Below are 57671 nucleotides of genomic sequence, written 5' to 3' on the forward strand. Positions count from 1 at the left end.
ACGCGCCCACGTTGCCCGTCGCACGGCTCTACACCGGCGTCCTGTACGACCATCTCGCCCTCGACACGCTCGATCCCGTGCGCGCCGCGGAGCGGATCGTGGTGTTCTCGGGGCTGTGGGGCGCCCTGCGGCTCACCGACCGCGTGCCACCGTACCGGCTGTCGATGAACGTCACCCTGCCGCGACTCGGCCGACCGGCGACGCTCTGGCGGCCCGCGCTGGCCCGCGCACTGGACGGCCCGCTCGGCGCCGGCGGACGGCTCGTCGTCGATCTGCGCTCCGGCCCGTACGCCGCCGCATGGCGCGCGCCCGGCCCGGCCGTCGCCGTCCGGGTGTTCCGGGAGCGGGTCGTCGACGGCGCGGTGCGGCGCACGGTCGTCAGCCACATGGCCAAGGCGACGCGCGGCCTGATCGCCCGCGACCTGCTCGCGTCCGGCACGGATCCGCGCACGCCGGACGAACTCCTGAAGATCGTCACCGGCCTCGGCCACACGGCCGAGCTGACCGGCACACCCCAGGGCACGGCCCTGGACGTCGTCCTTCCCGACTGACCCGCGTCGCCGCTCAGCATGGGCGGCCCGGCGACGCGCGTGGCACGCTCGCCGCGCATGGTCCGCTCGGCGCGCGTGGTCCGCTCGACGCGGGCGGCACCGCGCGGCGCGGCGGCATGAGCGCGGCGCGGAGGGCGCGAGAACACTCGCGCGGTCCGTGCGATGCGCTCGCTTGGAACGTGCCTAAAACAGGCCGGGCGGCGCGTCCCGGCCGGTGAACCGGTTCAGTCCGTGACGACGTTGAGGTGCTTGCACGCTTTCAGGTACTGGTGCGTGCCGTCGCTGCCGAGGTACGTCCACGGCAGTCCGCTCGGGCGCCCGAACGTCCGCAGCAGGTGCTGGCGGGCGGGACGGCGCGCGTCGGCCAGATGGAAGGCGGCTCCGAACATGTTGTGCGCCTCGATCGTCCGCGGATGCGGACGGGCGCCCTCGAACCAGCCCCGCGCCGCCATCGCCACGTCCCGGTTCTCCTCCGGTGTGAACCACGACGACGACCCGCGGATGATCCCCGAGCGCGACTGGACGAAGTACTCGAAATAGGCCAGCGGAACGAGCGCGGCCCGCGGGTCCTCACGGCCCGCCGTGCCCATCGCCACCCGCGCGAAGTCGAACATCTCCTCCGGCACACCACCCCACTGCGGCGACAACGTCACCACCCGCGCGACGTGCGCGCCGTACAGCGTCGGGCAGCGCCGGCTGACCTGCTCCCAGAGCGCGTCCTTCTCCTCGCGGTCCAGATCCAGCCCGAGCGCGAGCCACAGCATCGACTCCCACGGGACGGGATCGTCCGGCAACATCTCCGCCGCCTTGCGCAACGGCTCGCGCGCCCCGCGCATCAACTTGGCGTAGGTGGTGAAGCGCGCGGCCTGGACCGCGCGCGCACGGCCGTCCGGCCGGATCGACCACGCCTCCTCCACCCGGGTGCGGCCCAGCCACAGCCACAGGTCGGGGTTGCGGGCGTCCTCGGCCAGCAGCGCCTCGATGCCGCCGCTCCAACCGACCGCCGCCTTCGCCAGCGCCTCGACGCGCAGCGACCGCAACTCCGGATCATCGCGCGACTCGGCCAGAACGTGCGCGCCAAAGCGGAAATAGCGGTCGCGGACGGCCGTGACCGCCTGGTCGAGCGCGGGATCCATCCACGGCCGCCCGGTGATCACCTGCGCGGTGCGGGGACGGACCACCGTTGCCCCGCTGCTCGTCGGGTTCCGGTCCACCGGTCCTCCCGGTGCCCGGTCAAGCTCCATGAGTCCCATAGCGCGGAAGCGTAGGAAGGAGCGAGGCGGTGGAAGCTACTTGGCGGTAAACACTGTGTTACATACCCAGGAGTAAATTGACCTGGCCGTTTTCCTTAAGTGAGCCTTGTCCGGACTCATGTCGCCGGAGTGCGGACACATGCACGAAACGTGTCCGGCCCCCGGCCATAGAGCGGACGGGGGCCGGGACCGGCGAACGATACGTCAGTCCAGGTAGTCGCGCAGAACCTGGGACCGCGACGGGTGGCGCAGCTTCGACATCGTCTTGGACTCGATCTGCCGGATGCGCTCCCGGGTCACCCCGTACACCTTGCCGATCTCGTCCAGCGTCTTCGGCTGGCCGTCGGTCAGGCCGAACCGCATCGACACCACGCCCGCCTCGCGCTCGCTCAGCGTGTCGAGCACCGAGTGGAGCTGCTCCTGCAGCAGCGTGAAGCTGACCGCGTCGGCCGGGACGATCGCCTCGGAGTCCTCGATGAGGTCGCCGAACTCGCTGTCGCCGTCCTCACCGAGCGGCGTGTGCAGCGAGATCGGCTCGCGGCCGTACTTCTGGACCTCGACGACCTTCTCCGGCGTCATGTCCAGTTCCTTGGCCAGCTCCTCCGGGGTGGGCTCGCGGCCCAGGTCCTGGAGCATCTGCCGCTGCACGCGCGCCAGCTTGTTGATCACCTCGACCATGTGGACCGGGATGCGGATCGTCCGCGCCTGGTCGGCCATCGCGCGGGTGATCGCCTGCCGGATCCACCACGTGGCGTACGTGGAGAACTTGTAGCCCTTGGTGTAGTCGAACTTCTCGACCGCGCGGATCAGACCGAGGTTGCCCTCCTGGATCAGGTCCAGGAACAGCATGCCGCGGCCGGTGTAGCGCTTGGCCAGCGACACCACGAGGCGGAGGTTGGCCTCCAGCAGGTGGTTCTTGGCGCGGCGGCCGTCCTCGGCGATCCACTCGAAGTCCTCAAGGTCCTCGTCGGACATCGCCGGGCCGTCGGCGGCCAGCCGCTCCTCGGCGAACAGGCCCGCCTCGATGCGCTTGGCGAGTTCGACCTCCTGCTCGGCGTTGAGCAGCGGGACCTTGCCGATCTGCTTGAGGTAGTCCTTGACCGGGTCGGCGGTGGCGCCCGCGGCGGCGATCTGCTGCGCGGGGGCGTCCTCGTCGTCGTCGCCGAGGACGAACGCCTCCTCCTCCGACACCGGCGCGCCGTCGGCGGGCTTGCCCTTGGCGGCGGGCGCGGCGGCGGGCTCCTCGGGCTCCGCCTCCTCCGTCTCCTCGGTCTCCAGCTCGATCGCGTCGTCGGCGAGGTCGACTTCGGTGTTGTTGAGATCCTCGAGGTCGGTGATGTCGACCTCGTCGTCCAGCTCGGGGTCCTCGCCGCCCTCGGCCGCGACGACCTTGGCCGGGGCCTTGGCGGGCGCGGCGGCGACGGTCTTGGCGGCGGCCTTCTTCGGCTTGGCCGGGGCCTTGCGGGCAGCCGGCTTCACCGGCTTGGGCTTGGCGGCCGGCTCGTCGTCATCGCTGACGACGGCGGTCACCGTCTCGGGCTGCTGCTCCTTGGCGGCAGCGGCGGTCTTCGGCCGGCGCGCCGGAGGCGTCGTCGCGCGCTTGCGCGGACGCTTCGGCGCTGCGGAATCGGCGGCGCTCACCACGACCGTCACACCCTCCTTGCTGAGGCTCCGCAAGATGCTGGAGGCCTTCGACACGGGGATGTCGGCCTCCTCGAACGTACGGCGTACGTCGTCGGCTTCGAGGTAACCCTGGGACCGTCCACGCTCGATCAGTTGCGCGATGACGTGCTCGTGCAGATCTGACGCTTTCGAGGTCGAGCTAGCAGGCGACACAAATACCTCTCGAACGAACGTGTGGCTTGGTTGACCCAAGTGCCCTGACGGGCCAGGACCGGCCTCACACGGGGTGGGACCACACACCGAGCTGGGCCACATGTGCGGGAACGCAGCGTACCCGCTCTTGAGTGGGTCAAGCATTCTGGCACGGCTGCGCATTCCGCCTCGGTGTCCTACTCGGTAGCTCCCCACCTTAGAGGGCGCGGAGCGGTCCTTCGTACGTACGGGACCGCATTCCGCACCACCGGCGGGCGGCCTTCTTACGCGGGCGCGGGCGGGACGTGCAGGGCGAGTACGGTCACATCGTCCACTTGCTCGTATCCGGCAAGCATCCGATCGACCAGGAAGTCGACGAGTCTCTCGGGATCTCCTACCACTTCAGGTGGGGCGTCCGCCGCGACGGCGGCCAGTTCCTCCAGGCCGGCGTCCACCCCACGCCTACGGTTCTCCACCAGTCCATCGGAGTAGAAGACCACAGTGTTGCCGGTCTCCACGGAAAAACTTGTCTGCCGCCGCTCACTCGGCCAGCCGAGGGGTGTCCCCGGCTCGACGTCGTCCACGCGCGCGGGCGCGTGCGGCGAGACGACCAGCGGCGGCGGATGGCCCGCGTTGCTGAACGCCCCCTGACCGGTCTCGGGGTCGATGACCACGTACGCGACCGTCGTGAACTGTTCCTCGGACTCGGTCGCGCTGAACAGCCGGTCCAGGCCCGACAGCACGGCGGCCGGACGCGGGTCGTTCAGCGCCAGGGCGCGCAGGGCGTTGCGGACGCGTCCCATGACGGCCGCCGCCAGCACGCCCTTGCCCATGACGTCCCCGACGGCGATGGCGAGCCGGTCGTCGGGCAGCTTGAAGACGTCGTACCAGTCGCCGCCGACCTGCACGTGCCGCGTCGCCGGGCTGTACCGGGCGGCGAGCACCATGCCGGGCAGCTGCGGCAGGTCGCTCGGCAGCAGGCTGCGCTGGAGCTGTTCGGCGGTGCGGTGCTCGCGCTCGAACAGCATCGCGCGTTCCAGCGCGAACGCGCACTGGCCCGCCAGCGCCTCCAGGAACACGCGCTCCTCGTCGGTGATCTCGCGCGGCCGGGTGAAGGAGAACCGCAGCGCGCCGATCGCCGCGCCCGCCGCCAGCAGCGGCAGGCCGACCCAGGCGCGCTCCTCGGCGTGCCGGGCGAACAGGCCCGACTCGTCGCGGCCGAGCTGGAGCCGCAGCGCGTTCGGATGCTCGGCGAGGAACGGGCGGCTCTCCCGGACGGCCACCGACATCACCGTCTCGTCGGCGACGCGGAACACCTCGCGCAGCACCGTGCTCTCGCCGGTGTCGTCGCCGGGCGTGGACGACTCCACGATCGACAGGTTGGCCTTGGCGTCGTCCAGCAGCGCGACGGCGGAGTAGTCGGCGCCGATCGCCGACCGTCCGACCTCGGTGATGACCTGCACCACCTGCGCGACCGTCAGCGCCTCGGCGAGCATGGACGTGGCCTGCTGGAGGCGGGCGGTGCGCAGCGCGGCGGCCGAAAGCTGCTCGGTGAGGCGTCCGCGCATCTCCTCGGCCTCGCGCTGGCCGGTGACGTCGAGGTTCGCGCCGACCCACTCCACGACCGTCCCGCCGCGCCAGATCGGGACGGCCCGCACGTCGAAGTGCCGGTACGCGCCCGTCCGCGTCTTGACTCGGTAGGAGCCCTCGAAGACGCGGTTCTCCCCCACGCACTCGCGCCACAGCGCCTCGACGCGCGGCCGGTCCTCGGGGTGGACGACGGCGAGCCAGCCGCCCTCGGCGTAGTCGGCCTGGGTCTGTCCGGTGACGGCGCGCCACTCCGGCGCGTCGTCCAGGACCGTGCCGTCGGGGGCGGCGACCCACACGATCTGCGAGCTGGCCTCGACCAGCGACCGGTACCGCTCCTCCTTGCGCCGGATGACGTCCTCGGAGCGGCGGCGGTCGGTGATGTCGTACGCGGTCAGCACCGCGCCGATCGGGGCGCCGTCGGCGTCGCGGGCGGGCAGCCAGGTGCAGGCGAGGATCCGCTCGGCCGGCGGCGCGACGGGCGGCGCGGGCGGCGGGACGTCCGGCACCGGACGGCGCGGCTCGGGGACGGGCAGGACGAGTTCGGTCTCGGTGATCGCGGGCGCCCCGCCGAGGACGGCGCCGAGCGCGGTCTCGGCCGCGGCGGCGGCCTCGGCCGGGAACATTTCGGCGAGCCGTCGCTCGGCGAGGTCGCGGGCGGCGACGCCGAGCAGGCGGCCGAGCGCGTCGTTGGCGCGGCGGCAGCGGCGGGCCGCGTCGAAGAAGGCGATCCCGGCGGGGGCCTCGTTCATCAAGGCGGTGTAGAGCGCGGCGTCGGACGCGTTCATCTGCTGGCCCTCCACCCCGGAGACGCGGGGATGCGGAACGGGCGTCCCCGTGCTCATCAGCGACACCTCCGGCCCTCGGGCTTCCGCACCGCGCGGCGAGTTCTCATCACTATGGGCGAATGGGAGCACGGTAGCGCTCCCGCCTCCCTCACAACACCGGTCGAAGTCAGGTTCTCATCATCCCGAGGGTTCGGCGCGGGCGGAAGGTCCGGGACGCCGTCGTCCCGCGCCCCTCGTCCGGCGGCGGTGGTTTCGGACGTCGCCTCCGCGCGCGGTGTCCGGGGTCCGGGCGCGCGAGGGCGGCAAGTACGAGATGGTACGACGCCACGCCACGAATCGGGGTCCGGCTCGCCGGGTTCCCTCCGGTCCGGATAGGGGCATCCCACCGCGAAACCACCCGGAACTTGCGGCAAAAACCTGGTAAAGCGACACCCTACTCTTTACCGGCTCCCGCGCCCGCGCAGGTCAGCGGGCGGCCTTCCGCGCCTGTTTCTGGGCCTGCTTGAACGCGCGGACCTCGGCCAGCGACGCGGGCCCGGTGATGTCGGCGACCGAGCGGCGCGACCCGTCCTCGCCGTACGCCCCCGCCGCCTCCCGCCACCCCGCGGGCCGCACGCCGTACTGCTTGCCGAGCAGCGCCAGGAAGATCCGCGCCTTCTGGTCCCCGAACCCCGGCAGCGCCTTCAGCCGCTTCAACAGCTCCGCGCCGTCTGCGACGTCACGCCACACCGCCTCGGCGTCCCCGTCGTAGTGCTCCACGAGGTACTGACAGAGCTGCTGCACCCGCTTGGCCATCGACCCCGGATACCGGTGCACCGCCGGCTTCTCCGACAACAGCGCCGCGAACGCCTCCGGATCCCGCCCGGCGATCTCGTGCGCGTCCAGATCGTCCGCACCCATCCGCCGCGCGATCGTGTACGGCCCCGTGAACGCCCACTCCATCGGAATCTGCTGGTCTAGGAGCATGCCCGTGAGGGCGGCGAGGGGGCTGCGGGACAGGAGAGCGTCGGCCTCGGGGGACTGCGCGAGATGGACCGTCGTGGGCATGTGCCCAGCTTAGGGGGCGGGCGGCGGGGACGGGCGCGGGCGCGGGGTGACGCGGCGCGCGGCGGATCTGCGAAGCTAGAGGCGTGAGTCCCCGCAGCAGCCGCCGTTCCGCCGGGGAGCCCGATCGTCCGCCGCCCCCCGACGAGATGACGCTGGTCTACGAGGGGATGCTTCAGCACGCGCGGGAACTGCTCGCGGTGCGCGGGCCGCTGGACGCCGAGCTGATCGTCAGCCGGATCCTCGGGGCGTGGTGGGGGCGGCGCGTCGTCGAGGGGGACGTGGAGGAGGTCGTCGGGGACGGGCTCGTCCGGTACGCGGCGGGCGCCGGCACCCCGGCCGCGCTGGCGCTGCTCACCGGCATCGGGTACCTCGGGACGCCGCGGCAGGCCGCCGAGGCCGAGCGGGCCGCGCTGGACCTCATGGCGCGCGGCGTCGCGCGTCCGGCGTGGGCGGACCGGCTCGGGACGGTCATGCCCGAGGAGTGCTTCGTGTCCGGCGACGTCTACGGCGACCACGAGTCGATCGTGTGCACGTTCTCCTATGGCGGCCCGCGGCGGCACGCGCTCGTCGTCCTGGTGGACCGGACGAAGGCCGAGCCGGTCGGCGCGGGCGGGCGGACGCCGCGCGGGACGGTCCCCGCGTACGGGATGGTCCGGGACGCGTGGGTGTCCTCGCGGGTGGAGCGGCTGCTGGCGCAGTGCCGCGCGGAGAGCCGGGACCGTCCGCTCATGCGGTTCGAGCCGCTGGACCCCGCCGACACGCGGGCGATGCTGCACCGGGCGCTGGAGCACACGAACGCGACCGTGAACCCGCCGGTCGGGGAGAACTTCGCGTCGTACCACGCGTTCCTGCGGGCGCGGGTGCGGGCGCTGCCGCCGGGCGGGCGCGCGCCGCAGCCCGTCCCGCACGGCGGGGACCGGCGGGCCACGCTCGCGGCGCGGTTCCTGGCGTCGGACGAGGCGGAGGGCCTGTCGGACCTGTCGGCGGCGGGACGCTGCGTGGACCGGATCATCGACTACGGCTGCGCGCAGGACTTCGGCCGTCCGCTGCGCGTCAGCCCGCTCAAGGCCGAGATGTTCCTGCTGGACTGGCTGCCGCGCAAGGTTCTCCTCTCCCCGGCGGAACAAGAGGCTGTCCCGCACGTTCTGGCGTCGTGGGTGCGGTGGGCGGCGCGGCAGACGGGGCTGCCGGACGAGGGCGTCCGCGCGACCCTGGACGCCGTCTGGGACGCCACCGCCCGGTTCGCCGCCGCCTACCGCGACCCGGCCGCCGCCGGGCTGGACCGCGCGCTGGTCGACCGGCTGCTGCCCGACGGCGACCTGGAGGCGCTGCCCCGGCGGGCGTTCGCGCTGCCGTTCCTGTCCGGGCGGCACCGGCTGTCGGGACGGCACGGCGTCGTCGATCTCGGCGCGCTGGACCCGTCCGCGCCCGCCGACCGCCGTATCCTGCTGGAATTCGAGCACCCCGGGGCCGACCAGGAACATCTCGACGCGCACGAACGTCTCGCCGCCCGGCTCTGGGACGGCGATCCGCCCGAGTTGTGGGAGACGGCGCAGGCGCTGCTGGACGTCGGTTTCGAGCGTCACGACGTCCTGCACCGGCTCATCGGGGCGTTCGAGCGGGCCGGCGACGATCCGGACGCACTTCGGGACGCTCTCGGCGTCCTGCGGCACGAGCCGCCGCCGGGCTGAACGCCGGTTTGCCAGAAGGAGTCCGGGGCGACAATCATCAATACTCCGGGACCCCGGTTCCCGCGCGGCTCAGGGGGGCCGATCGCGGGCATAAGGAGTGATCTTGTTGGAGTGGTCCGAGTTCACCCGGCGGCTGGGGCGCGAGCTGGCGGGTCTCGACCGGGACACCATCCTCATCGTGCGCGAGCGCGAGGAGAGCCGCCACTACGTCCAGGCGATGCGCGAGCCGGACCGGCTCTATGCCGAGGCGGTGAGCAACAACTTCCTCGAAGGACCGCTGCTGCTGACCCTCGCGGACGAAGAGGTCATGAGCGAGGCGGGCTGGCGTCCGCCCGCCGATCCCGCCCCGCGCAACTGGTGGACCGAACTGCCCGCGTACGCCTCGCCCGCCGACCACGCGCGGCTCGCCGAGGTGATGGTGACGGCGCTGCGGGACGTGCAGGGCGTGCGGCGGCCGTCCGACCTCGTCTACGAGTCCTTCCACCGGCACGGCACCGGGCTGATCGAGCTGCTGGACTTCGGCATCGAGACCGCCGACCCGGCGCGGATCGCCGAGCGGCGCTCGACCGTGTCCGTCCTCGCCGAGGCCCTGGTGCGGGACGAACCGCACTTCGTCCACGACGACGGGCACTTCGGGGTGAACGGGTCCGCGGTGAACGGGTCGGCGGAGGCGTTCGCCGGGGCCGGGCTGCTCGGCGCGCCCGTGCCCGATCCGGCGCCCGCCGCCGCGCCCGTCCCGCCGCCGTCCGATCTGGAGGGGTTCCTCGCCGACGCGCGGCGGCGCGGCGACCACGCGGCCTACTTCGACCTGCTGCGCGGCGCGGACCTCGTCCTGCCCGGCGCGGGCGGGCCCGACGAGCCGCACGGGCTGCCGCTGATCTCCATCGGCGGCGGCACGTTCGTCGCGGTGTTCACGTCCCCGGCCGCGATGAGCCGCGACGGCGGGCCGCCCGGACCGTACCGGCGGACGTCGTTCGCCGAACTCGGCGCGGCCTGGGCCGACCCGACGTGGCAGCTCGCGGTGAACCCGGGGCTGCCGAGCGAGGTGCTGCTGGACGCCGCCGCCGTCGCGCGGCTCGGCGCCGACCGGCTCGCCGAGGCGCCCCCGGCCGCGTCGCCGCCGTCGCCGCCGCCGGTGCAGGACGTCCCGGTGCTGCGTCCGCCGCACGGCACGCGGCTGTGGCGGGTGGACGTCGAGGAGGGCCGCGAGACCACGGCCGTCCCCGTCGCGGTGTACGACGCGATCGGCGGCGTGTGGGCGCCCGTCCGCGCGGACGTGCTACCGGGCCATCCTCCCGAATGACGCAATAACGGCGCGGGGCGGCTACCGTTCGCTGAGACCGTGTCGACGATCGGCGGGAGCGGGAGTGGACTGGGAAGACTTCGCCGGACGGCTGTCCCGGGAGTTGCAGCGCCTCCCGGTCCGGTCGTTCATCATCGTGCAGGGTCCCACGGGGCTGCCGTACGTGCAGGCGATGCGGTCCACGAGCGCGATCGACGCCGAGGCCGTGGGGAGCGCGTTCCTGCCGCGTCCGCTGTCGCACCGGCAGGAGCGGCGGCTCGGCGCGCTCGGCTGGCGCAAACCGGACGGCCGGGACCGGCTGAACTGGTCGCACCGGCTCACGATGCCGCCCCGGATGCGGCTCACGCCGATGCAGTCCGCCGAGGTGGACCGGCTCGCCGACCGGATGGTCGCCGCGTTCCGTGACGTGTACGGCGTCCGGTCGCCGCTGGACCTCGTCTACCAGGCCGGCCGGACGTCCGGGGAGGGCGGCGGGCTCGCCCTGCCCGGCCTCGGGCTGCCGCTGGCGATCCCCGAGGCCGAGCAGACGACGGCGGAGGCCGCCGGGCTCGCCCCGCCGCCCGCCGCGGGCGATCTGGAGGCCGAGCTGACGGCGGCGCGGCGGCGCGGCGACGAGCAGGCGTATCTGGCGCTGCTCGCCGGGGCGACGCTGTGCCTTCCCGTGCCGGGCGAGCCGGGGTCGGAGGCCGCGGACCAGTTCGCCACCGCCAAGTTCGGGGACGGGACGTACGTCCTCGGGTTCACCTCGCCCGAGGCGATGGACCGGTCGCTGCGCGGGCAGGCCGTCCACCACCGTCCGGTGACGCTGACCGAGCTGGCGGGGGCGTGGCCGCGGCTCGAGTGGGGGCTGGCGGTGGACCCGGGGCTGCCGAGCGCCGCGTATCTGGACGCCGAGACCGTCGCCAAGACCGCCGGGACGGACCTCGCGGCCCGTCCCGCCGCGGCTGCTCCCGTACCGGAGTCCCCGTCGGTGCGGACGACGCCGCTGCCGTCGGTGGAGCCGCCCGCCAAGCCGGAGCCGGACGACAAGCGCGTCGCGGGCAAGCCGTCCCGTCCCTCCGCCGCCGCGCCGCAGCCCGTCCCGTCCGACCCGGCCCGCACCGTCCCGTCCGACCCCGCCCGCACCGTGCCGGACACCCCTCCCCACCGCCCCGCCCTCGAACGCCCGGCACCGCCGTCCGCCCCCGAACGCACCGCGCCGCCGTCCGCTCCCGAGCGCCCGGCGCCGCAGGCCCTCCCGTCCACACCCGAACCCCCGCGCCGTCCCGCCACCCCGGACGTCCCGCCACGCCGTCCCGCCGCGCCGGAGCCCGAACTCCCGCGCCGCGCCGCGTCACCGCAGCCCGAGCCGCCCGTCCGCACGGCGCAGGCCACGCCCGCGCCGGTCCAGCCCGCCGCGCCCCCGGAACCCGACACGCTCTCGCGCCGCCCGGCGGCCGTCCCGCCCGCACCCGACGCACCGCGCACCCCGGCCGAGCCCAGCGCGCCGGACGTCCCGGCACGCCGGCCGACCGCGCCGCCCCGACCCGTCGCACCCGACCTCCCGGCACGCCAACCCGCCGCAGTGCAGGAACCCGGCCGCCAAGCCGCGCCCCCTGAACCCCCGCGCCAACCCGCCGCAGCGCCCGAGCCCGGCCGACAGGCCGCGCCGCCTGAGACGCCGCGCCGATCCGCCACGGACGTGCCGGCGCGACAGCCCGCCGGAGCGCCCGAGCCAGCGCGGCAGGCCGTGCCCGCCCCGCCGGACGTCCCCGCGCGGCAACCGGCCGCGCAGCAAGAGACCGAAGCACCGCGTCGGCCCAGCACGCCGGAGATCCCGGCCCGGCAGCCTGCCGCACCCGACGTCCCGGCGCGGAAGCCCGCCGCGCAGCAGGAGGCCGAAGGACCACGTCGGCCCAGCGCGCCGGAAGTCCCGGCGCGACAGCCTGCCGCGCCGCGCGAATTCGGCTACCAGGCCGCGCCGCCCGCCGCGCCGGACGTCCCGGCGCGGAAGCCGGCCACGCAGCAAGAGGCCGAACCGCCGCGTCGGTCCAACGTGCCCGAGGCGCCCGCGCGGCAGCCTGTCGCGGCGCAGGAGTTCGGCCATCAGGGTGCGCCGGCTGAGGCGCCGGGGCGGGCCGACGGCGCGGAGCCGGGGCGGCGGACGTTGCCGGACGTGCCGCGCTGGGCCGCCGAGCCCGCCTCGTTCGGGCAGGGCGCGTCGAGCGGCGCGCCCGCCGAGCGTCATGCGGCGGCGGCGCACGCGCTGCCGCAGGCGCCGGGCGGGACGCGGGTCGGGGACCGGCGGGTCGCGCCCGTCCCGGGCAGCACGACGCCGGACCCGCCGGGCGGGGGCCGGGAGGCGCGCACGCCCACGGAGAAGCGCACGCCGGCGGAGACGCGGGTCGACGCGGCCAAGCCGTCCGCGACGCTGCGCGACCCCCTGCCCGTCAACGGGCAGGCGACCAAGCCGCTGCCGACCGTCGAGCGGGCGGCGCCGACGCGGATCCGGCCGACGTCGGCGGAGTTCGTCGTGATGCAGAAAGTGCTGCGGCCCGAGCACGTCCGGCACTACGTGGAGGGCGGATACGACCTGGTCGCCGGGTACGTCCACCGGCTGAAGGACGTCGCGGACCTGCGGACGCCCGCCGGGATCGTCCGCGCGCTCGGCCTCACCTACCAGGGGACGCCGTTCTCGGCGTCCGACGACACGATCCACGTCCTGCGCTGGCCCGCCGTGAAGCCCACGCTGTTCCGGACGCCGCTCGGCGGCATCGACGAGTGGAGCATGGAGATCATCCCGGGCGGCTGGGTGATCGAGAACGCGCCGTTCCCCGGCTCGGGGTACGCGCCGGGCGACGGCCCCCCGATCCCCGAGTTCAAGATCGACAGCCAGCGGCTGCCGCACGAGGCGGAGATCTACCGGATCGACCGGTCCGGCGAGGCGACGCCGATCGCCCGGTTCGACGCGGACCGGCGGCAGTGGCGGCGGGCCCCGGCCGGGGACGCGGAAGGAGCGCGGCGGTGACCGACACGCTGACGATCCGGCACGGCTACTACGCGGGCTGGGGCGGCGCCGACTACGAGGCCAGCCCCTGCGGCGCGCAGGTCCGGCTGTACGCGACGCGCGCGGCGTCCGGGTTCGTCCCGGCGGGCACCGGGCGGTACGTCCGGATCGTCCCGCTGACGGAGGTCGAGCACCTCTCGTACGTCACCACGCGCTGCGTGTGGCGTGGCGAGCCGTTCCTCGTCCTCGCCCACCACGACGGGTGGCTGCGCGTCGAGTACACCGGCGGACGAGCGCCCGTCGCGGAACGGCTCGGCCTGGAGCGCTTCGACCGGGGCGTCTACCAGGCGTGGGCGCCGGCGCGCGAGGTGGCGGAGCTGCGGGAGGAGTGGGTCTGACGGCCGTCCGCCGGGGCCGTCGGCGACAATGGCGGGATGGCGGTCATCGACATCAACGCCGACCTCGGCGAGGGCTTCGGCCGGTGGGAGCTGGGCGACGACGCGGCGCTGCTGTCGATCGTCACGAGCGCGAACGTCGCCTGCGGCTTCCACGCGGGTGATCCGCTGACGCTGCGGCGCGTCTGCACGGGCGCGGTGGGGCACGGGGTGACGATCGGCGCGCAGGTGTCCTACCGGGATCTGGCCGGGTTCGGGCGGCGCGAGATGGACGTCCCGCCCGACGAACTGACCGCCGAGGTCCTGTACCAGATCGCCGCGCTGGACGGCATCGCGCGCACCCAGGGCGGACGCGTCGCCTACGTCAAGCCGCACGGCGCGCTCTACAACCGGATCGCGCGGGACCCGGTGCAGGCGGCGGCCGTCGCGGCGGCCGTCCGCGCGTACGACCCGGCGCTGCCGCTGCTGACGCTGCCGGGCTCGGCGGTGTTCGCGGCGGCGGACGATCTGACGGTCGTGGCGGAGGCGTTCGCCGACCGCGCCTACACCCCCGACGGACGGCTCGTGTCCCGGCGCGAGCCCGGCGCGGTGATCCACGACCCGGAGGCGGTGGTGCGGCGCGCCGTCGCGATGGCGGTGGACGGCGAGGTGAAGGCGATCGACGGGACGGCGGTGCCGGTGCGCGCCCGGTCGATCTGCGTCCACGGGGACACGCCGGGCGCGGTGGGGCTGGCGCGGGCCGTCCGGGACGCGCTGGTCGCCGCCGGGGTCACGCCGGAGCCGTTCGCATGAGGATCCGGCGCGCCGGGGACGCGGCGCTGCTGGTGGAGACCGCCGACCCGCACCGGCTGGACGCCGCCGTCCGCGCGGCAAGCCTGCCCGGCGTGGTGGACGTCGTGCCGGGCGAGCGGACCGTCCTGATCACGACGACCGGCGACCCGGACCGGCTCGCCGAACGGGTCGCCGCGCTGACGCCCCCGCCGCGCACGGCCGCCGACGCGCCCCCGGTGGAGATCCCGGTGATCTACGACGGCGCGGACCTGGCGGAGGTCGCCGACCTGACCGGCCGCACCGCCGCCGAGGTCGCCGCGCAGCACGCCGCCGCCGAGTACACGGTCGCCTACCTGGGCTTCTCCCCCGGCTTCGGCTACCTGACCGGCCTGCCGGACGACCTGCGGGTGCCGCGCCGCCCGACCCCGCGCACGTCCGTCCCGGCGGGCGCGGTCGCGATCGCCGGCCCCTACACGGCGGTGTACCCGTCGTCCTCGCCGGGCGGCTGGCGCCTGCTGGGCCGCACGGACACACGGCTGTGGGACGTCGACCGCGACCCCCCGTCCCTCCTCTCCCCCGGCACCCGCGTCCGCTTCGTCCGGGAGGACGCATGAGTGAGCCGGAGGCGCGCGCCGCGCGCTGGACTGAGGAGCGGCGGGAGCCTGCGACCAGAGCGACGAGGGAAGCGCGCGGCACCCAGCGCGCCGTAGGCGAACGGGCAGCACAGTGCGGGTTGGTGGTCGTGCGGGCGGGGCCGTTGGCCACGGTGCAGGATCTCGGGCGGGCTGGGTTGGCGCATCTCGGGGTGCCGGGGTCGGGGGCGGCGGACGTGCCTGCGTTGCGGCTCGCGAACCGGCTCGCGGGCAATCCCGAGGGGGCGGCCGGGCTGGAGTTGACGTTCGGCGGGGCGGCGCTGCGGCCAGAGCGCGGCGTGTGGGCCGTGGTCACCGGGGCTCCTGCGCCCGTCGCCGTGGACGGGCGGCAGCAGGGCATGAACGCGCCGTTCCGGGTTCCGGCGGGCGCGACGCTGGAAGTCGGCGCGCCGGTGCGGGGCGTGCGGACGTACGTCGCGGTGCGGGGCGGGCTGACGCCGGACGCGGTGCTCGGCAGCCGTTCGGCCGATCTGCTGTCGGGGCTCGGGCCGCGTCCGCTGGCGGCGGGCGACGTCGTCCCGCTCGGCCCGGCGGACGGTCTGGACCCCATCGCGGTGGACCTCGCCCCCGTTCCGCCGCTGCCCGAAACGCCTGAGCTGCGCGTCCGGCCGGGGCCGCGTGACGACTGGTTCGACGGGGACGCGCTGGCGACGCTGACCGGCGGGAACTACACGGTCACGGACGCGTCCAACCGCGTCGGCGTGCGCCTGGACGGCCCCGTGCTCGCCCGCGCCCGCGACGGCGAGCTGCCGAGCGAGGGCATGGTGACCGGCGCGCTCCAGGTGCCGCCGGACGGCCTGCCGATCCTGTTCCTCGCCGACCATCCGACGACGGGCGGCTACCCGGTCCTCGCCGTGGTCGCCGCCGCCGACGTGCCGCTGGCCGCGCAGCTCCGCCCGGGGCAGAACGTCCGGTTCCGGGCGCTCAGGTGAGCAGCGCCCGCACCCGGTCGACCTCGGTGCCGAGCGGGTCGGCGGGCACGTCGGTGAACGTGGTGACGGCGACGTCGCCGTCCTTGGCCTCCCAGACCCCGGCGACGCGTCCCTCGTGCAGCACGACCGCCGAGATCCACCCGGCCGCGCGGCTCACCGCCGCGCGGTGCTCGGCCGGGACGAGGTAGCCCGCCGACGTCCCCGCGCCCAGCACGTACTGGTCGAACGGCCCGAGCAGCCGGACGGCCGGGGCGGGCGGCCCGGACGCGATCTCCGCGGCGTCCCCGGGACGGACCTTCATCGGCACCCCGTCCACCGAGACGTCCTCCAGACCGTCGAACCAGTCGGCGACCTCGCGTTTGCGCAGGTTGCCGCGCGTCAGCCACTGGTCGAACGTTGCGGGCGTGCCGGGCCCGTGCGCGCCGAGGAACGCCCGGACGACGAGCGGGCCTGCCTCGTCCACCGGCGGCGCCGAGACACCGACCGGCGCGGTGAACGTGACCCGCGTGCCGCGCGGCGGCCCGTAGCAGAGCACGCCCCACCAGGCCAACGGCTTGAGCAGCGTCCCCCAGCCCGAGCCGAGCACCTCGGCCAGGTGCTCGGACCCGGTCCGCTCCACGATCGCGGCGGTCAGCTCCTCGCGGGTCAGCACGGCGCCGCCCGCCAGCGCGTCCGCAGCCGCCGCCGCGATGGCCTCCAGGTCGGCGGGGGTGGCGCCGAACGTCCGCTGCCAGCTCGGCTTCTCCCAGTTCCGGACGCGGGCGCACACCGCGAGATACGCGCCCACCTCGGCGGACGGGAGCAGGTGCAGCGTCCCGCGCATCGCCCACGTCTTCACCAGGGACCCGTCCGCGAGCGCCGGAGCGGCGGGCGAGGCGCCGCGCAGCGCCACCGCCAGTTCCGCCGCCGACGCCACCTGCGCCTGCACGCCGCCGAGCCGCCGCGCGACCGCGACGGCCGTGTCCGCGTCAGAACCGGCGAGGAACTGCCGCCGCATCCGCCAGGCCAGCACCTGCGGCCACGTCACCGAGAGCATGGCCCGATCCAACCACGCGCCCCCGACAGAACCGTCAGGACGAGACGCGCCCCAGCCCGGCGTAGGCGTCCCGGACGTCCCCGGCGGTCAGGACGGTCAGGTCCGCGGCCGTCGCGGCGTCCCCCAGCTCCGCCGCCCGCAGCGCCCGGCACGCGCACGCCTTCTCGTACAGGGTGCGGGCGAACCGGCCGTTGCCCAGCTCGTCCACGCGGCCCTGCCCGACGACGCGCTGGAACACCAGGGCCAGGTCGTCCAGCGCGCGTTCGGCCCACACGTCGCCGCCCTGCTCGGCCACGAGCTGCGCGATCCGCAGCAGCTCGTCGGGCCCGTAGGACGGGAACGTCACGCGCGTCCCGAACCGGGACGCCAGGCCCGGGTTGGACGCCAGGAACCGGTCCATGTCGGCCTCGTAGCCGGCGAGGACGACGACGAGCCGGTCCCGGTCGTCCTCGGCGCGCTTCAGCAGCGTCTGGACGGCCTCGGCGCCGAACGCGTCCCCGCCCGCGTACCCCGAGCCCGCCAGCGCGTACGCCTCGTCGATGAACAGCACGCCGCCGAGCGCGGAGTCGATCAGCCGGTTGGTCTTGAGCGCGGTGGAGCCGAGGTGGTCGCCGACGAGGTCCGCGCGCTGCGCCTCGACCACGACCGGACGGGCGAGCAGCCCGAGCGCGGCGAACACCCGGCCGAGCAGCCGCGCGACGGTCGTCTTCCCGGTGCCGGGCGGGCCGGTGAACACGAAGTGCCGGGTCGGCGGACGGGTGACGAGCCCCTGTTCCTGCCGCAGCCGCGCCACGCGGGCCTGCGCGGCGATCTCCCTGACCTGCTGTTTCACCGGCGCGAGACCGATCATCGCGTCCAGTTCCCGCAGGGCCTCGTCCAGTGTGGGGGTCTCGGCGAATCCCCGGTAGCGCTCGGTCAGCTCGGCGAACGCGGCGTCGACGTCCACGGCGCGCAGCGTGACGAGGTCGTCGGCGGTGGGCGGGGACGCGGCGTCCCCGACGACCCGGACGTCCCGGGCGCGCGCGGCCCCTTCGGTCAGCGACCGTACGAACCGGCCGTTCCCCAGTTCGTCCACGATGCCCCGCCGCTGGACGTCGGCGAACCGATCGGCGAGGCGGGCGCGGGCGTCGGGGGCGAGCCGGTCGCCGCGCAGCCCGGCGTGGTACTCGGCGATGCGCAGCAGCTCGTCGGGCTGGAAGCTCGGGAAGTGGACGCGGGTGCCGAACCGGGACGCCAGGCCCGGGTTGGAGTCCAGGAACGCGTCCATCTGCGTCTCGTAGCCCGCCAGGATGATGACGAGGCGGTCGCGGTCGTCCTCGGCGCGCTTGAGCAGGGTCTGGACGGCCTCGTCCCCGAACCGGTCCGGCCGCCCCTCCCCCGCGTTGACCAGCCCGTACGCCTCGTCGATGAACAGCACCCCGCCGAGCGCCGACTCGATCAGCGCGGTGGTCTTGATCGCGGTGGCGCCGAGGTGTTCACCGACCAGGTCCGCGCGGCCCGCCTCCACGACCAGCGGCGACGGCAGCAGCCCGAACGCGTAGAAGATCTTGGCGAGGACGCGCGCGACGGTCGTCTTCCCCGTCCCCGACGGCCCGACGAACACGAAGTGCCGCATCGGCTTCTCGGTCGGCACCCCGGCGGCGGCGCGCAGGTGCGCGGCCTCCAGCGACGCCGCGATCGACCGGACCTGCCGCTTCACCGGCTCCAGCCCGACCATCGCCTCCAGCTCGGCGAGCGCCTCCTCGACCGAGATGCTGGGCGCGTCGCCCGGGGACGCCGCCACGCGCTGCTCGTAGGCGGCCTGCAGCGCCGCCGGGACGCCCGCCGCCGGAGCGGTCTCCACGGCGACCTCCGACGGTGGCTCGGGCGCGCGCGGCGCGGGGACGGCCGACTCCGGCTCGGCCTGCTCCTGCACCCAGCCCGTCTCGTACGCTTCGGCCGCGACCGTCTGCCGGGACCGCAGCCAGCGGTGGACGAGCACGGCCGCCATCGCCGCGACCGCCGCGACGATCCCGGCGCGCGGCGCGACGGCGGCCCCGGCGGCGGCGACGAGCCCGCCCGTCCCGAACGCCAGCAGCGCCGTCCGCCAGGGAGCGAACCCGCCGAGCCGCGCGGACGCGACCGCGACCGGCAGCGCGAGCGTCGCCAGGACGAGCGCGTTGCCGTCGTAGGGCGCCCGGTAGAGGTGGTCGAGCGGGAAGCACACCCCGACCCAGCCGGCGACGACGAGGAGCAGCGCGGTGCCGGCCGGGGTCCGCAGCACGAGGTGCCCGACCGTCAGCAGCGCCGCGGCGGCGCCCGCGACGAGCGCGACCGGGCCGTCCAGCACGACCGCCGCCGCCGCGACGGCCGCGAGCAGCACCAGGCCGCCGAGGAACCGCAGTCCCGCCGGGACCTGGAAGTACCGCGAACGCAGGCGCTCGAACAGATCCCGCGCCGTCGTCGCGATCGCCGTCGCCGGGCGGGAGTGGAAGCCGCCGAACCGTGCCATCCCCATGAGTAAATCGCAGGACCCGGCCGAATGGGACTCTTCGCCGCGGGTTCGTCGGAACGCCGCAGGTACGGTTGCGGCGTGGATCAGGAGAGTCGCAGGTGAGGCGCCGTCCGCCGCCCGACCTCGCCCGGATCGACGGCTCCGGGCCGGACGCGCGCGGCCTGTCGGTGTGGGTTCTCGTGCTGGCGTGGCCCGCGTCCGACGTCGTGTCGGGGTCGGCGCGCCCGCGCTGGGCCGCCGCGCTGCTCGTCGCGCTGGTCGCCGTGCTGTTCGTCGCCGCGCTGCGCACCGCGTTCGACGGACGGCGCCCGCTGCGCGCGGCCGTCCTGCTGCTGGCCGCGCAGACCGCCGCGACCGGCACGGCGATCGCGTGGTTCGGCGGGCACTGGCTGTCGGCGCTCGGCGTCCTCGGCGTCGCGACGGGCGCGGTGATCGGGCATCTGCCGCGTCCGCGCGGCGGGCTGGAGGTGCCGATGTTCGCCGGGGTCGGCGGCGTGACGGCCGTCGCGACCGGGTCCGCGTGGCTCGGCGGCCTCGGGACGGGCGCGGTCGTCGCCGCCGCCTGGACGACGCTCACCGCCGGGCTCGTGACCACGATCGTCGTCCGGCTTTTCCTGGTGATCACGCTGCTGCGCGACGCCCGCGAGGAGCTGGCGTCGGCGGCCGTCGAGCGCGAGCGGCTGCGGTTCTCCCGCGACCTGCACGACCTGCTCGGGCACACGCTGTCGCTGATGGTCGTGCAGGCGCAGGCCGTGCGGCGGATCGCCGAGCGGGACCCGGCGCTCGCCGCGCGGCAGGCCGCCGACATCGAGAGCGTCGGGCGGGACGCGCTCGGCGAGGTCCGGCAGGCCGTCGCCGGGTACCGGGGGCGGGGCCTGGCCGCCGAGCTGGACGCGGCGCGGTCCGCGCTGGCCGCCGCCGGGATCGAGCCGGTCGTGCGGCGCTCGGGCGATCCGCCGCCCGCGGCGGACGCGCTGCTCGGCTGGGCGGTGCGGGAGGGCGTCACGAACGTCGTCCGGCACAGCGGCGCCCGGACCTGCGAGATCACCTGGGAGGACGACGTGCTGTCGATCGTCGACGACGGCTCCGCCGCCGGGGCGCCGTCCGGCGGGCACGGGCTGCGCGGCCTGCGGGAGCGGGTCGCGGACGCGGGCGGCTCGCTGACGGCCGGGCCGCGCCCCGGCGGCGGGTTCGCGCTGACCGTCCGGCTCAGGGAGGCGCCGTGATCCGGGTGCTGCTCGCCGAGGACCAGGGCATGATGCGCGGCGCGCTCGCCCTGCTGCTGGGTCTGGAGGACGACATCGAGGTCGTCGCGGAGATCGGGGACGGCGCCGAGGTGCTGGACGCCGCGCTCTCGACCCGTCCCGACGTGGCCGTGCTGGACATCGAGATGCCCGGCCGCACCGGATTGGACCTGGCCGCCGACCTGCGCGAACGCCTGCCCGGCTGCCGGGTGCTCATCGTGACGACGTTCGGCCGCCCCGGCTACCTGCGGCGCGCGATGGACGCCGGGGCGCACGGCTTCCTGGTCAAGGACGGGCCGATCGAGGACCTGGTCGCCGCGATCCGGCGCGTCCTCGCGGGCGAGCGCGTCGTGGACCCGGCGCTCGCGACGGCCGCGCTGTCGGTCGGTCCGAACCCGCTGACGGCGCGCGAGCGCGACGTGCTGACGGCCGCGTCCGACGGCGCCACGGTCGCCGACGTCGCCCGCGCGCTGCACCTGTCGGAGAGCACGGTCCGCAACTACCTGTCGTCGGCGATCGGGAAGACCGGCGCCCGCAACCGCGTCGAGGCGCTTCACACCGCGCGCGACAACGGGTGGCTCTAGGCTTCTCCGTCATGGACGAGCTGCTGGAGGCACCGGCGCCGGCGCCGCGCGGGCGGGCGGACTACGCGATCGAGCACGCCCTGCGGGACGCGCTCGGCGGCGCGCCCGTCATCGCCGGGGTGGACGAGGTCGGGCGCGGCGCCTGGGCCGGGCCCGTGGTGGTCTGCGCGGCCGTCACCGATCTGTCCGATCCGCCGGAGCTGCCCGGACGCGGCGGGAAGACCGTCGGGCTCACCGACTCCAAGCTGCTGACCGCCGCGCACCGGTCCGCGTTCGCCGCCGTGCTGCCCGGCTGGCTGGCCGGGCACGCGTTCGGTTCCGCGTCGCCCGCCGAGATCGACGAGCTGGGGATGACCGCCGCGCTGCGCCGGGCGGCCGTGCGGGCGCTGGAGGCGCTGCCCGTCGCGCCCGACATCGTGCTGCTGGACGGCTCGCACGACTTCCTCGGGCGTCCGTGGCGGGTGCGCTGCGAAGTGAAAGCGGATCAACGTTCCGTTACGGTCGCCGCCGCGTCCGTCCTCGCCAAGGTCCACCGCGACGCGCACATGGCCGCGCTCGGCGCCGACTTCCCCGGCTACGGGTTCGCCGAGGCCGCGGGCTATCCCTCGCCCGTCCACCAGAAGGCTTTGGAGGAGTCCGGGCCGACGCCGCACCACCGGCTGAGCTGGTCGTATCTGGACGATCTGCCGCGCTGGCGGCACCTCAAGCGGCACCGCGACCCGAACGCCGGCGAGGGCCAGCTCAGCCTGATGTGAGGGACGCGCCCGTCGCGGGTAGGCGGGCCGCATGGACGCCAAGGCCAAGAAGCTCCTGGACGACGCCGGACGGCAGACCTACGCCGAGGAGGCGGGCATCGCGGTCAAGGACCAGCCCGCCGCGCTGTGGAAGCTGCTCGTCCTCGCCAACCTGCTGAGCACCCGCATCTCCGCCACGATCGCCGTCGCCGCCGCGCGCGAGCTGTTCGCCGCCGGGGGCGGCACGCCGCGCGGCATGGCCGACCTGAGCTGGCAGGCCCGGGTGGACGCGCTCGGCCGCGCCCACTACCGCCGCTACGACGAGGGCACCGCGACGCGGCTCGGGCGCATGGCGGAGATCGTCCTCGACGTGTACGGCGGCGACCTGCGCCGCCTGCCCGACAAGGCCGGCCGGGACCGGTCGCGCGCCGCCGAGCTGCTGGAGCAGTTCCCCGGGATCGGGCCGACCGGGGCGGACATTTTCTGCCGCGAGGCGCAGGCCGTCTGGCCGTGGCTGCGGCCCTACGTGGACCGGCTCGCGCTGCGCGGCGCCGACCGCGTCGGCCTGCCCGGCGACCCCGGCAAGGCGGGCGTCCCCGGCAAGGACGTGGCGCGGTTCACCGCCGGGCTCGTCCGCGTCGCGCGGGACAAGAAGCTCGCCGACGCCGTCGCCCGCGCCTAGAGCGCGCAGCCTCAGCCGCCGCGCGGGCCTAGAGCGCGCCTCAACGTCGGCCTCAGCCGCCAGGCGAGCGCAGCAGGCCGGGACTCTTGAAACACCACCTAGTCCTTGCCGCGCGAGGCGACCCACTCCAGGTTCCAGCCGTACGCCTCGTCCACGGCCATCTTGCCCCAGCGCGGACGGCCCGGCGGGGGGAGCACGAACCGTCCCTCGCGGCGCACGACCAGCTCGCCGCCCACATTCTCGATCAGCGCGAGGACGGCGTCGCGGGACGCGTCGGCGCAGTCGTCCATCCGCATCTCGATCGGCGGCGAGCCGACCGGGTAGAGGGTGGCGGTCGCGTCCAGGCCCCGGAAGTCGTCGGCGCCGTCGTAGATCTCGGCGAACACCAGGATCCGCTTGAACTTCGCCGTGTGGTCGAGGTTGATCACCAGGTTCTCGCCGGTCTCGACGGTGCCGGTGCGGTCGTCCTTGTCGAGCTGCACGTACGGGGGACGGTCCAGCGCGCCCATGTCGCCGACCGCGTGGACGATGCCGCGCCGTCCGTCGGTCAGCTCCCACAGGCAGCACAGGTCGAGGTCCAGGTCGACGCCGCGACGGCGCTTGCCGAGCAGGCCCCGCGCCGCGCCCGAGCGCGCCGTCCAGTTGAGGTTGACGCGCATGTTGCCCGACGTCGCGCCGTGCTTGGTCAGCGACACCGACGGCGCGCTCTTGGTCAGCGAGATCTTCCCGCCCGCCGCGCCGGGCTGCGCCGCAGCAGGCGGCGGCGCGTACTGCTGCTGCGCGGGCGCGGGCGGCGGCGTGTACTGGTGCTGGACGGGCGGAGGCTCATACGGCGGCGGGGGCGCGTACTGGTGCTGCACCGGCGCGGGCGGAGGCGGCGGGGCGTACTGGTGCTGCACGGGCGGAGGCTCATACGGCGGCGGAGGCGCGTACTGGTGCTGGTCGGGCGCGGGCGGCGGCGGGGCGGACTCGGGCGCGGGCGGCGGCGCGTACTGCTGCGGCTCAGGCGCGGGCGGGGGCTGCTCCTGGACGGGCGGGGGCGCGTCGTCCACCGAGATCCCGAAGTCGGTCGCGAGCCCCGCGAGGCCCGAGTCGTAGCCCTGCCCGACGGCGCGGAACTTCCACGCGCCCTGCCTGCGGTACAGCTCGCCGAGGACGTAGGCCGTCTCGGTCGTGGCGCCGGTGCTGTCGAAGCGGGCGATCTCGGTGCCGTCCGCCGCGTCCACGACCCGGACGTACAGGTCAGCGAACCGCGCGAACGTGCCCCCGTCCGCCGACGCCGCGATCACGACCCGCTCCACGGCGGGCTCGACGCGCGCCAGGTCGACCGCGAGGACGTCCCGGACCGTCGCCCCCGGTTGCTTGCCCTCGTGCCGCACCGCGCCGGACGGATGGCCCGGCTGGTTGTAGAAGACGAAGTCGTCGTCATTTCTGACCCGTCCGTCCGCCGCCAGGAGCAGCGCGGACGCGTCGGCGTCGGGCGCCCCGGGACCGCCGCGCCACCCCAGCTCGACCCGGACCGCGGCGGCGGGCACCGCCGTGTTGGCGCCCTTCTGCAACGACATGAACGCTCCTCGCTCGACGACCCCGTCCTCACAGCGAGACGGACGAGCCCCCGCCGAGGTTCCCGAACACCGGCTCATGACGCACCGGAAAGCTGACAGAAGACGCGATGAAGCACATTTCGTGGGCGCGCTCGTGGAGGGCGCGCGCCCGCTCGACGTCCGCGCCGGGCGCGAGCGTCACCTCGGGACGCAGGACGACCTCCTGGAACCGTCCGGACCCGTCCCGCTCCTCGGTCATGGTCCCCTCGGGCCGGTCGACGTACCCGGTCACGACGACGCCCTCCGCCGCACAAAGCCCCAGATACCAGAGCATGTGACACTGCGACAGCGACGCCACCAGCAGTTCCTCGGGATTCCACCGCGCCGGATCGCCCCGGAACGCCGGATCGGCGGACCCGGCGATCACCGGCTTGCCCTCGCCGCTCACCTCATGGGCCCGCTCGTAGGCGCGGTACCCGCTCGTCCCCGTCCCGGTGTCCCCGGTCCACGTCACGGTCATCCCGTAACGGTGTGTTCTGGCCATGCCGCCCATTCTCGACCGCACGGCGGACCGCCGCAGGGCGCGGGGCCGCCGCACGACCCCGCGCCCGCCCCCGTAGCGGCCCTCAGACGACGAGGAGCGTTTTCCCCGGCACCGAACGCGCCTCCATCGCCGCATGCGCGCCCGCAGCATCCGCCAGCGGGAACGTGCGCCCGATCGCCGGCCGCAGCCGCCCGGCCGCGGCATCCGCGAGCACCCGCGCGACCCGGTCCCGCGCGTCCGCAGCACCGGCCAGCGCGAACAGCTGGTCGATCCCGATCACGGTGACCCCGCGCTCGGCCGCCTCCGCCGGATCGACCGTCGTCATCTCCCCGCTGGACACGCCATGGATCGAGAACCGTCCCCCACCCGCCGTGACCTCGAACGCCGCCCGCCCGATCGCCCCGCCGACGCCGTCGAACACGACATCAGGCCCACGCCCACCGGTGGCAGCCCGAACGGCGTCCGCCCACCCGTCCCGCGAGTAGTCGACAACGGCCTCGGCCCCCAGCTCACGCGCCACGTCCAACTTGGCGGAACTACTAGCAGCCCCGACGACCCGCGCCCCGGCACCGTGCGCGAGCTGGACGAGCAGACTCCCGAGCCCCCCGGCCGCCGCCTCGACCAACACCCACTCCCCAGGCTTGACAGCGGCCCGCTCGAACAACGCAAGCGCAGTCTGCCCGTCGTTCAACAAAGCGGCAGCCTCCGGCATCCCAAGCCCCTCAGGCACCGGAACCAGGAACTCGACATCCGCAACGGCGAACTCGGCGTTCCCACCCCGCCCATCGACCGTCCGCGTGACAACGCGCCGCCCGACCCACGAGGCATCGACACCGCCCCCGACCTCCGCGACCGTCCCCGCAACTCCCCCGCCGGGCACGAACGGCACCTCGGGCAACGGCGGCCCCGGCGAGAACCCCCGCCGCAACTGCGTCTCCACAAAGTTGATCTCCGCGACCTCGACCCGGACGAGCACCTGCCCATCCCCCGCGACGGGCTCCGCCACGTCCTCCCACTTCAGGACGTCCGGTCCCCCGAACGCCGTAACGACGACAGCACGCATACGCCACTCCCCTTTTCGGTAGACGCTCCCACCCTTCAACCTCAAGCGCACTCAAGGTCAACCCTGCCCGGTCACGGCGCGCGTGATGTCCCTCTCGTCCTCTCGGTCCGGCAAGGAAGCGGTGAGCGCGTTCCCCCCGCGTCAACGCGAACGGGGGGCCGGGCGAGATGCCCGGCCCCCCGTTGGGATGGCGGTCTAGCTGCAGCCGCTGGTGGAGCCGCAACCTTCGCAGACGTAGCAGCTGCCGGCGGGGCGCATCTTGGTGCCGCAGGTCATGCAGAGCGGCGCGTCCGCCGTGCGGCCCTGCGTGCTCTCGATGATCTCCATCGAGGAGTGCGCGGGGGCGGACGGGGCGGCGACGGCGGGCGACGGCGCCGGACGGGTGATCTCCGCCGACTGCGCCAGCGCGTCGTGGTCCTCGGCGCGCAGCGCGGCCGGGTCCTCGCCGCTGGCCTGCCGCGCGCGCTCCTCGGCGGTGAAGATGCCGAGTTCGGCGCGCTGCTCGTACGGCATGTTGTCCAGCGCGAGGCGGCGGAAGATGTAGTCCATCACCGACGTCGCCATGCGGATGTCCGGGTCGTCCGTCATCCCGGCCGGCTCGAACCGCATGTTGGTGAACTTCTCCACCCACGTCTCCAGCGGCACGCCGTACTGGAGGCTGATGGAGATCGCCATCGAGAACGCGTCCATGACGCCAGCGAGCGTCGACCCCTGCTTGCCGAGCTTGAGGAAGACCTCGCCGAGCCCGTCGTCGGGGTAGGACGACGCCGTCATGTACCCCTCGGCGCCCGCCACCGAGAACCGCGTCACGGTCGCCGGACGCTGCTTGGGCAGCCGCTTGCGGACCGGCCGCACCTCGCCCGGCGCGGCCACGGGCTCGGCGGCGGCGGTCTCCTTCTTGCCCGCCGCCGACAGCGGCTGGCCCACCTTGCAGTTGTCGCGGTAGATCGCGAGCGCCTTCAGCCCGAGCTTCCAGCCCTCGAAGTAGACGCGCTCGATGTCCTCGATCGTCGCCTGCTCCGGCATGTTGACGGTCTTGGAGATCGCCCCGGACAGGAACGGCTGCACCGCCGCCATCATCCGGACGTGCCCCATCGGGCTGATCGCCCGCTCGCCCATCGCGCAGTCGAACACCTCGTAGTGCTCGGGACGCAGCCCCGGCGCGTCCACGACGTGCCCGTTCTCGGCGATGTACTCGACGATCGCCTCGATCTGCTCCTGCTGGTAGCCGAGCTGGGTGAGCGCGCGCGGCACCGTCTGGTTGACGATCTGCATGGACCCGCCGCCGACGAGCTTCTTGAACTTCATCAGCGCGAGGTCCGGCTCGATGCCGGTGGTGTCGCAGTCCATCATCAGCCCGATGGTGCCGGTCGGCGCGAGCAGCGACGCCTGCGCGTTGCGGTAGCCGTGCCGTTCGCCGAGCTTCAGGCAGTCGGCCCACTGCCGCGTGGCGGCCTTGTGGACGGCGCGGTCCACCGCGTCCAGCGTCCGCAGGTCGTCGTTGGCGGCGGCGTGCTTGCGCATGACGCGCTTGTGCGCGTCGGCGTTGCGCGCGTACCCCTCGTACGGCCCGACGATCCCCGCCAGCTCCGCCGACCGCCGGTACGCGACGCCCGTCATCAGCGACGTGATCGCGGCGGCCAGCGACCGTCCGCCCTCGGAGTCGTAGGCGTGCCCGCTCGCCATGAGCAGCGCGCCGAGGTTGGCGTAGCCGATGCCGAGCTGCCGGTAGTCCCGCGTCGTCCGCGCGATCTTCTCGGTCGGGAAGTCGGCGAACGTGATCGAGATGTCCATCGCGGTGATGATCAGCTCGGTGAGCTTCACGAACCGCTCGACGTCGAACACGTTGCCCGCGCCGAGGAACTTCAGCAGGTTGATGCTCGCCAGGTTGCAGGACGAGTTGTCCAGCGACATGTACTCCGAGCACGGGTTGCTCGCGGTGATGCGGCCGGTCTCGGGGTTGGTGTGCCAGTCGTTGATCGTGTCGTCGTACTGGACGCCCGGGTCGGCGCACTCCCACGCCGCCCTGGCCATCAGCCGGAACAGGTCCTTGGCGCGGATCTTCTCGATGACCTCGCCGCTCAGCCGCGCCCGCAGCCCGAACTCGGCGTCCTCCTCGACCGCGCGCATGAACTCGTCCGACACGCGCACCGAGTTGTTGGCGTTCTGGTACTGGACGCTCGCGATGTCCCGGCCGCCGAGGTCCATGTCGAACCCGGCGTCCCGCAGCGCGCGGATCTTGTTCTCCTCGCGCGCCTTGGTCTCGATGAACTCGGCGACGTCGGGGTGGTCCACGTCGAGCACGACCATCTTGGCGGCCCGGCGGGTCGCGCCGCCCGACTTGATCGTCCCGGCGGACGCGTCCGCGCCGCGCATGAACGACACCGGCCCGCTCGCCGTCCCCCCGGACGACAGCAGCTCCTTGGACGAGCGGATCCGCGACAGGTTGAGCCCGGCGCCCGACCCGCCCTTGAAGATGATCCCCTCCTCCTTGTACCAGTCGAGGATCGACTCCATCGTGTCGTCCACCGACAGGATGAAACACGCCGAGACCTGCTGCGGGGACTTGGTGCCGACGTTGAACCAGACGGGAGAGTTGAAGCTGAAAAGCTGGTGGGCGAGGGCGTAGGTCAGCTCGTGCTCGAAGATCTCGGCGTCGGCCGCGGACGCGAAGTAGCCCTCCGCCAGGCCCGTGTCCACGTAGGCGCGGACGACGCGGTCGATCAGCTGCTTCAGGCTCCACTCGCGCGCGGCCGTGCCGACGGCGCCGCGGAAGTACTTGGACGTGACGATGTTGACCGCGTTCAGCGACCAGAAGTCGGGGAACTCGACGCCGCGCTGCTCGAAGTTGACCGAGCCGTCGCGCCAGTTGGTCATGACGACGTCGCGCCGCTCCCAGCGGATCTCGTCGTACGGATGCACGCCCTCCGTCGTGAAGATCCGCTCGACCTTGAGGCCCTTGCGGCCTCCCTTGCCGCGCCGTGCCGACGATCCGCTCACCGTCTCGGTCATGGGCTTCCCCCTCCGGACCCTCCCGCCGGGTCCTGTCCAGGACGACTGAACCCGGGGGACGATCGCGTCCCCGGGCTGTCCGTTCTCAAGTGCTGTTGTGCCGATCCGCCGCTCACCGGGGCGGCGCGTGTTCTCCCGGAGTGCGCCGGCGCAGGTCCTCGATCTCCCGGGCGAAGTCGTCCAGGGACTCGAAGGACCGGTAGACGGACGCGAAGCGCAGGTAGGCGACCTCGTCGAGTTCGCCGAGCGGCCCGAGGATCGCCAGGCCCACCTGGTGCGAGGGGATCTCGGCCGCGCCGGTCGCCCGGAGCGCCTCCTCGACCCGCTGGCCGAGCTGGGCCAGCGCGTCCTCGCCGACCGGCCGCCCCTGGCAGGCCCGGCGCACCCCCGCGATGATCTTCTCCCGGGAGAAGGGCTCGGTGACGCCGCTGCGCTTGGCCACCATGAGGAGCACGTTCTCCTGGGTCGTGAACCGCTTGCCGCACTCCGGGCACGAGCGGCGCCGCCGGATGGCGGCCCCGTCGTCGGCGGAGCGGCTGTCGATGACCTTGGTGTCGGGGTTGCGGCAGAACGGGCAGTGCATGACGTTCTTCCTCTCCCCCGGCACCGGGCCGCGTCACACGGACGTCACACGACCACAATCTGTGGTTAATGATACCGCGCCAACTACTAGATGTTGTGGTCAACCGTAGGGCGCCGACGCACGCTTCGCAACTCTGACCTGGCGTCCCGCGCGTAGACCCTGATCACATCGGACCTCGCGCGCACCATCCCGGCGTGTCGTACCGGCGCAGCAACTTACTCCCGGCGCGCGGGTCAGCGCGCGGGGACCCGCAACCTGGTCCCGGGCTGGACGATCGACCCCGACATCCCGTTGAGGTCGCGGATCCGCCGGACGGTCGCGCCCGGGTCGCCGTGCGGGTCCACCCGGACGGCGATGTCCCACAGCGTGTCGCGCTCGCCGACGACGACCGTCGCGGTGCGGGCGGCGTCCCGGACGGGCCGGGGCTGCGGGCGCGGGGGCGTCCCGGCGTGCAGCGCGCCGGCGACGGGCCACAGCACGGCCAGCGCGACCCCGGCCGCGAGGACGCCGACGACGATCCGTCCCCGCCGCGTCAGCCGCAGACCCGGCCGCCCCTCCGACCGACTCGCGACCCGGCCCGCGGCCGGGCGGACGACGCGGGACGCGACGGGCGCCGGGACGTCCGCCACCGGTTCGCCGCGCCCGCCGATGATCAATCGCAGATGCCCCCGGCGGCGCGGGAACCCCCGCCGCGCGCCGTCCGCGGGAGCACCGCGCTCCTCGTGCCCGGCGACGAGGCCGCCGCCGCACACCGCCACCTGTCCCTGCTGGAGCGAATCACCCATCTCTGCCCCTCCGCGACCGGTCCGCACCCGACGTTTCGAATGCATTTTCGATCGAACGTGTGTACGATGTTCTATCGCACGGCAGTGGGGGAAGGCGAGCATCTTCTTCGAACAATTGTTTGATCATCGGTCGTGGAGGCGGTAGCGTTCCCTGGACGAGGAGTGACGGATCCGACCGCCTGGAGGCGACGAGCGATGAGCAAGGCCCGGGAGCTGCCCGACGGTTCCGGCGAGGGAAGCGGGCTGACCCAGCGGCAGCGCATGGTCCTCGAGGTCATCCGCGACTCGGTCCAGCGGCGCGGCTACCCGCCGTCGATGCGCGAGATCGGGGAGGCCGTCGGCCTGACGAGCACCTCCAGCGTGTCCCACCAGCTCCGCACCCTCCAGCGCAAGGGCTACCTGCGGCGCGACCCGAACCGTCCGCGCGCGGTCGAGGTGCGGGTGCCCGGCGCGACGCCGGTGCGCACCGCCGAGGACGTCGACGGCGCCGAGCCGGCCGGGACGCAGCCCGCCCCCGCCTACGTGCCGCTCGTCGGCCGCATCGCGGCGGGCGGCCCGATCCTCGCCGAGGAGGCCGTGGAGGACGTCTTCACGCTGCCCAAGCAGCTCGTCGGCGAGGGCACGCACTTCCTGCTCAAGGTCACCGGCGACTCGATGATCGACGCGGCCATCGCGGACGGCGACTGGGTGGTCGTCCGGCAGCAGCCGGTCGCGGAGCAGGGCGACATCGTCGCCGCGATGATCGACGGCGAGGCCACCGTGAAGACGCTGAAGCACAGGGACGGCCATATCTGGTTGATGCCGCAGAACCCGGCGTATGACCCGATTCCGGGTGACGAAGCGTCGGTCCTGGGGCGCGTGGTCGCGGTTCTCCGCAAGATGTGACGGGAGAATCCTGACATACCACGGCGTTCCCGTCCGGCGGACCGAAATCTTTCCCGCATTGACAAACCGTCCAGTGCGACGGCCCCGCCGGGCCCGGGAATCCGTCCCCGAGCACGGACATGCGAAAGCCCCGCCCGGACGTCCCGGACGGGGCTTTCGCCCGTTCTCAGCGGCGCGGCACGATGTTGACGATCTTGGGCGCGCGGACGATCACCTTGGCGATCTCCGCCCCGCCCAGCGCCTCCACGACCCGCTCGGACGCCAGCGCCAGCGCCTCCAGCTCGCCCGCGTCGATGCCGGGCGCGACCTCCAGCCGGTCCCGGACCTTGCCCGCGACCTGCACGACGCACGTCACCGACTCCTGGACCAGCAGCGCCGGGTCCACCGCGGGCCAGCCCGCCGTCACGACGGGCGCGGTGCGGCCCAGCCGCTCCCACGCCTCCTCGGCCGTGTAGGGCGCGAACAGCGACAGCAGGACGGTGACGGTCTCGGCGGCCTCGCGGACGGCCGGGTCGGCGGCGCCGGGCCCGGAGTCGATCGCGCGCCGGGCGGCCGACACCAGCTCCATCAGCCGGGCGATCGCGACGTTGAACCGGGTGGCCTCGACCAGCCCGGTGACCTCCTCGATCGTCCGGTGCGTGACGCGGCGCAGCGCCCGGGCCCCGGCGGCGGGGTCGGCGCCGGGCGCGGACGCCACCTCCGACGCGACGCGGTGCACGCGCGCCAGGAATTTCGTCATGCCCTGGAGGGACACGTCGGCCCAGTCGATGTCGTCCTCGGGCGGGCCGGCGAACAGCATCGCCAGCCGGACGACGTCCACGCCGTGATCGGCGATCTGCTCGCCCAGGTTCACGCCGTTGCCCAGCGTCTTGGACATCGCCTTGCCGCCGTTGATGACCTGCCCCTGGTTGAGCAGCTGCTTGAACGGCTCGGTGAAGTCGACCAGGCCCATGTCGTACAGGACCTTGGTGAAGAACCGGCTGTACAGCAGGTGCAGGATCGCGTGCTCGACGCCGCCGGTGTACCGGTCGACGGGCATCCAGCGGCGGACCTCCTCGACGTCGAACGGCCCGTCGGTGTAGTCCGGCGAGCAGTACCGGAAGTAGTACCAGGACGAGTCCACGAAGGTGTCCATCGTGTCGGAGTCGCGCTTGGCGGCGCCCCCGCACTTCGGGCAGTCGACGTTGACCCACTGCTCGGCGGCGGCCAGCGGCGACGTCCCCTTGGGCGCCAGGTCGGAGCCGCGCAGGTCGTCGGGCAGCCGCACCGGCAGCTCGTCCTCGGGGACGGGCACCTCGCCGCACGACGGGCAGTGGACGATCGGGATCGGGCAGCCCCAGAACCGCTGCCGCGAGACCAGCCAGTCGCGCAGCCGGAAGTTGACGGCGGCGCGTCCGGTGCCGCGCTCGGCCAGCAGCTCGATCGTGCGGGCGATCGCGTCGGCCTTGCCCAGGCCGTCCACCGGCCCGGAGTTGACCAGCGTGCCCTCGCCGGGCGTGGCGACGCCGGTCGCGGCGGGGTCGGGCGCGCCGGTCTCCACGACGACGCGGACGGGCAGCCCGAACTTCAGCGCGAAGTCCAGGTCGCGCTGGTCGTGGGCGGGCACCGCCATGATCGCGCCGTGCCCGTACTCGGCCAGGACGTAGTCCGACGCCCACACCGGGATCCGCTCGCCGTTCACCGGGTTCACGGCATAGCGGCCCAGGAACACGCCGGTCTTCTCGCGCTCGGTGGACAGCCGCTCGATCTCGCTCTCCCGCGAGACCTCCTCGCGGTACGCCTCGAACGCGGCGCGCTGCTCGGGCGCGACGACCTCCTCGGCCAGCGGGGCGTCCGCCGCGACGACCATGAACGTCGCGCCGTGCAGCGTGTCCGGACGGGTCGTGTAGACGGTCACCGGCTCGGCGCGGCCCTCGATGACGAAGTCCACGTCCGCGCCGGTGGAGCGGCCGATCCAGTTGCGCTGCATCAGCAGGACGCGCTCGGGCCAGCCGCCCTCCAGCTGGTCCATGTCGTCCAGCAGCCGGTCGGCGTAGTCGGTGATCTTGAAGTACCACTGGGTCAGGACGCGCCGCTCCACCAGCGCGCCGCAGCGCTCGCAGTGGCCGCCGACGACCTGCTCGTTGGCCAGGACGGTCTGGTCGTTCGGGCACCAGTTGACCTGGCCGCCCTTGCGGTAGGCCAGCCCGCGCTCGTAGAAGCGCAGGAACAGCCACTGCGTCCAGCGGTAGTACTCGGGGTCGGAGGTGTGCAGGCGCCGCGTCCAGTCGAAGGACGGGGCGAAGCGCCGGAACGACTCGGCCTGGGTCTCGATGTTGGCGTACGTCCACTCGGCCGGGTGGGAGTCGCGCTTGATCGCGGCGTTCTCGGCGGGCAGGCCGAAGGAGTCCCAGCCGATGGGGTGCAGGACGTTGTACCCGCGCTGCGCCCAGTAGCGGGCGGACACGTCCCCGATCGCGAACGCCTCGGCATGCCCCATGTGCAGGTCACCGGACGGGTAGGGGAACATGTCCAGGGCATAGCGGCGCTCGCGCGGATCGTCCGGGCCGCCCGCGCGGTGAGCCGCGAGCCGCTCCCAGCGGTCCCGCCACTTGTCCTGGACGGCCCGCGGGTCGTACCCGTCGGCCGCCTGGTCGTTGCGCGAGGTCTCGTCGCTGCTCACGTCGCTGCTCCACTGGTTCCGGTCGTTGAGGGGCCTGCACGGACGTGCCCTGACATGAAAGAACCCCTCGCACAGGAGGGGTCGCCGCGCTCGCCGGGTAGGGCTCAGCGCGGCGTGCGAAGAAGGAGGGCCATGGTCCGCATACAACAAGACTAGCGCAGGAGCAAGGCCGTCGCGCGGTCGATAACGACCGACGAACCGACCAGATGGTCACAACCTTGATGTCAAGGAAGCACGACATATGGCGTCGGCCGCAACTTATGTATCAGGATGAGCACTACGGTTCGTACACTCGCCAGTAGTAAACGCCTGGTGACACCACCCGGTACGAGGAGTGCCATGCTCAATCTCTCCGTCCTTCTCGAAGACGCGGCCCGCGAGGCGCCCGACCGGGACGCGGTCGTCCTCGGTGACACACGGCTCTCGTACGCGCTGCTGGACACGGTCGCGAACCAGGTGGCGAACCTGCTGGTGGCGCGCGGCCTGCGGCCCGGCGACAAGATCGCCCTGGCGTCGCCGAACGTGCCGTACTTCCCGATGGTGTACTTCGGTGCGCTCAAGGCCGGGGTGGTGGTCGTACCGCTGAACGTCCTGCTGAAGCCGCGCGAGATCGCCTACCATCTCGCCGACTCCGAGGCGAAGGCGTTCTTCTGCTTCGAGGGGACGCCGCAGCTTCCGCTCGGCGAGGCCGGGTTCGCCGGCTTCCAGGAGACGGACGTGTGCGAGCACTTCTTCCTCATGCCCGCGGACCCGACGGCGACCGCGTCCCCGATCGAGGGCGCCGAGCCGTTCCTCGCCGCGATCGGCGGGCAGCCCGGGACGTTCGAGAGCGTCCAGACCGACGCCAACGACACCGCCGTCGTCCTCTACACGAGCGGCACCACCGGGCAGCCCAAGGGCGCCGAACTGACGCACGGCAACCTGCTGATGAACGCGATGGTCTCCGACGGGCTGTTCGAGCGTTCGCTCCACGACACGCTGCTGGTCGCGCTGCCGCTGTTCCACATCTTCGGGCAGACCTGCATGATGAACGTCGGCCTGTACCGGCGCGGGACGCTCGTCCTGCTGCCCAGGTTCGACCCGAAGCAGGCCGTCGCGCTGATGGTCAAGGAGAAGGTGAACGTCTTCGCGGGCGTCCCGACGATGTACTGGGCACTGCTGACCGACGACACCTCCGCCGAGGACGTGGCGACGATCCGCGACAACCTGCGCGTCGCGACGTCGGGCGGGTCGGCGCTGCCGATGGAGGTCCTCAAGGGGATCAGGACCAAGTTCGACGTGAGCATCCTGGAGGGCTACGGGCTCTCGGAGACGTCCCCGGTCGCGTCCTTCAACCGGCCCGACCGCGAGCAGCGGCCCGGCTCGATCGGCCTGCCGATCTGGGGCGTGGAGATGAAGCTCATCGACGACGACTGGAAGACGATCGAGGGCGAGGGCCCCGGCGAGATCGCCATCCGCGGCCACAACGTCATGAAGGGCTACTACAACCGTCCCGAGGCGACCGAGGGCGCGATCCGGGACGGCTGGTTCCGCACCGGCGACGTCGCCCGCCGCGACGAGGACGGCTACTACTACATCATCGACCGCTCGAAGGACATGATCATCCGGGGCGGCTTCAACGTGTACCCGCGCGAGCTGGAGGAGGTCCTGATGACGCATCCGGACGTCTCGCTCGCCGCGGTCGTCGGCGTCCCGCACGAGTCGCACGGCGAGGAGATCAAGGCGTACGTGATCCGCACGCCCGGCTCGACCGTCACCGAGGACGAGCTGATCGCCTGGGGCAGGGAGCAGTTCGCCAACTACAAGTACCCGCGCATCGTCGAGTTCCGCGAGGAACTGCCGATGACCGCCACCGGCAAGATCCTCAAGCGGGCGCTGCGCTGACCGGCGGGCGGTCCGGGGGCGACGGCGCGGTCCCCGGGCCGCTCAGTACGCGTACGGCAGCCGTTTGATGCCGTTGACGAAGGCGGACTCCAGCCGGTCCGGCGCGCCGGCGGCGTGGACGTCCGGCAGCCGCCCGAACAGCTCGCGGAACAGCACGGAGATCTCGCGGCGGGCCAGGTGGGCGCCGAGGCAGAAGTGCGGGCCCGGCCCGCCGAACCCGACATGTCCGGACGCGTCGCGCAGGATGTCGAACCGCTCGGGCTCGGGGAAGACCGACTCGTCCCGGTTCGCCGACCAGTAGTAGAGCAGCAGCTTGTCGCCGGCGGCGACCTCGTGGCCGTTCAGCGTCGTGTCGCGGGTCGCGGTGCGGCGCATCCAGATCACCGGCGAGACGTACCGGACGATCTCCTCCACGGCCCCGGCGATCCGTCCCTCGAAGTCCGCCAGCAGCAGTTCCCGCTGGCCGGGGTGGCGGGTGAACAGGTCCAGGCCGTGCGCGATCGCGTTGCGCGTCGTCTCGTTGCCCGCCACGACGAGCAGGATGAAGAACGAGCCCAGCTCCTGGTCGGTCAGCGCCTCGCCGTCGATGTTGGCGTTGACCAGCGCGGACGTCAGGTCGTCGGCGGGCTCGGCGCGGCGGCGCGCCGCCAGTTCCTCCACGATGGCCTTGAGCGTCTGCGCCGCGTCCAGGAGGGCCACGACGATCCGGTCGGGCTCGCCGAGCGGGATGAACTCGGCGTCGTTGCCCGCCAGGATCGTGTTGGACGCCGCCAGCACCGCCGCGTGGTGCTCTTTTCCGATGCCCATGAGGTCGCAGATGATCGTCAGCGGGAGGCGCGCCGCGACGTCCGCCACGAAGTCGCCGGTGCCCTCGCCCGCCGCGACCCCGGCCACCAGCCGCGCCGCGACCGTGCGGACCTGCTCGTCGAAGCGCTGCACCATGCGCGGCGAGAACGCGCGCGACACGATCCGGCGGATCTTGGCGTGCCGGGGGTCGTCCATGCTGATCATCGAGCCGAAGTACTCGTGCATGTCGCCCGGCATGTCCGGAATGCTGATCGCGCCCCGGCCGGAGCAGAAGTCCTGGGGGCGGCGCGACGCCTCCACGACGTCCGCGTGCCGCGTCACCGCGTAGTAGCCGGGGCCGCGCGGGACGACGAAGACCTCGGGCTCCTCGAACTTCGGCAGCCGGGGCTCGCCGCGCAGCGCCGCGAAGGCCGCGTGCCGGTGCTCGTGCGGCGCCCGCCAGAACGCCCAGTCGGTCAGGTTCACGTCCGCGGCGCGCAACTCGTCCATGATCGTGAACGTACCCCGGGACGCGGCGGGCGTCAGCCCCTCGCGGGCGGACGCCGAGGACGTCAGCCCCTCGCGGCGGACGTCAGTCCTTCGCGGCGGACGTCAGTCCTTCGCGGCGGACGCGGAGGCCGTGCCCCCGCGTCCGCCGCGCCGTCAGACGCCCCAGTCGGGACGCAGGGGCATCTGCGCCCCGCCCTCGTCGTCCAGCTTGACGCCGAGCGTCTGGTGCAACTGGATCCAGTTCTGCTCGAACCCGAGGACGCAGCCCGCCATGTAGACCCGCCACACCCGCGCGGTGCCCTCGCCGACCTCGGCGACGGCCTCGTCCCAGTGGTCGTCCAGGTTGCGGCACCAGCCGAGGAGCGTCCGCGCGTAGTGCTCGCGCAGGTTCTCCTGGTGCCGGATCTCGAAGCCCGCGTCGTTCATCTGCTGCTGGATGTAGCCGGGGCCCTCCAGCTCGCCGTCCGGGAACACGTACCGGTTGATGAACCCGCTCTGCTTCATCGGCGGCGCGAGATTGTCCGGACGGGTGATGGTGTGGTTCAGCATCCGGCCGTACGGCTTCAGTTTCCCGTACAGGAACGAGAAATACGACGGCAGGTTCGCCTTGCCGATGTGCTCCGTCAGGCCGATCGAGCTGACGGCGTCGAATCCGGACTCGGTGACGTCCCGGTAGTCCATGTGCCGCACTTCGGCCAGCTCCGACAGCCCGCGGTCGGCGATGGCCTTCTGCGCCCATTCCGCCTGCTGCTTGGACAGCGTCACGCCGAGGGCCTTGACGCCGTACTCCTTGGCGGCGTGCATGACCATGCCGCCCCAGCCGCAGCCCACGTCCAGCAGCCGCATGCCCGGCTTGAGGCCGAGCTTCCTGGCCACCAGGTCGTGCTTGTGGAACTGTGCCTCCTCAAGCGTGGAGTTCTCCTCCGGGAAACAGGCGCACGTGTACGCCATCGAAGGACCGAGAACCCACTCATAAAAGGTGTTGGAAACGTCGTAGTGGTGGGAGATCGCCTGCGCGTCGCGCCGCTTAGAATGCCGCAGCCACGCCGGGACCCGGCTGAACGGCGCCTCCTGCGGCGGCGGCGGGAGCCGGCGCGACACCGCGCCGCGCAGCAACGGGTCCCCGAGGACGCCCCCGATGATCCGCAGCTTCTCGCGCGGCGTCACGTCGCCGAGCACCTGCTGCATCGTCGACAGGGCCGTGTACATGTCGCCGCTCACGTCGATCATTCCGCTCACGTACGCGCGGGCGAGCCCGAGCGCGCCCGGCGAGTGCACGAGATACGACACCGCGTACGGGGAGCGCACGTCGAACCGGATGTCCGCGTCCGGGTGCCCCGAGCGCGACCCGTCGTAGGCCGCGAACTCCACTGGCGCCCCAGGCCCGGCCAGGCGCTCGAAGACCTTGGCCAGCGTCATCTTTCTTCCTCCTGTCTCCACGCCCCGCGGGGGCGACGGGATCGCGCCGGCCCGCGCGGGACCGGCCCTTCCCCGGGCACGGCTCAGCGCCCGCGCACGCACTTGTCGTAGAGGTCCAGCAGCCGCTTTCCGGGGTCGTAACCCGCCTTCAGCCGCTGGTAGGTCTCCCCGTCGTAGTGCCGCCAGAACTCGTCACGGCTGTAAAAAGCGGTCGAGTACAGCGATTTATGCCCGTCAAGGGCCGCGACCTCACGCTCGATGAGCCGGTTGTGGTACTCGGGGATCTGGCCGGGGGGCAGCCGGACCGTCCCCCAGAAACCGACGTTGACGTACGTCCGGCCCGGTTCCAGCGGGTACAGCGGCCAGTTGTCGCGGGCGCGGAGCGGGCACAGCCAGATCGGCGCCATCCCGACCTTGGCGTGGAAGAAGTCCAGGAATTCCGGCAGCCGTCCGACCGGCACCTCGATGTCCTGGATGACGTCCTCGCGGGGACGCAGCCCGCGCCACCGCTCGATCCGCGCGATGACCTGGTAGCGGCGGTCGTAGGCGACGAGCTTGCGGTAGACGTCCGAGCGCTTGGCGCGGTCCGGCCAGACGCGGCGGACGAGCGGGTTCTGCACGCCGAACGCGCCCGAGCACCAGAACCAGTCGGTGTCCCAGCGCCAGATGTAGTCGCGGACGGTCAGGAAGTCCACCGAACGCTGCTGGATCGACCGGTAGTAGATGTTCTGGCCGGTGTAGTCGGAGGTGTAGGGGGCCTCGTAGGTGAAGAAGCCGAGGGTGAGGTACTGCTCGTCGGCGCTGAAGACGGTGCCGTCCAGGAAGTCGATGGTCTCGCCCTCGTGGACGCCGCTCGCGACGAGGTCGTCCAGCGCGCGGCTCAGCGCGTTCGCGTCGGCGAACCGCAGGTGCCGCAGCTTGACGTACGGCTTCACCGGCACCAGGTCGATCTTCAGGCGGAGGCTGTAGCCGAGCGTGCCGTAGGAGTTCGGGAAGCCGAAGAAGAGGTCGCTGTGCTCGTTGTCGCGCGTGGCGACGACCACCCGGCCGTCGCCGGTGAGGATCTCCATCTCCTGGACGGCCTCGTGCGGCAGGCCCAGCCGGAACGACGTCGACTCGATGCCGAGGCCGGTGACCGCGCCGCCGAGCGTGATCGTCTTGAGCTGCGGGACGACGGTCGGCATGAGCCCGTGCGCCAGCGTCGCGTCGACCAGGTCCTCATACGTCGTCATGCCCTGGACCTGCGCGGTGCGGGTCTCGGGGTCGACGCTCAGCACGCGGTCGAAGCCGGAGACGTCCAGACCCGGGGCCTCGGACGGGTCGCGCCACCGGAACAGGTTCGAGGTCCGCTTCGCCAGCCGGATCGGCTGCCCCTCCGGGATCGCCGCGTACGAGCGGCGCAACGCCTCGACCGCCTGTTCGTGATCACCGTTGACCAGCAGGTCCGTCATCTCACCCTCCCCGTGACAGTAAACCGGTCATCCCATGTATCGTCCACATAATTGGGCGAGAGGGTGCTCACACACCCCGGGGACGTCCGGCCGTCCGACTATCTCACGAGGCGCAGGATCCAGGGCGTCCGGAATCCGTTCCCGGTGAGCGCGACGACGGCCGCGACCGCCGCGACGACCCAGGTCAGAGCGTAGAGCACCCCGCCGATCCCGAACGTCACCACCGTGACCAGCAACAGTGTCAACTGGAAGTTGACGGCCTCCACGGCGTGCCGCCGCACATACGCGGACCGCTTGCCGCTCGTCAGCATCAACACGAGCGGACCGACGAAAAGCGTCGGAACACCGAGCGCATGCGACAACGCGGCGAGCACCCGATCCTCCCCGCTCAACGCCCCCGCCCGCGCCCCGTCCTCGCCACCGACCGCAAGGTCGACGAGCACCGTCTCCAACTCGCCGCGCGTCTTGGCCGTCATGGCGAGATGGGCCCGAAGGTCGAACTCGTCATGATCGAGCCGCCCCTCGGCATAAGCATCCTGAAGCCGCCCGACGACGGCGTCACGCTCGGCATCGGACACACGGAGCCGGCCGACGTCCTCGACGCCACCGAAATGTTTCCCGTCCATACCCCCATGCTGCGCCGCCCCACCCCACACCACCATCGGGGACGTCCCTGACCCAACCCTGAACCCCCTCCCCCCAAAGTTCGCCCGCCCCACTCCCTCCGCGCCCATGCCCGTCCGTCGTCCGCGCGTGCCCGCGCGCGACGGTGCGCGACGGTGCGCGACCGCGAACATTCATGCGCGACGCCGTGCGCGCAGAACGCCGTGCCCACGGGGCGCGGGGAGCAACGCGCGGCGCAACGTGCGCGTAGAACGTATGCCTCGGAGAAGGCCATGCGCACAGTGCGGACGACGCACCGCGCGCACCGTGTGGGCGTTGGCGCGGTGCGCGGGACGACGTGTGCGCGGGACGACGGGCGCGCGGGACGACGGGCGCGCAGGACGGTGTGTGCAAGGAGTGCCCTGCGCGGGGGTGCCCTGCGCGGGGGTGCCCTGCGTGTGGGTCGTCGTCGCCTGCGGAGTGTGGGTGGGGCATCGTTCAGACCCCGGCGGCGAACGCGACCGCGAGACCGCGGGCGGGGCGGGGCTTAGCGGGACGGTCAGTGATTGCGCTTGGTGTAGCGGTGGCCGGGCTTGAGATGCGTGCCGAGCAGTTCGGGGACGGTCGCGAAGACGTATCCCTTCGCCTTCAGCGCGCGGATGATCCCCGGGACGGCGGCAATCGTCGTCGGGTGGATGTCGTGCATGAGGACGATGTAGCCGGGCTTCGTCCCGCGCACGACGCGGCGCGTCACGATGGCGCTGTTGCGGTCCTTCCAGTCGAGCGGGTCGACCGCCCAGAGGATCTGCGCGAGTCCGAGGTCGCGGGTGACCGCGGCGACCGTCCGGTCGGTCGAACCGTAGGGCGGACGCATCAGCACCGGCGTGACGCCGGCGGCGTGGCGGACGGCGCGCTGTGTGCGCACCAGTTCGGAGCGGACGGTGGCCGCCGAGGCGCGGCCGAGGTCGGCGTGGCTCCAGCTGTGGTTGCCGACGACGTGGCCGTCCGCGATCTCGCGCCGGATCACGGCCGGTTCGGCGGCGGCGTTGCGCCCGACGACGAAGAACGTCGCGCGGACGTTGCGCTCGGCGAGCATGCGCAGCAGCGTGCCCGTCTTCGGACCCGGCCCGTCGTCGAACGTGAGCGCGACGCATTTCTGCTTCGCGCAGTCGATATGCCGGGGCGCGCCCGCCTCGCTCACCGGCGGATCTCCCGCCCGCGGCTCCTCGGTCGGCGGCAGAGCGCCCGTCGGCGCGGGCGTTCCAGGTATGCCCGCCCCACCTGGCCGGACGGGCGCGCTCCCGGCTCCCGGCCGTCCGACAGTGGCCCCGCGCCGCCCGGGCGCGACGGCCGGACGTTCGACCGACTTTCCCGATCCCCGCACATTCCCCGACCCGGCCTGCGGCGCGGGCGCCGCGGAAAAGGAACGGTCCGCCGCGGCCGGTACGCTCCCGAAACTGCTCAGCCATCCGCAGAGGATCACCGCAGCGGTGCCCATCGCGCCGAAGCGCACGCGACTCGCCATGTGTCCCCCTTCGACCGGCCCCGATGCCGGTCATCCTAGAACCGCGCACCCCGGAAAGGCGGGCGGCGGGAACCCGCGCGTCCCCAAGACCGTTTATGGTCATAGTCCGCTCATCGACCCGGAAAGGGATTCCGGGCACCGCGAACGGGGGACGCCGATGAGGATCCGCGACCGTTTCGGACTCCGCAGAAACCGGGGACCGCGAACGAACACGCTCGACCGCGAGGCGACCGACGCCGACGTCGAGGCCCTGATCGCCTTCGCCCGCTCCCGCCGCGGCGTGGAGTTCTTCGTGGAGCCGGAGACCTTCGCGACCGACACGACGGCGGTCGCGGTGGCCCACGACGGCGAATGGACCCGCCGCCGCGTCGGCTCCCCCCGCGTGATCGCGAAGGTGGCCCGCAACCTGAGCCTCCCCATCTACGACGTCCAGATCGTCGGCTACCCGCCCCGGATGCGCGCCTACAACGAACGCAACCGCGACCGCCGCCTGGACCCCGGCACCCCCGGCGAAGCCGTCGCCTCCTAGCCCCTCCTCTCCGCGCCCCGCAGACCCCCTGCGGCGCGCTCCCCATCACCACGCGCGGTCGCGCGAGGGTGGTCGCGCGAAGGTGCTTTGTCCGAGCGGGGTTGTCTAACCGTGGCTGTTCGAGCGCGGGCGTCCGAGCCCGGTCGTCTGACCGTGGTTGTTCGAGTCTGAGCGTTCGGGTCTGAGCGTTCGAGCCCGTTGTCCGAGCCCGTTGTCCGAGCCCGGACGTTCGACTGCGGACGTTCGACTGCGGACGTTCGGCGCGGGCGGTGGGCGGTGGGCGGTGGGCGGTGGGCGGTGGGCGGTGGCGTCGATGATGCTGCTGCGTGGGCGGTGCGGACGGTTGGGTGGGTGGGTGGTGGGGGTTGGGGGTTAGAAGTGGCGGGCTACTCGGGCTTGGGTTTCGGACGGCGGGATGCCGAGGGCGATGATTTCGCGGAGGAGGGCGGCCATCGAGTAGGACGGGGCGGCGGTGAGTGCTCTGTCCAGGGCCAGGTTCGCCAGGGCGCCGTCTCCTATGAGGTAGGCCGTGTAGGCCAGGAGTGAGGCAGGGGCGGCTGCGTAGTGCGGTGCTACTCGGCGGGTTGTGTTGCGCCAGAGTTGCAGGTGGTCGGCGGGGGTGTTGTTGGCGTGTTCCCATGCTTCGTCGCGGACGGGCAGGGACGTCAGCAGGAGGCCTAGCCAGGCTGTTTCGTCGTCGGTCGGCGGGTTTCGGTCTGTGCTGTAGCGGTCGAGCAGGTGGGTGACGAACGGGATGCCTTCTGTGGTCAGGATGGTGGGGGTCGAGGGTGGGTCGGGGGCGGACGGTGCTCTTGCCAAGGCGGCCAGGCGGTCTTCGGCGCGGCGGGTCGCGGCGCGCATCGCGGCGGCGGCGGGGCCGTCCACGGGGGCGATCGTGCGGGCCAGGTCGGCGCGGTCGGACAGGGCGACGTGGCCCGCGTAGACCGCTTCGGCCGTGACGCGGGCGGCGCGGGTGTCGAGCGGGCGGCCCGTCGGCGGGCAGCACGTCTCGTCGGGACAGCCGAGCCGCCACCAGCGGTCGTCGAGGACCCGCAGGATGTCGATCACCTTGATGTCGTGGCGGTCGAGTGCGGCGGCGAGGGCGTGGGCCGCGTCGTCCGCCCGGTCCGGCGGGCCGTAGCCGAGGACGATCGCCTGCTCGAAGCCGTTGCGGGCCAGGACGGGCGCGGTCTGCTCGTCCACGTCGGGCAGGTCCTGCCGGACGGCGCACGCGGTGCGCGGGCCGCCGAACGCCAGGCAGACGAGGCTGTCGGCCGGGTGAAAGCCCAGGAGGTAGGGGACGGCGGCGATCGCGTCCGCGGGGTCGCCGATCTTCAGTGGCTCGTTCATGCGTCGAGCTTCGCCGCCGGGAGGGGCGCGGCGAAACTCGTCTCGTGATCTGTGGAAAACCTCTGAGTCAGGATGGGTCGCGTGAAAGGACGGGAGGGTCCGCTGACCACGGGAAATCAATCCACCGGTCCGTGCGCCGCCACACGTACTCGCACTTCACTGTCGAACGGGGTTTCTCGTATACGACCGCGCATCGTACGTCCGCAACGTGGTCGGCGCAGAAGTCCCGGACGAGCCGCAGCGTCGCTCCCGTGTCGGCCACGTCGTCCGCGACCAGCACCCGCGCTCCCGACAGGTCCACCGCGCTCGGCGTGGGCGGCAGCATGACGGGCATCTCCAGCCGCTGGTCCACGCCGGTATAGAACTCGATGTTCATGACGTGCAGGTTCTTCACGTCCAGCGCATAACCGAGCGCGCCGGCGACGAACAGCCCGCCCCGGGCGATCGACAGGATCAGGTCCGGGCGGTACCCGTCGGACGCGACCGCCACGGCCAGCTCCCGGCTCGCGGTGCCGAACAGTTCCCAGGTGAGGACTTCTCTCGACGCGGACACCCGCCCATCCTCTCCGATGCCGCCCGGCGACCCGTCGCCGACGCCGGACGAACTCGGACGCGAACCGTCCCGGCGCACCGGAACACGTCTGCTCGCGATGGTGGGCGCACGGAGCGGAGGCGGCCCGCCGCAGGGTGCGGACCCGCGTGACTTGACGGCAACGCGCAGCCTGGCGGACACACGTGGGCTGGCGGCAACGCGCGGGCGGCGAGCGCGCGGCCTGACGGACACACGCAGCTTGATGGCGACGCGCGGGCGGCGGGCCGCACGGGCTGACGGACACGTGGCGCGGCGGCAACGCGCGCGGCGAGCGCCCGGGCTGGCGGACAAACGTGGAGTGGCGGCGACGCGCGTGCGGCGAGCGCGTGGGCTGGCGGACACGCTCAGCCTGATGGCAACGCGCGAGCGGCGGGGCGCGGGCTGACGGATACGTGGGGTGGCGGCGACGCGCGGGTGGCGGCGACGGGCGCACGGGCTGACCAATACGTGGGGTGGCGGCGACGCGCGGGTGGCGGGGGCGCGGGCGGCGCGGAGTGGGGGCGGCGCGGAGTGGTGTGGGTCGGGGTTTCGTGACGGACCGGAGGTGTGTGGGGTTGCGGCATGGAGGGGCCGCGCTGCCTCACGTGACCCTGTAGCGTTGCCCCGTGCCAGCCCCCGAACTCCTGAGCGAATCCGCCCCGACCTCTGATGTTCCGGACGTAACGGAACTCCTGGCGGCGGCCGTGGCGGCCGTCGGCGGCACGGAGCGGCCCGGCCAGGTGGCGATGGCCGAGGCGGTCGCGCACGCGATCGCGTCCGGCGAGCACGTCGCCGCGCAGGCGGGCACCGGGACGGGCAAGTCGCTGGCGTACCTCGTCCCCGCGCTGAGGCACGCCGTGACGGCCAAGAAGACCGTCGTCGTGTCGACCGCGACGATCGCGCTGCAGAACCAGCTCGTCGACCGCGACCTCCCGAGGCTCGCCAAGGCGCTGGAGCCGCACCTCGGCGTCGAGCCGATGTTCGCGATCCTCAAGGGCCGCCGCAACTACCTGTGCCTGCACCGCGTCCAGACCGGCGCCCCCGAGGACCCCGAGGACGAGGCCCTGTTCGACCCGCAGCAGCTCTCCGGCCTCGGCCGCCAGGTGAAGCGGCTGAACGAGTGGGCCGACGAGACCACGACCGGCGACCGCGACGAGCTGGTCCCCGGCGTGAGCGAGCAGGCGTGGCGGCAGGTCGCGGTGACGGCCCGCGAGTGCCTCGGCGCGGCGCGCTGCCCGCAGGGCACCGAGTGCTTCGCCGAGCGGGCGCGGGCGGCGGCGGGCGAGGCGCACGTCGTCGTCACCAACCACGCGCTGCTCGCGATCGACGCGCTGGAGGACTTCCAGGTCCTGCCCGAGCACGACGTCGTGATCGTGGACGAGGCGCACGAGCTGGTGGACCGCGTGACGTCCGTCGCGACCGGCGACCTCAGCGGCCCCGGCGTCGAGGCGGCGGCACGGCGGCTCGGCCGACTGGTCGAGGAGGCCGTGGCGGACCGGCTGAAGGAGGCGGGCGAGGCGCTCGGCGTCCTGCTGGACGATCTGCCCGAGGGCCGCATGGACGTCCTGTCACCCGGGCTCGGCACGACGCTCGCGGTCGTCCGCGACACCGCGCACGCCTGCCTGACGGCCCTCGGCCCGGAGAAGAAGGACAACGACCCGTCCGACATGGGCGCGCGCAAGGCGGCCCGGTCCGCGCTGGACGACCTCCACGACACCGCGGGACGCCTGGTCGACGCGTTCGCGGCGGAGATCGCGGCGCGCACCGAGGTGGTGTGGCTGGCCAAGCCGTTCGCCCAGGAAGGACGCCCGACCCGTCCGCCGACGCTGCACGTCGCGCCGATCGGCGTGGGCGGGCTGCTGCGCGGCACGCTGTTCGAGGACCGCACGACCGTCCTGACGTCCGCGACGCTGACGCTCGGCGGCTCGTTCGACCCGCTGGCCCGCCAGTGGGGCCTGCCCGCGCAGGACGCCGAGGACGAGAAGCTGAAGTGGTCCGGCCTGGACGTCGGGTCGCCGTTCGACCATCCGAAATCGGGCATCCTCTACGTCGCCCGGCACCTCCCGCAGCCGGGACGCGACGGCCTCGCCGACGCCTGCCTCACCGAGATCACCGAGCTGGTCGAGGCGGCGGGCGGCCGGACGCTCGGCCTGTTCTCCTCGATGCGCGCCGCGCGCCAGGCCGCCGACGAGCTGCGCGACCACCTGTCGCACCCGCTGCTGTGCCAGGGCGACGACACGACGTCCCTGCTGGTCAAGCGGTTCGCCGAGGAGGAGCGGACGTGCCTGTTCGGCACGCTGTCGCTGTGGCAGGGCGTGGACGTGCCCGGCCCGTCCCTGCAACTGGTGATCATGGACCGGATCCCGTTCCCGCGCCCGGACGACCCGGTGACCTCGGCGCGGCAGCGGGCCGTCGCGGCGCACGGCGGGAACGGCTTCATGGCCGTCGCGGCGACGCACGCGGCGCTGCTGCTGGCGCAGGGCGCGGGACGGCTGCTGCGGTCGATGGACGACCGGGGCGTCGTCGCGATCCTGGACCCGCGGCTGGCGACCGCCCGCTACGGCGGCTTCCTCAAGAACTCGCTGCCGCCGTTCTGGGCGACGACGGACCCGCAGGTGGCGCGGGGCGCGCTGCGCCGGCTCGACGCCGCGGCCGGCTGATCAGCCGACCCGCCGCCCGCTGACCTCGACGGGCCGCAGCGAGACGTACGACTCGCGTTCGCCCCCGGCCCACGGCCGCACGTCCGGCAGCGCCTCGACCTCCGCCGCCGTCAGGTGGTGCGCCGGGCCGCGCAGCAGGACGCTCCAGCCCGCGTGCCGCTCGGCGTCGATCGCGTCGACCTCGAACGCGACGCGGGCCTCGGCGCCGCGCACGGCGGTGCTGACGCCGCTGTTGATCCGGCCGCCGAAGCTCGTCCGGAACACGACGGTGTCACCGGCGACGACGTAGTTGACGGGCAGGACCGACGGCCCCTCGCCGTCGTCGAACCCTACGCGGCCGATCCCGCCCGGCGCGATCAGCCGCAGGCACTCGTCCCGGTCCAGCCTCTCGAAGGATCCCGACGTGGTCATCACTGGCCTCCCTGGCAACTCCCCTGTCGTCGTTCCCCGAGAACGCGCAGGTCATCCCCGGCGGCGGGCGGCCAGGAACTCGCCGATCCTGCCGATGGCCTCCTCCAGGTCGTCCGCGTACTGGAGCGTGACGATCCGGAAGTGGTCGGGACGCGGCCAGTTGAACCCGCTGCCCTGCACGACGAGGATCTTCTGCTCCTCCAGCAGGTCGAACGCGAACCGGACGTCGTCCTCGATCGCGTAGACGTCCGGGTCCAGGCGCGGGAACACGTACAGGGCGCCCTGCGGCCGGACGCAGGACACGCCGGGCAGCGCGTTGAGCCGGTCGGCGGCGCGGTCGCGCTGCTCGCCGAGCCGTCCGGTCGGCAGGACGAGCTCCTCGATCGTCTGCTTCCCGCCGAGCGCGGCCTGGATGGCGTGCTGGCCGGGGACGTTCGGGCAGAGCCGCATGTTGGCGAGGATGTCCAGGCCCTCGATGTAGGACGCGGCGTGCTGCTTCGGCCCCGACAGCACCACCCATCCCGAGCGGAACCCGGCGACCCGGTAGTTCTTGGACAGCCCGCCGAACGTCAGGCACAGCAGGTCGGGCGCGAGCGACGCGATCGAGGTGTGGACGGCGCCGTCGTAGAGGATCTTGTCGTAGATCTCGTCGGCGAAGATCAGCAGGTGGTGCCGCCGGGCCAGCTCGACGATCTGCTCCAGCACCGGACGCGGGTACACCGCGCCGGTCGGGTTGTTGGGGTTGATCAGGACGAGCGCCCGCGTCCGGTCGGTGATCTTGGCTTCCATGTCGGCGAGGTCGGGGATCCAGTCGGCGCCCTCGTCGCACAGGTAGTGGACGGCCTGCCCGCCGCACAGCGCGACCGACGCCGTCCACAGCGGGTAGTCCGGCGCGGGGATGAGGACCTGGTCGCCGTTGTTGAGCAGCGCCTGCAGCGTCATGACGATCAGCTCGGAGACGCCGTTGCCGAGGTAGACGTCCTCCACGTCGACGTCGGCGATGCCCATCTCCTCGCAGCGCTGCACGACGGCGCGGCGCGCGGGCAGGATGCCCTTGGAGTCGCTGTAGCCGTGGGCGTCGGGCAGGTTGCGGACCATGTCCTGGAGGAGTTCGGGCGGGCACTCGAAGCCGAACGGCGCGGGGTTGCCGATGTGCAGCTTGAGGATGCGGTGCCCCGCGGCCTCCAGTTCCCGCGCGCGGCCGAGGACGGGGCCGCGGATGTCGTAACAGACGTTGCCGAGCTTCGCCGACTGGGTGACCTGCATGGCTTCCAGCCTATCCGCGGACGATCACGCTCCCGCCGGGACATGGGGCGCCATATTGTGATGCGACCGACATACAAGCAGGCTTGCTTGCTTGTATGTCGCCTCGTACCTTCGAGGTGTGACAGTAAGCAGTCGCCGACACGGACCCCCCGTCCGCCGCACGCAGGAGGAGCGGCGGTCGACGACGCGTCGGCGCCTGCTGGACGCGACGATGGAGTGTCTGGTGGATCTCGGCTGGTCGGGGACCTCGACCACGGAGGTCGCCCGGCGCGCCGGAGTCTCGCGCGGTGCCCAGCAGCACCACTATCCGACGAAGATGGAGCTGGTCACCGCGGCCCTGGAGCACATGCTCCAGGCGCAGCGGCTCGCGTACGAGACGGCGTTCGCGATCCTCCCGGCCGCCCGCCGCAACGTCGAGGGAGCCCTCGACCTGCTGTGGGAGGTCTTCCGCGGGCGCCCGGCCAAGGCGCTCATGGAACTGGCCGTCGCGGGGCGCACCGACGACGAACTGCGCCCCCTGTGCCGGGACATGAACGAGCGGATCGTCCAGGTGATCACCGAGACGTTCAGTCGGCTGTTCCCCGCGAACACCCTGCCCCCCGACTTCGTCACGACGCTGCTGCGCGCCCTGTACGCCCTGTACATCGGGCTGTCGGTGCAGAACGCGCTGGACGACGACGCGGACGGTCACCAGGCCGAGGTGCTGACGCAGCTCAAGGCCATCGCCCTGCTGATCGTCCCCGAGACGGGCGGACCCGTCCTGACCCCCACCCCCGAAGACGGCGGCGACGCCGGACGCAGCACCCCCGAGGGAGCGCCATCATGACCAAAGCCCCCACCGAGCTCGCCGAGGAAGTCCGCGAGCAGGTCAAGGACAAGAAGTCGTATCTCGGTGTCATCAGCCGCCTGAACAAGGCGTCGGTGGACAAGCACTGGGAGGCGTACGCCGACATCCCGTGGGACGACCCCGAGTTCCTGGTCGACAAGAACGACCCGCGCTGGGTCCTGCCGGAGTTCGACCGGCTCGGGGACACCGCCTGGTACAAGGCGCAGCCGCCGGAGATCCGCGCGCAGATCGGGCTGTGGCGCGTCGCGACGGCGATGAAGATCGGCCTGCAGTTCGAGAACCTGCTCAAGCGCGGCCTGCTGAACTACGCCTACCGGCTGCCGAACGGCCGTCCGGAGTTCCGGTACGTCTACCACGAGACGACCGAGGAATGTCACCACGGCATGATGTTCCAGGAGTTCGTGAACCGGACGAAGATGCCGATCCGCGGCATGCCCCGGTCGCTGAGCCTCATCGCGCAGGTAGCGCCGTGGATCCCGCTGGTCAGCACCGAGCTGTTCTTCGTGTTCGTGCTCGGCGGCGAGGACCCGATCGACTACGTGCAGCGCAAGTCGCTGAAGGGCGGGCACATCAAGCACCCGCTCGAAGAGACGATCATGAAGATCCACATCGCCGAGGAGGCGCGGCACATCTCGTTCGCGCGCCACTACCTCAAGCACCGCGTGCCGAACCTGAACCGCACGCAGAAGGCGATCCTCGGCGTGCTCACGCCGGTCGTGCTCGGCGTCATGGCGCGGATCATGCTGTCCCCGCCCGGGCCGATGGTGCGGCACTTCAACATCCCGGCCGAGGTCGTCCGCGAGGCGTACCGCAACCCCGACAGCAAGGCGGAGATCTCCAACTCCGTCGCCAAGATCCGCGACCTGATGAACGAGCTGGGCCTGGTGAACCGGCGCAACAAGCAGGTCTGGAAGGCGTTCGGGATCTGGGACGAGCCGGGCACCCGCCGTCCGCTGAGCACCGACGCCGTCGCCAAGGCCGCCTGACGATGACCGCGGAGAACAACCGTCCCGCCGTGGTCACGCCCGCGGCGGGACCGGGCGAGGCGTACAACGTCGTCATCGTCGGGACGGGCTTCTCCGGCCTCGGCATGGCGATCGGGCTGAAGAAGGCCGGCGTCCACGACTTCGTGATCCTGGAGAAGGCCGGCGAGGTCGGCGGGACGTGGCGGGAGAACACCTATCCCGGCTGCGGCTGCGACATCATGTCGCTGCTGTACTCGTTCTCGTTCGAGCCGAAGGCCGACTGGTCCCGGATGTTCCCCAAGCAGGCCGAACTGCTGGAGTACATCAAGGAGGTCGTCGCCAAGTACGAGCTGGAGCAGCACATCCGGTTCGACACCGAGGTGACGGGCGCCGAGTACAGCGACGCCGACGACACCTGGAGCGTGACCGTCGCCGGCGCGGGCGCCGAGCCGGGCGAGGTCGTGCGGGGACGGGCGCTGGTCGCGGGCATGGGGCCGCTGCACCAGCCGAGCATCCCCGACCTGCCGGGCCTGGACTCCTTCGAGGGCACGACGTTCCACTCCGCCGAGTGGAACCACGACTACGACCTCACCGGCAAGCGCGTCGCCGTGATCGGGACGGGCGCGTCGGCCATCCAGTTCGTCCCGCGCGTGGCGAAGCAGGCCGGGTCGCTGACGCTGTTCCAGCGGACGCCGCCGTGGATCCTGCCCAAGCCCGACCGCCGCGTCACCGGCGTGGAGAAGGCGCTGTTCCGGCGCGTCCCCGGCGTGCAGCGCGGCTACCGCAACGGCATCTACCTGATGCAGGAGAGCTTCGTGCTGGGGTTCAAGAACCCCAGGCTGCTGAAGGCCGCGAGCGGCCTGGCGAAGTGGCACCTGAACCGCCAGGTGAAGGACCCGGAGCTGCGCCGCAAGCTGACGCCCGACTACACGATGGGCTGCAAGCGGACACTGGTGTCCAGCGACTACTACCCGGCGCTGACCCGTCCCAATGTGCACGTCACGACCGAGGGGATCGCCGAGGTCCGGCCGCACTCGATCCTCACGAAGGACGGCGCCGAGCACCCGGTCGACGCGATCATCTTCGGCACCGGCTTCCACGTCACCGACGCCTTCGAGCACGCCCACATCGTCGGCCGCGACGGCGTGAAGATCCAGGACGCGTGGCAGGACGGCGTCGAGGCGCACCTCGGCGTGTCCGTCGCGGGCTTCCCGAACCTGTTCCTGCTGCTCGGCCCGAACTCCGGGCTCGGGCACAACTCGATGATCTTCATCATCGAGGCGCAGGTCCGGTACGTCCTGCGGTGCCTGCGGATGCGGGACGCGGCGGGCGGCAGCCGGATCGCCGTGCGCTCCTCCGCGCAGGACCGCTTCAACCGCTGGGTCCAGGCCAAGTCCGAGGGCGCGGTGTGGGTCGCCGGCGGCTGCACGAGCTGGTACCTCGACCGCAACGGCGTGAACCGGGCCGCGTGGCCCGCCTCGACCGTCAACTACTGGCTGCGGACGCGCCGCCTCGACCCGGCGGACTTCGAGATCGCCGGGAAGGCCGCGAGCTGAGCGCCCTGTCGCGCGCCGGGCACGGGCCGTAGACTCGCCCATCAATTCCACCCACCATCCAATTGCGCCGCCGCGGGGACCTGGCCGGTCCCCGCAGCCCGGCGTTCCAACCGAGCGGAGCACGCCATGAGCATCGCGATCGTGACCGGAGGCGCGTCCGGCATCGGCCGCGCCATCGCCACGTCCCTGGTCCACCGGGGCGACACGGTGGTCGTCGCCGACATCAACGCCGAGGGCGCCCGGAAGGTCGCCGACAAGCTCAACACGCTCGGCCGGGGCAAGGCGTCGTCCGCGCCGCTCGACGTCACCGACGCCGCCGCCGTGGCGGAGCTGTACCACGCCGTCCGCGACGAGCACGGCCACCTCGACCTCGTGTTCAACAACGCGGGCATCTCGATCGGCGGCCTGGCCGAGGAACTGACCCTCGACCACTGGAACCGCGCGATCGACATCAACCTCAAGGGCGTCGTCCACGGCGTCGACGCGGCGTACCGGATCATGCTGGAGCAGGGGTCCGGGCACATCGTCAACACCGCGTCGCTCGCCGGGCTCGTCCCGATGCCGATCGGCATCCCCTACACCGCCACCAAGCACGCCGTCGTCGGGCTGTCGCTCGGCCTGCGCGCCGAGGCGGCCGGACGCGGCGTCAAGGTCAGCGTCGTCTGCCCGAGCTTCGTCGACACGCCGCTGCTCACCAACGTCAACCCGGGCCTGCCGGAGACGGCGATGAGCGGCAACGCGACCGAGGACATCAAGAAGGCGGTCCCCCGGCTCTACACCGCCGAGAAGCTCGCCCGCGACATCATCCGCGGCGTCGACCGCAACAAGGCCCTCATCGTCGCGCCCGCGCACGGCCGCGCCGCGTGGCGGGGCGTCCGGCTCAACCCGGCGGGGGCGGTGCGCGTCGCGCAGTTCGCCGTCGACAAGGTGCTGTCCGGCAAGAAGTGAGCCCCCTGGACGGCGGCCTCGCCGGGGGCGGCGCCTCCCCGCCCCCGGCTCAGGTCACGCCCGAGCAGGGCGCGTCCAGCCGGTAGCCGTCGGCGGTCGCGCCCGCCTGGTAGTCCGTCAGCACCCGCAGGCCCGTGTACCGGGACGGGTCGGGACGCTCGAAGACCGTCTCCCGGAACGCCGACGCGTTGGGCGTCCCGGAGAAGTCCCCCGCCGCCGGGGGCATCATGCCCTCGTAGTCGACGAACGTGGTCTCCTTCATCGCCGTGTAGAGGCCCTGGCGCGTCAGCCGCCCGTTCTGCGCGGCGCGCTCCAGCACCGCCTTCAGCGGATATTGCATCGACCAACCGACCGTCAGGGTGTCATCGGGCACCACCCGGCCGAGGGCGGCGCGCATCGCGGTGTAGCCGGGCGCGTCGGTCGCGAACGGCTTCCACGTCGCGGTCATGAGGTAGTGGTCGCGCATCGCGGCGGCGACCGGCGACTTCATCACCGCGACGTTCCAGGTCGTCTGGTCGCCGAAGAAGCGGCCCTTGTAGCCGTGCGCGACGGCCTGCCCGACGATCGCAGCCGTCTCCGCAGGGCCGGTGGACAGCAGCACCACGTCCGGCTTGAACTTCAGGATCGACCGCACCGCCGCCGCCTGCCGGTCCGGGCCCTGCGGCGTCTGGACGCTCCGGTACGCCAGCCGGTGCGCGCGGGCCGCGATCCGCGCGCCGCCGGCGCCGTCCGCGCCGTAGTCGCCCGCGAAGTGGACGCTCATCACCCGCTTCACCCGGCCCTGCCGGACGGCGTAGTCCACGGCGTTCATGTAGTGGAAGCAGTACGACGTGCCCGACTCCAGGATCACGTCCTCGAACTCCCAGCGGGACTGGAACGACGCCGGCACCGCCAGCATCCGCTCGGTCCGCAGGTCGTCGAGGATCTCCTCGGTCGTCGTGGACCCGAGCGTCTGCGCCAGCGCCAGCACCCGGTCCTTGATCTCCAGGTAGGCGGCGAGGTGACGGCTCGGGACGTACCCGGTGTCGCGGACATAGGTGACGGCGTCCACGTCGTACCCGCCGATGCCGCCCTCGGCGTTGACCCGCTCCCAGAACGCCCGCTGCGCCCGGGTGAGCAGCACGCCGAGCGCGCTGAACGGGCCGGTGGACAGGTCCGAGAGCGTCCCGAGGTAGATGCAGCCGTGGTTCCGGTTCACCGCGTGCGGGCACGGCCGCGACGTGACGCCCGGAACCGTCTCGGCGCGCGCCGGGCCGCCCAGCAGGCCGCAGCCGGACGTGCCGAGCGCCGCCGCGAGCAGCACGAGCCCCGCCAGCCACGCCCGCAGCCTCGGACCGTCAGAGCGCGCGCAGACCATCGATCATTTCCTTCAGCAGGTTCGTGTCGGGACGCCCGGAGACCGTCTCCGGGCTGCGCGCCGTCACCAGACGGCGCTCCAGCAGATCGCCGAGCAGCACCCGGACCACGCCGAGCGGCAGCGCCAGCTCCGCCGCGATCTCGGCGACCGGCACCGGGCCGCGGCACAGGTCGAGGATCGTCTCCTCCTCCGGCGTCAGCACGCCCGGATCGGGCAGCGGCTCCCGCGCCTGGACGGTCGCGAGCAGGTCCAGCGCGTCGCCGCCCGCGTGCCGGGCGCGGCCCTTGGCCACCGCGTAGGGACGGACGACCGGGCCGGCCATCTCGTCGACCCACAGCTCCTCGGGGCCCTCGGGCATCACTCGCCCCCGGGCGCGGACGGGCCGTCGTCGTCCGCGGCGGCGGCCCGGCCCCGCTCCAGCCCGCTCTGCAGGCCGGTGAGCAGCCGCTGCGCGGACTCCGGCGAACGCGGCTCGGCGACGGGCGCGGCGAGCAGCGGCTCCTCGGCGCGCAGCGGCTCGGCGAGATGGGTCTGGCGGCGCCGCGCGGGCAGGCCCGCGGCCGTCTCGCGCGGGACGTCCGGCGCCGGCTCGCGGCCCGGCTCCACGACGAGGTCCAGCGGCAGCAGCACGATCGCCGTCACCCCGCCGTACGCCGACGGCCGCAGCGTCACCTTCGCGCCGAGCCGCGCCGCGAGCCGCGCGACGACGAACAGGCCGAGCCGCGTCGTGTCGCCCAGCCGCCCGTCCGGGTCGGTCGCGAGCAGTTCGTTGCACGCCTCGAACTCCTCGGGGCCGAGGCCGAGGCCGCCGTCCTCGATCTCGATCGCGAACCCGCGTCCGACCAGCTCGCCGGAGACCCGCACGGTCGTCGTCGGCGGCGAGAACGTGGTGGCGTTCTCGATCAGCTCGGCGAGCAGGTGGATGGTGTCGGCGACGGCGGAGCCGCGCAGCGCGGTCCGTCCCATCGGGGCGACGTCCACCCGCGTGTAGTCCTCGACCTCGGCGGCGGCGGCACGGGCGACGTCCACAAGGCGGACCGGGTCGCGCCAGGACCGTCCGGCGGGCCGTCCCGACAGCACGACCAGGCCCTCGGCGTGGCGGCGCATCCGCGTGGCGAGGTGGTCGAGCGCGAACAGGGCCTCCAGCTCGTCGGGACGCTCGGTGCGCCGCTGCATCGCCTCCAGCATCGCCAGCAGCCGCTGCAGCAGCGACTGGTTGCGGCGCGCCAGCGTCACGAACACCTCGTTGAGCCTGCGGTGCGCGGCCTCCTCGTTCGCGGCGGCGCGGCGGACGGCGTCGCGGGCGCGGTCGAACGCGTCCCCGATCCGCCGGATCTCGCCGACCGTGTAGACCGGGCCAGGCGCCTCGGGCTCGGCGTCGGGCGGTTCCAGCGGCTCGGGCGGCGGCGGGTCGCCCGGACGCGCGGGCAGCCGCCGTTCGGGGGCCAGCGGCTCGGGGCCGTCCGGCAGCCGCTCGGCCGCGAACGCCGACACGTCGCGGGCCAGGGCGCGGCTCTCACGGATCAGCGTCCGCCCGATGCGGACGGCCAGCACGACCGACACGACCACCGCGATCAGCCCCAGCCCGCCCGCCAGCACCAGCCGCAGCAGGAACGCCCTGGCGGTGTCGCGGGCGCGGTCGGTGGTGACGGCGCGGATCCGCGTGGCGAGGCCCGTCAGCTCACGGCCGACGGCCTCGGTCGCGGTGTGCCAGGCGCCGACGTCCAGCGGCGGCGCGGCGCCCGGACGGCTCTGCGGCCGGGTCACCAGCCGTTCCAGGTCGTCGAACCGCGCGGCGTCCGGGCCGCTGACGATCTCCCGGTACCGGGCGGCGTCGGCGCCGCTCAGCGACCGCGACGCCTCGTCGTACAGCGCCTGCCGGGCGCCGGCGAGCCGGATCGTCTCCAGCCGCTCGTCGGCGGTCATCCGGCCCGCCGCGAGGACGCCGGTGACCAGCGCGTCCTCGCGGGCCAGCTGCTCACGGCCCCGCTCCAGCGAGATCAGCATCCGCGAGTTGCGCACGACGCGCCGGTCGCTGGACGGGACGTCGTCGTACACGTCGGCGGCGAGGTCGATCAGCGCGCTGTAGCGCGTCATCGCCTGCGCGCGGTCGATCGCGCGGTGGTCGACGGCCTGGCGGAGCGCGTCGAGGTCGGTGAGGGCGTCCACGAGCCGCGTCATGCGCTGGAGCGTCTCGGGCCGGGTCGCGCCGCGCGTGCCGGGATCGGCGGCGGCCCGGCGGAACGCGTCCCTGGTCTGCCCGGTGCGGGCGCGCTGGGCGTCGAACCCGGCACGTCCGATCGTCGCGTCGTCGCCGAGGGACGACAGGGACATGCGCCGCTCGTCCTGCAGCGCGGCGATCAGCGCGTCCGTGGGCTGCGCGACGTTGGTCGTGAACGTCTTCGCCCGCGTCTGCCGGAGGCTGTCGGTGAGGGCCGTGGCCGCGACGAAGCCCCACAGCAGGACGAGCGCGGTGAGCGGTGGGAACAACAGCAGGAACATCTTGGCGCGAACCGACTGGCCGCGGCCCCGGCGACCTGTTCCCATCTTGACCCCCGCGGACCCTCACCCCGAATGGGATCGGACCGTATCGCGGTGATTCGGGACGCATCCGGCGGTTCGCGGAGAAGATTGGGATTGTTATGTTTATGTTACTGACAGATGACAGTTGATCAACTCCGCGTCATCTGCCCCTCCACTCCCAACCCACCCCACCCCACCCACACCAGCCCGCAACGACCCACCCCCGCACGCCACCTCCCCCGCACCGGAACGGCCGTCCCCACACGCGCCCCAGCCGGACCGGCACATCCCCGCACGCACCCCGCACGCCGACGCCGCCTCCCGCGCCAATCACCCACCCGGACCCGGGGCTGCCCCCCGTGCGGCATCGCCTGGCTCCGGCTGCGTGCGGCGCGGTGCGCCCACCACGTACGTGGCCCGCACGGGCGCGGACGCCGCATTGCCAGTGCGCATCGTCCCAGGCGCGAGCGAAGTACTCGCGCGGGCGACCTTTGATCAGTTAGGAGCAGCGCGCTCACAGCTACGGCGGCCCGGCTGGGGCGATGCGTTGTTGCGCACCGCCTGTGCCCAGGTACGGGCAGCGCATCGGCGTCGACGCTTACGCTGGACGGATGGAGCGGATCCTCGTCAGCGCTTGCCTGCTCGGTCGGCCCGTCCGCTACGACGGCGCCGCCAAGCCGGTGGCCGACGACCTGTTCGCGCGCTGGCGGGCCGAAGGGCGGCTGGTCCCTTTCTGCCCGGAAGTCTCGGGCGGGCTGGCGGTGCCGCGACCGGCCGCCGAGATCGTCCCGGCGGCCGGCGGGGGCGCGGCGGTCCTGGCCGGAACAGCACGCGTCCTGACCGGCGCGGGCGACGACGTGACGGACGCCTTCCTGCGCGGCGCGTA

46 protein-coding genes (2 of these 46 running past the window's edge) are annotated in these 57671 nt (G+C 73.2%); 21 read left to right on the top strand and 25 right to left on the bottom strand.

Annotated features, from left to right (window positions below):
- Positions 1-551, top strand: the 3' portion of a protein-coding gene (locus GQ466_RS21325; protein WP_161104754.1) for a peroxide stress protein YaaA. The gene continues 217 nt to the left of window position 1, outside the view; only the last 551 of its 768 coding nucleotides appear in the window; the start codon falls outside the window, past its left edge; its stop codon occupies positions 549-551.
- Between the two features lie 224 nt (positions 552-775).
- On the opposite strand, the gene GQ466_RS21330 is transcribed toward GQ466_RS21325, so the two are convergent.
- The 4 genes from GQ466_RS21330 to GQ466_RS21345 all read right to left on the bottom strand — a co-directional run bounded on the left by GQ466_RS21330 (position 776) and on the right by GQ466_RS21345 (position 7041).
- Positions 776-1765, bottom strand: coding sequence for a hypothetical protein (locus tag GQ466_RS21330; RefSeq protein ID WP_337193567.1), 990 nt, complete (start codon positions 1763-1765; stop codon positions 776-778).
- Between the two features lie 243 nt (positions 1766-2008).
- Positions 2009-3640 carry an RNA polymerase sigma factor gene (locus GQ466_RS21335; RefSeq protein WP_337193568.1) on the bottom strand — a complete coding sequence of 544 codons (1632 nt, stop codon included), beginning with the start codon at positions 3638-3640 and terminating at the stop codon, positions 2009-2011.
- Between the two features lie 263 nt (positions 3641-3903).
- Positions 3904-6051 carry a SpoIIE family protein phosphatase gene (locus tag GQ466_RS21340; protein ID WP_161104756.1) on the bottom strand — a complete coding sequence of 716 codons (2148 nt, stop codon included), beginning with the start codon at positions 6049-6051 and terminating at the stop codon, positions 3904-3906.
- A gap of 408 nt (positions 6052-6459) precedes the next feature.
- Complete coding sequence (locus tag GQ466_RS21345) at positions 6460-7041, bottom strand: HhH-GPD-type base excision DNA repair protein (protein WP_161104757.1); 582 nt, start codon at positions 7039-7041, stop codon at positions 6460-6462.
- A 146-nt stretch (positions 7042-7187) separates the two neighbouring features.
- Between GQ466_RS21345 and GQ466_RS21350 the strand changes: the two genes are divergently transcribed.
- From GQ466_RS21350 to GQ466_RS21380, 7 genes are all read left to right on the top strand, one after another.
- Positions 7188-8732 carry a hypothetical protein gene (locus GQ466_RS21350; protein ID WP_161104824.1) on the top strand — a complete coding sequence of 515 codons (1545 nt, stop codon included), beginning with the start codon at positions 7188-7190 and terminating at the stop codon, positions 8730-8732.
- 103 nt (positions 8733-8835) lie between these two features.
- Positions 8836-10035 carry an SseB family protein gene (locus GQ466_RS21355; protein ID WP_237418190.1) on the top strand — a complete coding sequence of 400 codons (1200 nt, stop codon included), beginning with the start codon at positions 8836-8838 and terminating at the stop codon, positions 10033-10035.
- Between the two features lie 64 nt (positions 10036-10099).
- Positions 10100-13042 carry a TY-Chap domain-containing protein gene (locus GQ466_RS21360; RefSeq protein WP_161104758.1) on the top strand — a complete coding sequence of 981 codons (2943 nt, stop codon included), beginning with the start codon at positions 10100-10102 and terminating at the stop codon, positions 13040-13042.
- Positions 13039-13419 (top strand): hypothetical protein, encoded by a 381-nt coding sequence (locus GQ466_RS21365; RefSeq protein ID WP_337193569.1) that lies wholly within the window; start codon positions 13039-13041, stop codon positions 13417-13419. Before GQ466_RS21360 ends, GQ466_RS21365 begins: the two co-directional genes overlap by 4 nt.
- A 36-nt stretch (positions 13420-13455) precedes the next feature.
- Positions 13456-14208, top strand: coding sequence for a LamB/YcsF family protein (locus tag GQ466_RS21370; protein ID WP_161104759.1), 753 nt, complete (start codon positions 13456-13458; stop codon positions 14206-14208).
- Positions 14205-14801 carry a 5-oxoprolinase subunit PxpB gene (pxpB, locus tag GQ466_RS21375; RefSeq protein ID WP_161104760.1) on the top strand — a complete coding sequence of 199 codons (597 nt, stop codon included), beginning with the start codon at positions 14205-14207 and terminating at the stop codon, positions 14799-14801. The genes GQ466_RS21370 and pxpB overlap by 4 nt, the downstream gene beginning before the upstream one ends.
- A gap of 119 nt (positions 14802-14920) precedes the next feature.
- On the top strand, positions 14921-15772 hold the full coding sequence (locus GQ466_RS21380) for a 5-oxoprolinase subunit C family protein (RefSeq protein WP_237418191.1): 852 nt from the start codon (positions 14921-14923) through the stop codon (positions 15770-15772).
- On the opposite strand, the gene GQ466_RS21385 is transcribed toward GQ466_RS21380, so the two are convergent.
- Together GQ466_RS21385 and GQ466_RS21390 are read right to left on the bottom strand one after the other, a co-directional pair.
- Positions 15765-16808 (bottom strand): DNA glycosylase AlkZ-like family protein, encoded by a 1044-nt coding sequence (locus tag GQ466_RS21385; RefSeq protein ID WP_161104762.1) that lies wholly within the window; start codon positions 16806-16808, stop codon positions 15765-15767. The two genes, GQ466_RS21380 and GQ466_RS21385, sit on opposite strands and share 8 nt — an antisense overlap.
- A 34-nt stretch (positions 16809-16842) precedes the next feature.
- Positions 16843-19299, bottom strand: coding sequence for an AAA family ATPase (locus tag GQ466_RS21390; protein WP_161104827.1), 2457 nt, complete (start codon positions 19297-19299; stop codon positions 16843-16845).
- 101 nt (positions 19300-19400) lie between these two features.
- Here GQ466_RS21390 and GQ466_RS31845 point away from each other — a divergent pair, with 101 nt between their 5' ends.
- Genes GQ466_RS31845 through GQ466_RS21410 form a run of 4 tightly spaced genes read left to right on the top strand, consistent with a single transcriptional unit; the run spans position 19401 to position 22546 of the window.
- Positions 19401-20528 carry a histidine kinase gene (locus tag GQ466_RS31845; RefSeq protein WP_202420827.1) on the top strand — a complete coding sequence of 376 codons (1128 nt, stop codon included), beginning with the start codon at positions 19401-19403 and terminating at the stop codon, positions 20526-20528.
- Positions 20525-21130, top strand: coding sequence for a response regulator (locus tag GQ466_RS21400; protein ID WP_161104763.1), 606 nt, complete (start codon positions 20525-20527; stop codon positions 21128-21130). Before GQ466_RS31845 ends, GQ466_RS21400 begins: the two co-directional genes overlap by 4 nt.
- 20 nt (positions 21131-21150) lie before the next feature.
- Complete coding sequence (locus tag GQ466_RS21405) at positions 21151-21885, top strand: ribonuclease HII (RefSeq protein ID WP_378186709.1); 735 nt, start codon at positions 21151-21153, stop codon at positions 21883-21885.
- A 31-nt stretch (positions 21886-21916) separates the two neighbouring features.
- Positions 21917-22546, top strand: a complete 630-nt coding sequence (locus tag GQ466_RS21410; RefSeq protein ID WP_161104765.1) for an HhH-GDP family DNA glycosylase — start codon at positions 21917-21919, stop codon at positions 22544-22546.
- A gap of 98 nt (positions 22547-22644) precedes the next feature.
- On the opposite strand, the gene GQ466_RS21415 is transcribed toward GQ466_RS21410, so the two are convergent.
- The 6 genes from GQ466_RS21415 to GQ466_RS21440 form a co-directional block, all read right to left on the bottom strand.
- The gene (locus tag GQ466_RS21415; protein ID WP_161104766.1) at positions 22645-24111 is read right to left on the bottom strand and encodes a TerD family protein; all 1467 of its coding nucleotides are present in this window, start codon (positions 24109-24111) and stop codon (positions 22645-22647) included.
- A 28-nt stretch (positions 24112-24139) separates the two neighbouring features.
- Positions 24140-24634, bottom strand: coding sequence for an OsmC family protein (locus GQ466_RS21420; protein WP_161104767.1), 495 nt, complete (start codon positions 24632-24634; stop codon positions 24140-24142).
- Between the two features lie 82 nt (positions 24635-24716).
- The gene (locus GQ466_RS21425) at positions 24717-25697 is read right to left on the bottom strand and encodes a zinc-binding dehydrogenase (RefSeq protein ID WP_161104768.1); all 981 of its coding nucleotides are present in this window, start codon (positions 25695-25697) and stop codon (positions 24717-24719) included.
- Between the two features lie 195 nt (positions 25698-25892).
- Positions 25893-28709, bottom strand: coding sequence for a vitamin B12-dependent ribonucleotide reductase (locus GQ466_RS21430; RefSeq protein ID WP_161104769.1), 2817 nt, complete (start codon positions 28707-28709; stop codon positions 25893-25895).
- 112 nt (positions 28710-28821) lie between these two features.
- A complete protein-coding gene (gene nrdR, locus GQ466_RS21435; RefSeq protein ID WP_161104770.1) occupies positions 28822-29292 on the bottom strand; it encodes a transcriptional regulator NrdR in 471 nt (156 codons plus the stop codon).
- A 233-nt stretch (positions 29293-29525) separates the two neighbouring features.
- Positions 29526-30077 carry a LysM peptidoglycan-binding domain-containing protein gene (locus GQ466_RS21440; RefSeq protein ID WP_161104771.1) on the bottom strand — a complete coding sequence of 184 codons (552 nt, stop codon included), beginning with the start codon at positions 30075-30077 and terminating at the stop codon, positions 29526-29528.
- A 195-nt stretch (positions 30078-30272) separates the two neighbouring features.
- Between GQ466_RS21440 and lexA the strand changes: the two genes are divergently transcribed.
- Positions 30273-30962, top strand: coding sequence for a transcriptional repressor LexA (gene lexA / locus GQ466_RS21445; protein WP_161104772.1), 690 nt, complete (start codon positions 30273-30275; stop codon positions 30960-30962).
- A 166-nt stretch (positions 30963-31128) separates the two neighbouring features.
- On the opposite strand, the gene leuS is transcribed toward lexA, so the two are convergent.
- Positions 31129-33624, bottom strand: a complete 2496-nt coding sequence (leuS, locus tag GQ466_RS21450; RefSeq protein WP_161104773.1) for a leucine--tRNA ligase — start codon at positions 33622-33624, stop codon at positions 31129-31131.
- Positions 33625-33963: 339 nt separating this feature from the next.
- Here leuS and GQ466_RS21455 point away from each other — a divergent pair, with 339 nt between their 5' ends.
- Positions 33964-35508, top strand: a complete 1545-nt coding sequence (locus tag GQ466_RS21455) for a long-chain-fatty-acid--CoA ligase (protein WP_161104774.1) — start codon at positions 33964-33966, stop codon at positions 35506-35508.
- 42 nt (positions 35509-35550) lie between these two features.
- Here GQ466_RS21455 and GQ466_RS21460 read toward each other — a convergent pair whose 3' ends face one another.
- The 5 genes from GQ466_RS21460 to GQ466_RS21480 all read right to left on the bottom strand — a co-directional run bounded on the left by GQ466_RS21460 (position 35551) and on the right by GQ466_RS21480 (position 41478).
- Positions 35551-36804, bottom strand: coding sequence for a cytochrome P450 (locus tag GQ466_RS21460; protein WP_161104775.1), 1254 nt, complete (start codon positions 36802-36804; stop codon positions 35551-35553).
- A gap of 153 nt (positions 36805-36957) precedes the next feature.
- Positions 36958-38223 (bottom strand): class I SAM-dependent methyltransferase, encoded by a 1266-nt coding sequence (locus tag GQ466_RS21465; protein ID WP_161104776.1) that lies wholly within the window; start codon positions 38221-38223, stop codon positions 36958-36960.
- 83 nt (positions 38224-38306) lie between these two features.
- Positions 38307-39674, bottom strand: a complete 1368-nt coding sequence (locus GQ466_RS21470) for an FAD-binding oxidoreductase (protein ID WP_161104777.1) — start codon at positions 39672-39674, stop codon at positions 38307-38309.
- A 98-nt stretch (positions 39675-39772) separates the two neighbouring features.
- Positions 39773-40300: a DUF1707 and DUF4870 domain-containing protein gene (locus GQ466_RS21475; RefSeq protein WP_161104778.1), complete on the bottom strand. Its 528-nt coding sequence runs from the start codon at positions 40298-40300 to the stop codon at positions 39773-39775.
- A 536-nt stretch (positions 40301-40836) separates the two neighbouring features.
- Positions 40837-41478: a polysaccharide deacetylase family protein gene (locus GQ466_RS21480; protein WP_161104779.1), complete on the bottom strand. Its 642-nt coding sequence runs from the start codon at positions 41476-41478 to the stop codon at positions 40837-40839.
- A gap of 481 nt (positions 41479-41959) precedes the next feature.
- On the opposite strand from GQ466_RS21480, the gene GQ466_RS21485 reads away from it, so the two are divergent.
- Positions 41960-42331 (top strand): hypothetical protein, encoded by a 372-nt coding sequence (locus tag GQ466_RS21485; protein ID WP_161104780.1) that lies wholly within the window; start codon positions 41960-41962, stop codon positions 42329-42331.
- A 372-nt stretch (positions 42332-42703) separates the two neighbouring features.
- On the opposite strand, the gene GQ466_RS21490 is transcribed toward GQ466_RS21485, so the two are convergent.
- Both GQ466_RS21490 and GQ466_RS21495 read right to left on the bottom strand, forming a co-directional pair.
- The gene (locus GQ466_RS21490) at positions 42704-43681 is read right to left on the bottom strand and encodes a DUF4192 domain-containing protein (RefSeq protein ID WP_161104781.1); all 978 of its coding nucleotides are present in this window, start codon (positions 43679-43681) and stop codon (positions 42704-42706) included.
- Positions 43682-43748: 67 nt separating this feature from the next.
- Positions 43749-44234, bottom strand: coding sequence for a phosphoribosyltransferase family protein (locus tag GQ466_RS21495; protein WP_161104782.1), 486 nt, complete (start codon positions 44232-44234; stop codon positions 43749-43751).
- A gap of 644 nt (positions 44235-44878) precedes the next feature.
- Here GQ466_RS21495 and GQ466_RS21500 point away from each other — a divergent pair.
- On the top strand, positions 44879-46912 hold the full coding sequence (locus GQ466_RS21500) for a helicase C-terminal domain-containing protein (RefSeq protein ID WP_161104783.1): 2034 nt from the start codon (positions 44879-44881) through the stop codon (positions 46910-46912).
- Here the strand turns inward: GQ466_RS21500 and GQ466_RS21505 are convergent, their stop codons facing one another.
- Both GQ466_RS21505 and GQ466_RS21510 read right to left on the bottom strand, forming a co-directional pair.
- Positions 46913-47323 (bottom strand): pyridoxamine 5'-phosphate oxidase family protein, encoded by a 411-nt coding sequence (locus tag GQ466_RS21505; protein WP_161104784.1) that lies wholly within the window; start codon positions 47321-47323, stop codon positions 46913-46915. It abuts the gene before it with no gap.
- 51 nt (positions 47324-47374) lie between these two features.
- The gene (locus tag GQ466_RS21510) at positions 47375-48589 is read right to left on the bottom strand and encodes a pyridoxal phosphate-dependent aminotransferase (RefSeq protein ID WP_161104785.1); all 1215 of its coding nucleotides are present in this window, start codon (positions 48587-48589) and stop codon (positions 47375-47377) included.
- 118 nt (positions 48590-48707) lie between these two features.
- On the opposite strand from GQ466_RS21510, the gene GQ466_RS21515 reads away from it, so the two are divergent.
- The 4 genes from GQ466_RS21515 (at position 48708) to GQ466_RS21530 (ending at position 52905) form a co-directional block, all read left to right on the top strand.
- The gene (locus GQ466_RS21515; protein WP_337193570.1) at positions 48708-49415 is read left to right on the top strand and encodes a TetR/AcrR family transcriptional regulator; all 708 of its coding nucleotides are present in this window, start codon (positions 48708-48710) and stop codon (positions 49413-49415) included.
- A complete protein-coding gene (locus tag GQ466_RS21520) occupies positions 49412-50422 on the top strand; it encodes an AurF N-oxygenase family protein (RefSeq protein WP_161104786.1) in 1011 nt (336 codons plus the stop codon). The genes GQ466_RS21515 and GQ466_RS21520 overlap by 4 nt, the downstream gene beginning before the upstream one ends.
- 2 nt (positions 50423-50424) lie before the next feature.
- Positions 50425-51957 (top strand): flavin-containing monooxygenase, encoded by a 1533-nt coding sequence (locus GQ466_RS21525; RefSeq protein ID WP_161104787.1) that lies wholly within the window; start codon positions 50425-50427, stop codon positions 51955-51957.
- Between the two features lie 126 nt (positions 51958-52083).
- A complete protein-coding gene (locus GQ466_RS21530) occupies positions 52084-52905 on the top strand; it encodes an SDR family NAD(P)-dependent oxidoreductase (RefSeq protein WP_161104788.1) in 822 nt (273 codons plus the stop codon).
- Positions 52906-52954: 49 nt separating this feature from the next.
- Here GQ466_RS21530 and GQ466_RS21535 read toward each other — a convergent pair whose 3' ends face one another.
- The 3 genes from GQ466_RS21535 to GQ466_RS21545 are packed head-to-tail and all read right to left on the bottom strand — an operon-like array spanning position 52955 to position 56752.
- Positions 52955-54262: an ABC transporter substrate-binding protein gene (locus GQ466_RS21535; protein ID WP_161104789.1), complete on the bottom strand. Its 1308-nt coding sequence runs from the start codon at positions 54260-54262 to the stop codon at positions 52955-52957.
- Positions 54243-54620: a DUF742 domain-containing protein gene (locus GQ466_RS21540; protein ID WP_161104790.1), complete on the bottom strand. Its 378-nt coding sequence runs from the start codon at positions 54618-54620 to the stop codon at positions 54243-54245. The genes GQ466_RS21535 and GQ466_RS21540 overlap by 20 nt, the downstream gene beginning before the upstream one ends.
- Positions 54620-56752 carry a sensor histidine kinase gene (locus tag GQ466_RS21545; protein WP_161104791.1) on the bottom strand — a complete coding sequence of 711 codons (2133 nt, stop codon included), beginning with the start codon at positions 56750-56752 and terminating at the stop codon, positions 54620-54622. The genes GQ466_RS21540 and GQ466_RS21545 overlap by 1 nt, the downstream gene beginning before the upstream one ends.
- Before the next feature lie 644 nt (positions 56753-57396).
- Between GQ466_RS21545 and GQ466_RS21550 the strand changes: the two genes are divergently transcribed.
- Positions 57397-57671, top strand: the 5' portion of a protein-coding gene (locus tag GQ466_RS21550) for a 2-thiouracil desulfurase family protein (protein ID WP_161104792.1). It continues 223 nt past the right edge of the window; the window shows 275 of its 498 coding nt (coding positions 1-275); the start codon lies at positions 57397-57399; its stop codon lies beyond the right edge, outside the window.

The organism is Actinomadura rayongensis, from assembly GCF_009831215.1.
In the GTDB taxonomy this organism is placed as follows: Bacteria; Actinomycetota; Actinomycetes; order Streptosporangiales; family Streptosporangiaceae; genus Spirillospora; species Spirillospora rayongensis.

What these genes read in the sequence shown, in the direction of transcription:
- GQ466_RS21475 (WP_161104778.1), bottom strand. Translation starts at nt 40,300, where the DNA reads ATGGACGGGAAACATTTCGGTGGCGTCGAGGACGTCGGCCGGCTCCGT.
- lexA (WP_161104772.1), top strand. Translation starts at nt 30,273, where the DNA reads ATGAGCAAGGCCCGGGAGCTGCCCGACGGTTCCGGCGAGGGAAGCGGG.
- GQ466_RS21420 (WP_161104767.1), bottom strand. Translation starts at nt 24,634, where the DNA reads ATGGCCAGAACACACCGTTACGGGATGACCGTGACGTGGACCGGGGAC.
- GQ466_RS21525 (WP_161104787.1), top strand. Translation starts at nt 50,425, where the DNA reads ATGACCGCGGAGAACAACCGTCCCGCCGTGGTCACGCCCGCGGCGGGA.
- GQ466_RS21530 (WP_161104788.1), top strand. Translation starts at nt 52,084, where the DNA reads ATGAGCATCGCGATCGTGACCGGAGGCGCGTCCGGCATCGGCCGCGCC.
- GQ466_RS21415 (WP_161104766.1), bottom strand. Translation starts at nt 24,111, where the DNA reads ATGTCGTTGCAGAAGGGCGCCAACACGGCGGTGCCCGCCGCCGCGGTC.
- GQ466_RS21350 (WP_161104824.1), top strand. Translation starts at nt 7,188, where the DNA reads ATGACGCTGGTCTACGAGGGGATGCTTCAGCACGCGCGGGAACTGCTC.
- GQ466_RS21535 (WP_161104789.1), bottom strand. Translation starts at nt 54,262, where the DNA reads ATGGTCTGCGCGCGCTCTGACGGTCCGAGGCTGCGGGCGTGGCTGGCG.
- GQ466_RS21540 (WP_161104790.1), bottom strand. Translation starts at nt 54,620, where the DNA reads ATGCCCGAGGGCCCCGAGGAGCTGTGGGTCGACGAGATGGCCGGCCCG.
- GQ466_RS21440 (WP_161104771.1), bottom strand. Translation starts at nt 30,077, where the DNA reads ATGGGTGATTCGCTCCAGCAGGGACAGGTGGCGGTGTGCGGCGGCGGC.
- GQ466_RS21370 (WP_161104759.1), top strand. Translation starts at nt 13,456, where the DNA reads ATGGCGGTCATCGACATCAACGCCGACCTCGGCGAGGGCTTCGGCCGG.
- GQ466_RS21510 (WP_161104785.1), bottom strand. Translation starts at nt 48,589, where the DNA reads ATGCAGGTCACCCAGTCGGCGAAGCTCGGCAACGTCTGTTACGACATC.
- GQ466_RS21485 (WP_161104780.1), top strand. Translation starts at nt 41,960, where the DNA reads ATGAGGATCCGCGACCGTTTCGGACTCCGCAGAAACCGGGGACCGCGA.
- GQ466_RS21470 (WP_161104777.1), bottom strand. Translation starts at nt 39,674, where the DNA reads ATGACGGACCTGCTGGTCAACGGTGATCACGAACAGGCGGTCGAGGCG.
- GQ466_RS21345 (WP_161104757.1), bottom strand. Translation starts at nt 7,041, where the DNA reads ATGCCCACGACGGTCCATCTCGCGCAGTCCCCCGAGGCCGACGCTCTC.
- nrdR (WP_161104770.1), bottom strand. Translation starts at nt 29,292, where the DNA reads ATGCACTGCCCGTTCTGCCGCAACCCCGACACCAAGGTCATCGACAGC.
- GQ466_RS21425 (WP_161104768.1), bottom strand. Translation starts at nt 25,697, where the DNA reads ATGCGTGCTGTCGTCGTTACGGCGTTCGGGGGACCGGACGTCCTGAAG.
- GQ466_RS21390 (WP_161104827.1), bottom strand. Translation starts at nt 19,299, where the DNA reads ATGGCACGGTTCGGCGGCTTCCACTCCCGCCCGGCGACGGCGATCGCG.
- GQ466_RS21465 (WP_161104776.1), bottom strand. Translation starts at nt 38,223, where the DNA reads ATGACGCTGGCCAAGGTCTTCGAGCGCCTGGCCGGGCCTGGGGCGCCA.
- GQ466_RS21455 (WP_161104774.1), top strand. Translation starts at nt 33,964, where the DNA reads ATGCTCAATCTCTCCGTCCTTCTCGAAGACGCGGCCCGCGAGGCGCCC.
- GQ466_RS21385 (WP_161104762.1), bottom strand. Translation starts at nt 16,808, where the DNA reads ATGCTCTCGGTGACGTGGCCGCAGGTGCTGGCCTGGCGGATGCGGCGG.
- pxpB (WP_161104760.1), top strand. Translation starts at nt 14,205, where the DNA reads ATGAGGATCCGGCGCGCCGGGGACGCGGCGCTGCTGGTGGAGACCGCC.
- GQ466_RS21490 (WP_161104781.1), bottom strand. Translation starts at nt 43,681, where the DNA reads ATGAACGAGCCACTGAAGATCGGCGACCCCGCGGACGCGATCGCCGCC.
- GQ466_RS21410 (WP_161104765.1), top strand. Translation starts at nt 21,917, where the DNA reads ATGGACGCCAAGGCCAAGAAGCTCCTGGACGACGCCGGACGGCAGACC.
- GQ466_RS21520 (WP_161104786.1), top strand. Translation starts at nt 49,412, where the DNA reads ATGACCAAAGCCCCCACCGAGCTCGCCGAGGAAGTCCGCGAGCAGGTC.
- GQ466_RS21460 (WP_161104775.1), bottom strand. Translation starts at nt 36,804, where the DNA reads ATGGACGAGTTGCGCGCCGCGGACGTGAACCTGACCGACTGGGCGTTC.
- GQ466_RS21340 (WP_161104756.1), bottom strand. Translation starts at nt 6,051, where the DNA reads ATGAGCACGGGGACGCCCGTTCCGCATCCCCGCGTCTCCGGGGTGGAG.
- GQ466_RS21430 (WP_161104769.1), bottom strand. Translation starts at nt 28,709, where the DNA reads ATGACCGAGACGGTGAGCGGATCGTCGGCACGGCGCGGCAAGGGAGGC.
- GQ466_RS21505 (WP_161104784.1), bottom strand. Translation starts at nt 47,323, where the DNA reads ATGACCACGTCGGGATCCTTCGAGAGGCTGGACCGGGACGAGTGCCTG.